Raw genomic sequence first — 57,671 nt, forward strand, 5'->3', positions numbered from 1 at the left:
TAGCGAATATCGAAACGAATGGAACGGCAATCGGCAGCTACACCGCGAATATCGGCACATATAGTGTGACGGGACTAACGGAAAGCACAACCTATTACTTCAACGTAATCGTGAAGGATGAAGCCGGCAATAAGACGTCCTATACAACGAAGCAGGTTGTCACTTTAGACGTCACAGCACCCGTAGTGTCTGTTGGCGCGCTCAGCACCTCAGGCATCACAGGCACAGGAGTAACATTGAACTGGATCAAAGCCACGGATGCGGTCAGCGCGCAAAGCGCCCTGCAGTACCAAGTGTACCGTTCCAGCAGCAATAACCTAGGCACGGTAGCGAATATCGAAACGAACGGAACGGCAATCGGCAGCTACACAGCGGATATCGGCACATATAATGTGACGGGACTAACGGAAGGCACGACCTATTACTTCAACGTAATCGTGAAGGATGAAGCCGGCAATAAGACGGCCTATACAACGAAGCAGGTTGTCACTCTAGACGTCACAGCACCCGTAGTGTCTGTTGGCGCGCTCAGCACCTCAGGCATCACAGGCACAGGAGTAACATTGAACTGGATCAAAGCCACGGATGCGGTCAGCGCGCAAGGCGCCCTGCAGTACCAAGTGTACCGTTCCAGCAGCAATAATCTAGGCACGGTAGCGAATATCGAAACGAACGGAACGGCAATCGGCAGCTACACAGCGGATATCGGCACATATAATGTGACGGGACTAACGGAAGGCACGACCTATTACTTCAACGTAATCGTGAAGGATGAAGCCGGCAATAAGACGGCCTATACAACGAAGCAGGTTGTCACTCTAGACGTCACAGCACCCGTAGTGTCTGTTGGCGCGCTCAGCACCTCAGGCATCACAGGCACAGGAGTAACATTGAACTGGATCAAAGCCACGGATGCGGTCAGCGCGCAAGGCGCCCTGCAGTACCAAGTGTACCGTTCCAGCAGCAATAATCTAGGCACGGTAGCGAATATCGAAACGAATGGAACGGCAATCGGCAGCTACACAGCAGATATCGGTACATATAGTACGACAGGACTAACGGAAGGCACGACCTATTACTTCAACGTAATCGTGAAGGATGAGGCCGGCAATAAGACGGCCTATACAACGAAGCTGGTTGTGACCTCAGACCTCACCGCCCCAGTAGTGTCTGTTGGCACGCTAAGCATCTCAAGCATCACAGGCACAGGAGTAACATTGAACTGGACCAAAGCCACAGATGCGGTCAGCGCGCAAGGCGCCCTGCAGTACCAAGTGTACCGTTCCAGCAGCAATAACCTGACTACGGTAGCGAATATCGAAACGAACGGAACGGCAATCGGCAGCTACACAGCAGATATCGGTACATATAGTGTTACGGGACTAACGGAAGGCACGAGCTATTACTTCAACGTAATCGTGAAGGATGAAGCCGGCAATAAAACGGCTTATACAACGAAGCAGGTTGTCACTCTAGACGTCACAGCGCCAGTCGTGTCTGACGGGACGATTGGAGCAACGAGACTCACGGATACAGAAGTGACTTTGAATTGGACAAAGGCGTTGGATGCTGTTAGTGCGCAAGGCATGCTGCAATATCAAGTCTACCAATCCAGCAGTAATAACCTTGATACAATAGCGAATATTGAAGCCAATGGTACGGTAATCGGCAGTTACGCGGCTGATATAGGGACATTTGATGTAACTGGCCTTACAGCCAGCTCGGCTTATTATTTTAATGTAATTGTGAAGGATGAATCGGGAAATAAGACAGTCTATACAACGAAACAAGTCACCACAGACGCAGCGCCGACGTTCACGATAGATGCTATCGATAACCAGACTTACATGGCGTTGACGGCTGGATATGCCGCGGGCATACAAGAAACCAAGACGATTACGATATCCCGAACTGGTACCGGGAATTTGACTCACTTGACGGTAGCATTAAGCGGTCCGAATGCGAGCGATTTTGTAATTGTACAGCCGAGTGAAACGACTTTGAGCAGCGCAGTACCGTCTACTACTTTTACAGTAAAAGCGCTTGATGGTTTGGCAGTAGGAACGTACAACGCAACCATAACTGTAGCAGCTGACCATATGGCCGGCGAAACGTTTACCCTTACTCAAGTCGTAAAAGCAATTAATCCTACTACGATCGTTTCCGCAATACCAGGGGATGGTTATGTAACAATTACTTGGAATTCTGTTGGGATGGAAGGGTACGAGGTGTTTAAGTCTACGGTATCTGGTTCCTACGGATCTGCTGTAGAGACAGTTGGAGGCTCTGTGTACAGCTCTAAGATTACTGGACTCGTGAACGGCACGACGTACTTCTTCGTAGTTCGATCTTTGCATGGGGGCATTGAAAGTGTTGATTCAAATGAAGTTAGCGGTATCCCACAGGTGGCTGCACCTGATGTTCCCATGCTGCAATCCGCGATTGCAGGAGACGGGCATGTCAATTTGAGCTGGACTTCTGTAGCCGGTTCAACGGAATATCACATATTTAACAGCCTTACGACAGGTTCGTACAGTACGCCATTGGCAACGGTCAGCGGGTCGGTGTATGCCTATGACGCTGTGGGGCTGGTTAACGGCATGACTTATTATTTTGTAATCAAAGCATCGAATCCAGGTGGGCAGAGCGCAGCTTCGAATGAAGTAAGCGTCATTCCGCAAGTTGCCTCACCATCCACTCCTCCTATCTTGTCAGCTTCAGCTGAAAATGGACTGGTTAGGCTGACCTGGAATGCCGTTATTGGTTCAACGGGATATAAGGTTTTCAAAAGTACAGCTGCCGGTGCATATGGTGTAGAAGTAACAACCGTTAGCGGCTCTGTTTACAGCTATGAAGTTACAGGATTAAGTAATGGAACAACCTATTACTTTATTGTGAAAGCATCGAATCCAGGAGGAGAGAGCGCAGCGTCCAATGAGGTCAGTGCCATGCCTAAGACGGTTCCGGCAGCACCTACTGGCATTGTGGCGTCAGCGGGCAATGGGCAGGCAACAGTAAGCTTTGCCGCACCTGCAGATGATGGTGGAAGTCAAATAACAGGGTACGAAGCCATCGCTTTACCAGGGGATATCTCCCTTAGCGGCACTTCTAGTCCCATTATATTTACAAGTTTATCGAATGGAACAACCTATACGTTTAAGGTCAAAGCGATTAATAGTGTGGGCAAAAGTGAGGCTTCCATTGCTTCAAGCGGCGTCACTCCGAGGTCCCCTTCAAGCCAAGAAAACAGTGGGGGCGGCAGCGCACCGTCACAACCAACAACAGAGATTGACTTGTTGGTTAATGGCAAGATCGAACGGATAGGAACTGCAACAACGACAGAAGTGAACGGGCAAACAGTAACGTCGATTACGGTTGATCCCAAGAAGTTGTCAGAAAAGCTTGCTGCCGAAGCTCAGACAGTCATGCTCACGATACCCGTACGTACAGATGCCGATGTTGTTATCGGAGAGTTTGACGGACAGCTGATCCAAAGTATGGAACAGAAGCAAGCCGTAGTTGTCCTACAAACAGCAAGCGCTTCTTACACAGTGCCTACACAACAAATCGATCTGAACGCGATCATTGAGAAGTTTGGAAAGAGCGTAGCGCTTCAAGACATTAAGATTCAGATCATCATTTCTAAACCCACAGCGGATACATTGAAAATCGTTGAAGATGCAGCTAAAAAAGGTGAGTTTGCCGCTGCTGCACCACCGCTCAATTTTATAATAAAAGCTAGTTATGGGGATGCAACCATCGAAGTTTCCAAGTTCAACACATATGTGGAAAGGACAATTGCGATTCCAGATGGTGTTGATCCCAAACATATAACAACTGGAGTTGTTATTGATTCTGATGGCACCGTACGTCATGTTCCCACCCGGATTGTTGTAGTTGACAATAAGTACTTTGCTAAGGTGAACAGCTTGACCAATAGTACGTACGCACTCATATGGCATCCAGTTGCTTTTAAGGATCTCGAGCGTCACTGGGCTAAAGAGGTTGTCAACGATTTGGGATCCAGAATGGTTATCAGTGGAGCAAGTGATGGCAACTTTGCACCGAATCAAGACATCACGCGTGCTGAATTTGCAGCTATCATCGTTCGGGCGTTAGGACTGAAAGCAGATAATGGCTCGAGCTCGTTTAAGGACGTTCAAGCAAGCGCGTGGTTTAGCGGTTATGTGAAGACAGCATTCAATGCCCACATTGTAACTGGATTTGAAAATGGTACTTTTGCTCCGGAAGAGAAGATTACCAGAGAACAGGCCATGATGATGATTGCCAATGCGATGCAAATAACCGGTCTTCGGAGTAACCTTCAGGCGCAAGAAGCAGGACAATGGCTGAATAAATTTGACGACGGCAATCTTGCATCGGAATGGGCGAGGGGGAGTATCGCCAATTGCTTGGATGCGGGAATTGTTGCTGGCAGGAACGGCAATCTGCTTGAGCCAAAAGCTTTTATCTCAAAAGCGGAGGTTGCCGTTCTAGTTCAGAGACTTCTACAAAAATCTGGACTGATATAAGCTCACGGCTAGTAAAAGTAGTGTGAACCGCGGAGAGTCCCAGTAGAGAAATCTATTGGGACTCTTTGCATCTAAATTTATGCGATCAACAGGGGATTCTGATATGATGAGACTAACCATACTAAATTAGTATGAAATGAAAGGAGAGGAAAATGAAAAGCATATTGTTCAAGTATATGACGAAATTTACATCTCTTAACGATGAGGAACAACGGGCTATCGCGGAAGAGATCCTTATTGAGGAATATAAAAAAGGAACAATACTCCTTAGACAAGGAGATGTTCCTAATCAATGTTATTTCGTATTGAAAGGATGTGTAAGGCAGTATTCGATAGATGAAGCGGGAAAAGAAGTCACATCCAATTTCTACACAGAAGAACAAGCGGTCTCGATTTTTAATCGGCATCAACAAAATAAGCCATCTGCGTACACCTTAACTTGTCTCGAGGATTGTATATTGGTTGTTGGTGATTTTGAGGCGGAAATGGACATATTTCACAAACACGCACAATTGGAAACCATGATACGCAAGATGGTAGAAGAAAACCTCGGTGAGGTACAAGATGAATTGAGTTCATTTATTGCTTCTGCACCTGAAGAACGTTACAAAGCGTTATTGCGAAAAAGGCCTCATTTAGTCAATCGTGTACCTCAGCACCAATTGGCAAGTTATCTTGGTATGACGCCTGAGTCGTTAAGTAGAATTAAGAAGCGGGTCAATGCCAGTGATTTTTAGGTAGGTTGTCATGCACGTTTGGGGAGTTTCCCCCCTCTGAGCAGCAGCCATATCCCAAAGCCCAGTTCTCCTATAATCATTGGTATCATAAATACAAGATTAAGGATTGCAATTGCCGCATCATATTGTGAAAGAAACGTTTTGCTTAGGTGAATGACCATATAGCCTATTGAAGCAAGCAACAATCCAATGCCGATAACTTTAGGAATGCTGCCTGATTTGAAAACGACATACCCGACAATCAACAGGTGCCAGCCAAAAACGATCAGACCAATAGACCAAATGGATTCAAACGCTTCAAGAAATAGCATCATAAGTGATTGCATTTGTTCGATTTTAAATGAGGATAAATAGGTTGTATGTCTCGAGAGAAGCAGCACAAATATCAAGTTCATTATGGCAATTCCCAATATCGTCGAATAGGTAAGACGGAGCCATGCACCAAGCAATGAAAGGCTTTGATGAATTGGCTTCAGGAAGATATAGAAAGCCCAGGCGACCACGATGTCACAGATCAGAATGATGACCCACCCCAAGATTTCAGCTTTGAAAAGGTTATTTGATGACGTGATGTTGTTAAATGTGGCGATGGGGTCGCCTTGTACTACAAGAGTTTCATGGACGAAGCCGTAGGAAAAAAATGAGGCAATTGCCATGATGATAAGCGAAGTACCAGCAATTAAGGCAGATTTTCGCTGATATGATCCATTTTTTACTGAGGTAGTCATAAATTGGCCTCCTATATAAGATTTATTTTCATTATAATTAGGAGAGTATGACTGGTCATTGACTTAAATCAAGGGGAAGGGAGATCTTATAGGACTGAAAGGTAGAGAACGGTTTAATTTGTTTTTGGTCTTGTATAAATACACACACTGTTGTATTTTATAGCGGGAACCAAATAGATAAAGAACTATTCAAAATAGTTCACAGGAGAGGGAAGTGAAATTCATATGAAGCAATACAACACACGGGCTATAATGGCGTCGCTGCTCATTTGCGGCTTCGTAGGCATGTTCAGCGAGACGGCACTCAACATAGCAATTAGTAATTTAATGGACGTGTTCCAGATTTCGGCAGCGACTGCACAGTGGTTAACGACAGGCTTTTTGCTGACTCTTGGTATTCTGATGCCGATGACAGGTTTACTGCTACAATGGTTGACAACTAGGCAGCTTTTCATTGTTTCGCTTGCAAGCTCGATCGTTGGGACATTGATTGCAGCGCTTGCGGTCAATTTCGAAATGCTGATGGTTGCTCGCGTTCTTCAGGCAGCCGGCATGGGGTTATTGATTCCGCTCATGTTTAATACGATTCTCGTCGTTTATCCTCCAGAAAAGCGTGGGGCAGCGATGGGCTTCGTTGGTCTAGTTATCATGTTCGCACCGGCTACGGGTCCAACTGTGGCGGGGCTTTTGATCGAATATTTAACATGGCACTATATTTTCTGGTTGTCTCTTCCGTTCTTGGTCATAGGATTGTTGATCGGATTGAAATACCTGGATAACGTCACCGAGGTCACCAAACCCCGCATTGATCCATTGTCTATTATTTTGTCATCAATCGGCTTCGGCGGCGTAGTCTTTGGCTTCAGTAAGGCGGGCGAAGGACACGGAGGCTGGAGCAGCCCGATCGTGCTCGCATCGATCATCATCGGTCTTATCGCACTTGTATTGTTCGCGCTGCGCCAGATGTTCATGCGCGAGCCGATGATGAACTTGCGCGTCTTCAAGTACCCGATGTTTATCGTGGGGCTGGTTCTTGTGCTGACGTGTATGATGATCATCTTATCAAGCATGATTATTTTGCCGATGTATTTGCAGAACGGGATGAAACTATCCGCGTTCGCTACCGGGCTCATGATGCTGCCGGGCAGCGCGTTGAACGGTATCCTGTCGCCGCGTATGGGGCGCCTCTTCGATAAGTATGGGCCTAAGTGGCTCGTAATCCCGGGGCTCGCCATCGTAGCGGTGATGTTATGGTTCTTTTCCAGTATAACCGTTGCATCTTCTGTAGCTTTTATCGTTGCCTTGCATATTGGTCTCATGGTTGGTATTTCCATGGTATGGATGCCAGCGCAGACGAATGGACTTAACCAACTTCCACCGGCACTTTACCCACACGGAACGGCAGTCATGAACACGCTGCAACAGGTCGCTGGGGCGATCGGAACAGCAATCGCAATCAGTATCCTGACAAACGGCATGGAGAAGTATTTGGTCAGCTCCCCGGTGCCGAGTGAACCGGTCGAGCTGGCTAAAGCCATGATGCTCGGTTCCCAGAACGTGTTCATGTTCGCGGCAATCGTGTCACTCATCGGTCTGGCTGTGGCGTTCTTCATCCGCCGCGTCATTGTTAAGCATGCCACGATGAATGCGATGCATTGACGAACTACGAGTAATAATAGAAGGAGCTCGCCTAACGGCTGCTCCTTTTTTTCATCCCCTAAGGAGGCTAATTAGATGAATGTTGTAGTTACGGAATACAACGATAATTGGAAACAGAAGTTTAGCGAGGAATCTCAAAAAATAAAGGATATTTTTGCCAATGAGTTAATCGACATCCACCATATAGGCAGCACTTCAGTACCAGGGCTAAAAGCCAAACCCATCATTGATATCATGCCAGTAGTCAAAAATATTGAAAAAATAGATTCGTTTAATGAACGCATGGAACAACTTGGCTACGAATGCATGGGTGAGCTTGGCATGAAAGGAAGAAGATATTTCCGCAAAGGCGGAGATAATCGCACACATCAAGTGCATGTGTTTCAAGGGGATAATGAGGAAGATATGACTCGCCATTTGGCTGTAAGGGATTACCTCCGAACCCATCCTGATGAAGCAAATCAGTATGGAGATTTAAAAGAACGCCTCGCCAAACAGTTCCCAAGAGACATTGAAGCTTATATGGACGGTAAAGATGCGTTTGTTAAAGAGCTAGAAAGACGAGCGCTAAGTTGGTACAAAATGGGCAAGGATCGTTAACACATCAAAAGCAAAGGAGCCCAACAATGAATAACCAAGCATCGGGATTGCAGCACCATGCAGCATCCGCTGATAAGAAGGTTACCTGGCTGGAACTATTTTATGATCTACTTTTTGTAGCGGCAGTTTCAAAAGCGAGTCATGTTTTGATCCATGTCGAAAATGGTTCAATTCCAGTAGAGTATTTAATGAAATTCGTCCTAATATTTATTCCGATCTGGTGGGCTTGGGTAGGTCAATCGCTCTTTGTCAATCGGTTTGGACAAGATATCATATCTCACCGAATATTTCTGATCCTACAATTATTTTTTGTATTAATAATGACGGCCAGCCTATCGGTTGATTTTGATCAATACTATGTTCCATTCTTAATAGGCTATGTTGGTTTAAGAGCTATGACGGCCATTCAATATCTTTCGATACATAGTAAAGAAGATGCACATAGAAAGATCACTGCCCGCTATTTGGGGAGTCGCTTTTGGATTGGATTGGTGATATCTTCTTCATCGTTATTCTTTGACTCATGGATTCGTTATGCCGTCTTGTATGCGGGAATTGCTGTAGATATATTGCTCCCATTAATTGGTCGAAAATACTTGGTGAAAAGCCCAATAAATACGCACCATCTATTAGAACGTTTTTCATTGTTCACACTTATTCTTCTGGGCGAATCAGTAGTCAGCATATTAGCAGTTATGCAGTCTAGCTACTGGACGTGGCAATCTATCTTATTCGCGTCCTTAACTTTTCTACTAATTATTGCTATGTGGTGGCAATATTTTGACAACGTTGAGAAGAAAGTGAATAAAACGATAGAGACCGCAGGGCAAACTATCATTTATGGTCATTTGTTCATTTATTTATCCTTGTGTATGATCGCAGCTTCGATTCAGTTGTTAGTTCTGAAACAATTAGATTATTCATTTATGTTATATTTTATTTTTGGATCCGTGTTGCTCTACTTTTTTTCAACCTCGTTGGTTTTCCATAAATATCGACACATCCATCAAAGATTAGGGATACCACACTTAGCGTTCTTGTTAGGGTTGCTAGGTATCTTTTTTGCAGTGGATTTGATGTTCCTGCTACCGAATTACATAATCATTGGAGAAGTGATGGTGTTCTTTGCTGTATATGCTAAATTAACGACATGAACTTAACAACGTACTGGCGGTAACTGGAAACTACCGTTCGATCGCAGATAGGGATGTGTAAGGTGATGATAAAAAGCTGGATTTCCCTATTCTAAGGATTTCAGCTTTTTTTGTTTTTAGTTTACCAATTTGTAAAACTATGTCGTTTTTGTGAAACATATGTCGCATCTTGTAAGATATAGTGTACAATGAACACGAGTTAATATTTTCCAATACAATTTTTGGTTTAGGAGAGAGAGAAATGAAAAAGTATGTGAGTAATATCTTAGCTGGAACAATGCTAGTGGGGTCTCTATTTGGGGGAGTTGCCAGTGCAGAAACAACAAAAAGTGCAGAAAGTGTTTCTAAATCAGAATCAAAAGCTGTGGGGACATCGCATTTAACGGATTTAACTGGACATTGGGTAAGTGAAAAAGCAAACCTTTGGAATACTCGAGGTGTTATTCAAGGTGCGGAGAATGCAAAATTCGAACCTGATCGAGGGCTCACTCGCGCAGAGTGGGTAACATTCGTGAATCGCATGTTTCAATATCAGGAATCAAAATCTTCGGTTGTTTTTTCTGACGTGAAGACAACGGATTGGTTCGCCAAAGAGGTTCAAGTAGCAGCGACGGCTGGATATATAAATGGCTATGAAGACAAAACCTTTAAACCAAATACGTTGCTATCCAGAGAAGAAGCAGCCGTCATGATTAGTCGAATTCTATCTCTTAAAGGAGAGAATAAAGAATCGGCGTATGAAGATGATACGGTTATTTCGAGTTGGGCTAGAGAGGCGATTGGTGCAGTATCCAAAAAAGGAATAATTGAGGGTTTCCAGGATGGCAACTTTAAACCTGCCAAAGATATAACACGTGCTGAAGCTGTTTCTTTATTAGACCGTGCATTTAATAGTTTTGGTACTTGGTATGATGAAGCAACTACATACGGTCCTAAGACAGGCAAGGATACACTCGAAGGAAGTGTAATTTTGAATCAAGCAGGGGCTACACTTCAAAATGTAGATATTGCTGGAGATTTAATCATTACGAAAGCCGTTGGTGATGGAGATATCCATTTGAAAAATGTTACTGTTCGTGGGAAAACCTACGTATACGGTGGTGGGGAACACAGCGTTCATTTAGAAGATTCTGTATTACTGACAGTGATTGTTAATAAATTAGATGGTACTGTACGTTTAGTGGCTACCGGTAAAACGAGTGTTCAAGAAATAACGATTCAGACTAGCGCAAATGTTGAGGCTGAAAAAGGAACTACAATTAACAAGTTAACATTAAGTAACGAACTACCAGAAAAATCACGAGTTATGATTTATGGTGAATTTGATACAGTAAATATTGAAGCAAAAAGTATTTTTGTTCAAATCCCTACAGGTAACATAAATCAATTGAATGTTGGTAAAGGCGCGGAAGGAATGATACTTGAGACAAGTAAAGAGTTGAGTATCTTATCCCTTGTTCTTAATGCGGCTGCCAAAGTTCTAGGCGAAGGAAATATAGATCGTGCTGTTGTGAATTCAAGCGGCATAACCATGGAACAAAAACCGAAAAATGTAACACTTGGCAGTGATGTACCGAGTGATGTGAAAATTAATATTGGTGGTTCTGATAAGGTAGTTTCTGTTCCTCAAGAGAGTTCGGGATCTTCTGGCGGCTCAAGTGGTGGAAGTAGTGGAAGTAGTGGAAATGGAAACAGCGGTGGAAACAATGGAAATAATAATGGCGGATCAAAGAATGATGGTGCAATAGAAGGCGGAAGTTGGTACTACTTAGGACTAGCTTCTGAAACAGTAACAGTAGGTGAGTCCGTTTACGTCACCAGTACTAGAAACGGAACCGTTTATTTGTTCAAAAATAGTGGATTTAATGTATCTGATAAAGTAATGTTGGAAGCAGGAATTCAAGCAGGGCTTGTTCGTAAAGAAAGTATTAAATCCGGAGTTAGAACCAACGTTGATACGAGTGGATTTTATTTTAATGGACAATATGGATATGGCGTTGTAGTTTTTGACGAGAAAGAAATACCCTCTTATCATAGACAGCTGACTATTTTAGATGATCAGACGAAAGCATTAATTAGTGAACCTAATATAATAACGGTAGGGGCCGCTCAACAATATATTGAATTTGGTTATAATCGCGATATTACATTGGCAGAGGGTAAAAATTTACGAACTTCAGTCACAGTAGCAACTTATAATCAACCTTTTGTTCCATTATCAGCAGATGATGATGTAAAGATCGAAAGAAATAAAATAATCATTACACCAAAAGTGCCCTATGGAAGAAAATATAAATTGGCAATTGCACAAAATTCAATTACTACAATTGATAAACAATACTTTAATAAGAGCTATGTAACTCCTTATACGATGACTTCATTTGCCAAAATTGAAATGATATCTCCAAGCTATACTTACAATATGAAGGTTAAAATTGGTACGAAACTGAGATTTAAAACCGAAAGAGATGATACCGTATATTTTGTTTTAACTAGCACAGTCGGATATCCAAAGGATTTTGACAAAGAAGTTTCCGATGGTTATGGAAGAAAGATTATTGTTCCTGAAAACGGCACTAACGAAATATATGAAGTCGATACAAGCTCATTACCGGTAGGTGAATATCGTTTGTTCCCATGGGAAGGATATAGTTTGTATGTACAGTTAATTGAATAGCTAAAATGTAAAAGACATAGGCGACTTCTAGTAGGCGTTCACTCTATTGGGTGAGCGCCTTTTATGTCTACCAGCTTTTTTCGGAAAGTACAGTGCTTTTTTGAGGCTGCAAAAAGGAGCAGTATACGGTATTTTTGTTTATTGTTATGCTAGGAAGAAGTCCCTATGAGGCAAATCAATAGGGACTGTTTCCGTTGGAAGCGGTATAATAAGGTTGAATTATTCATGGGCTAGCAGCTAGGGCATAAGGGGGGAACTGGTATGAAGCTTTGGCGAATCGTTCAGGAAAAAAAGTATTTGCTGCGCATTTTTTTATGGATCAACTGCATTATCCTGCTCATCTTACTTTCATTTTCCAGCCTTATTTATGTGAATGTGGAGAAAAATGTTTTCCAAAGCGAATATGAGGGCAGCCAAAAAGTACTGTCGCAAATGAAGTACAACATTGATTATTTGGATACGATGATCCGCAAGCTTACCTTTTCTACATACAGCAGTAATGATGTGAAAGCCCTCATGTATTTGAATGATGAAGAGACGTACGATCATATGAATACAATTAATAAATTGAACGCAACCATCGTCGCCAATTATCCGTTTATTCAATCCGTCTATGTCTATAACAATCATAAGAAGATGTATTACTCCACCTTCGGTGATTTGTATCATAAAGATGTCGAGTTGGACAAGGTTCTCTCGGCGAACCCGCCGATCACACCATTAAAAGCCATTGTGCGGAAAATGCAAACCGGCGGCAGCAGTGAAAGTCCTATTTATGAAACCGTGCTAAGTTACGTCATGTTCGAAAATGTGGATGAACAAGGTATCATGGATGGTGCCATCATTCTCAATGTGAAATTAGATTGGCTCGTGGACAATATTCGAACGATTAACCAGTTTGATTCGCGCACGCAAAGCGATTTATACATTTTAGACGACAACCACAAATTTATGGAAACGGATCCAAACCGTTTGATAGCTGAAAATTCATCCGCTGCTACGATTAAGCAAGCCTTCGAAACATCGGTTTCCCAAGATCGGGTTCATGCGGGGGAGCCTGCTGGATTCTTTTCGTCCAAAGTGAATGGCGAGAATTTCATCGTTTCGTATATCTATTTGGAAAATACGGGTTGGACACTTTTGGAAGCGAAACCATATAAAGAAGTGTACGCGAATTTGAAACAGCTCATGGATACGATTCTCATCATAACGGCTGCTGTGTTTGTCGGGGCGCTGCTCTTAACGCTATCGGCTTCGCAGGGCATTTATAGGCCAGTGAGAAGGCTGATGGAACAAACCTCTTGGAGCGGCGCGGTAAAGGATGGATCTCTGGAGCCCGGCTTGAAAGACGAATTCTCCTATTTGACCGAGGTGTACCGGAAGTCGAGAGAACAGCTGTATGAATACCATCTCGAAAAAAACAATAATACGAGTATCATGAAGATTTACTTTTTGAAAAAGCTGATCTCGGACAGCTACAGCATGAACGTCTCCGAATTCGAAGATGTGCTTAGATTGTTGAACGTATCTTTGTCCCAAGATCAACCATTCATGATCTGTGTTCTTCGTATCGATGAGTACAAACGGTTTCTGAGCCATAAAAGCTTAGCGGAGAGGGAGCTACTACGTTTTGCAATTGCCAATATAACAACGGATGCTTTATCGAAAACCTGTGTCGCGCAAACGGTGGACATGAAAGATGACTCTTTCACGATTCTATTGAACACGGCAGACAGCCAAGCTGAATCTGTGGAAATCGTGAAGCAAGCGCTTGTGGAAGCGCAAAGCTATATTCAGAAGCATTATCATGTGTCCTTTTCCGCGACGGTGAGCAGTCCCATTACGGAATATACAGCGATTGCCGCCGCCTATAACAGCACCTTGGCTAACAGCTCATATCGTTATGTGTTCGGAACGAAGTCGGTGATTACGCAAGCTCTTATCGATGACAATACGGGGAGCGTAGACATTGAGCATGTATGGGTAATGGTAAGCAAGTTGATTGAAGCTGTTCCCAAAGGGAATGCGCCCAAAACGGAGGAAAAGCTTCGCGATGTTTTTCAGCAGATCCGCAAGCTGGACTATGGCAGCATTATGTTAGTGAGCATGCAGGTCGTTCATCAATTGAAGAAGACGATTTTTGAAATGAATCGTACGAGCAAGGAACCGATTGCGATCCCTGCGAGGCTCATGAGCCGGGAGTTGTATGAGGAGGAAACGATCGAACAATTCGAGCAGCTCCTCTTGGAAGCCGTTAGATCCATCCATAGCGAGGGCGAAGAAAAAGCGATCCAAGGCAACCAGGTTGTAGCCGATACGGTCAAAGAAATCATTGACTCCAACTATTTTGATTCCTCGCTTTCGGCCGCAAGCATCTCTGACATGATGAGATTGCCCGCTTACAAATTGAGCAAAATATCAAAGATACATCTGGGGATGTCGATACCAGAATATATTAATCAGGTTAAGCTGCATAAAGCGGTGGAATGGATGGAGAATTCCAAACTAAGCATCCAGGAGATTATGCAGCGAGTCGGCGTGGAGAACGAAAGTTATTTCTATAAACTATTTAAGGCCAAGTTTGGGATGACGCCTAGAGAGTATATGGCCAAACGGACAAGATGATAAGTGGGGAAAAGCTGTCGGCCTACTTTGGAGGCTATGCCTGCTTTTTCGGCCGCCTCGGAGAGGGATGGCTGCTATTCCCCTTCTGAGCCTGCCTTTTTTGGCAGTCTCAGCGGGGGTTTGCGGATTTTTGCTTCTGAGCCGGCGTTTTCGGCAGGCTCAGATCGAGTTTGATGGGGGTTGATGGTTTTTCCGGTACGAGCCTGCCTTTTTGGCAGTCTCAGCGTGAGGTTGCGGCTTTTTTGCTGCTGAGCCGGCGTTTTCGGCAGGCTCAGATCGAGTTTGATGGGATTTGATGGTTTTTCCGTCTCGAGCCTGCCTTTTTGGCAGTCTCAGCATACAAAAAAGTCCGTCGACCAACGTGTCGGCGGCTTTTTTGCGTAAAGTACAGTTGAAATCCGGCCGGATTTCAAAACTACAGTACATTTTAGCAGGCGCAAAAATGAGCAGTATTCAATTCGTCAGGGGATTTCGTATGATGAAATCGCAAAGGACGAAGCAGCACTTACAGAAGGAGGTATCACACTTGGGAATCTTCACCGCCTTACAGAAGGAATGGAAGCATTTCTGGAAAGCAAGGAGCTTATTTTTCATCGGTTTGCCAGCGGTACTTGTTGTGTTTGTATTTTACTACTTGCCGATGTATGGCATTGTGATCGCATTTAAGGATATTAACTATACCAAAGGCATTTGGGGAAGCGATTGGGTAGGGCTTCATAACTTCAAGTTTTTTTTCAACTCGCAAGACGCGCTGAGGATTACACGGAACACCTTGTTGTTAAATGGGTTGTTTATTGTCGTGGGGATGTCCTGCGCTCTAGTCATCGGTTTATTGCTGGCTGAGTTAGGCCGAAGATGGGTCAAACTGTTCCAAACGATTTTGTTCTTTCCTTATTTTCTTTCATGGGTTGTCGTAGGTTTTGTCAGCTACATTTTGCTGAATCCTTCCTTCGGTGTGATCAATAAGGCGTTGGAGCAGCTTCATGTGGCCCCGATCGACTGGTATAGCAAGCCGGGGTATTGGCCGGTTATTTTACTGCTAACGTATTTATGGAAAAATGTCGGATACACCGCGATCATCTTCTTCACAGGCTTGCTGTCCATCGACAACAGTTATTATGAGGCTGCTTCCATAGATGGAGCTTCTAGGTTGCAGCAAATTCGAAAAATTTCCATCCCGCTCATTTTGCCATTAATTACGATGTTGTTCATGCTCAATGTGGGCCGCATTTTTTACTCGGATTTTGGATTGTTCTACTTTGTGCCTAGGGATGCGGGAATGCTGTATGCCACGACAGATGTTGTTGATACGTATGTGTTCCGTTCGCTGCGTGTTGTCGGAGATTTGGGTATGGCGTCTGCAGCCAGCTTGTATCAGGCGATTGTTGGTTTGATTCTGGTTGTAGCGACTAATTTATTCGTTCGTAAATTTAATCGAGACAACGCTTTGTTCTAGGGAGGAGGGTGACAGTGCGTTCATCTATCAAGAAAAAGTCAGAAAACAACTGGCTGATCATTCTATTCTTTGTTGTTCTATCGATCTTGTTCATCTATCCCATGTTGTACGTCATTTCTGTCTCGCTTTCATTTGACGGGGACATCGCGAAGTATGGTTATCAACTGATTCCCAAACGGATTACGTTTGTCGCGTATTCGTATATTTTCCAAACGCCCAAGGCGCTGCTTCAATCCTATATGATCACGATTTTTGTGACCGTCGTGGGAACTGCGTTAAGCTTGATTCTCACTTCTTCCATTGCTTACATTATGACCCGGAAGGATTATCGCTATAGCAAAATTACGAGCTACTTCATCTTCTTCACGCTGTTGTTCAATGCAGGATTAGTTCCTTCGTACATTATTACAACCAGCGTATTGCACATTCAGGATACGATTTGGGCATTAATTCTTCCGTATGGCGTCAGCGCGTGGTTTACGATGCTTATGAAAGGTTTCATGGATGGCTTGCCTTTCGAAATTATTGAATCTGCCAAAATCGACGGTTCGTCGGAACTGAGCACCTTTGTGCGGATCGTTCTTCCGCTGTCGAAGCCGGCGCTGGCTACGGTGGGCTTGTTCTACGCACTAGCGTATTGGAACGATTGGTGGCTTGCCATGCTCTATATTCAAAATGAAAAATTGATACCGCTTCAATATTTCCTGCAGCGGATCATGTCTAATATCGAGTTTTTGACGAAAAACATGCAAGCGGGGATCAGCATTGATATGAGCGCTATTCCAGCTGAATCTTCCCGTATGGGGATTGCTATTCTGGCCGCTGGCCCGATGTTGTTCGCTTTCCCTTTCTTCCAGAAATACTTGATCAAAGGATTGACAGTTGGTGCGGTTAAAGGCTAACTGAAAGTAAGTGTTTGTCAATCCGAATCCGGATCGGATGATAATAGATTGTACTGCCTGTAACATGACATTAGGAGGGTTCGCATATGAAAAATAGAACAATCAAAGCCTTGTCACCCGTCATTGTAAGCTGTTTGTCCATCAGTATGCTGCTTAGCGCTTGCGGAGCCAACAATAACAGTGCATCTCCTTCGCCAGTCAGCAGCGCGCCTGCTTCCCCAGCAAGCAGTGCTGCCGCTAGTCCAGCCACAGCGGAGCTTAAGCCTTATGAAATTACATGGTATTTGCCGCAAAGCGTATTCCCAGATGCTAAGCTTGTGCAGGATGCGATGAGCAAGATTACCAAAGAAAAAATAAACGCCACGCTGAATATTCAATTAGTCGATTGGGGTACGTACGATCAGAAAATGCAAGCGATTGCAGCTTCAGGGGAGAAAGCGGATCTGATTTTCACATCGAACTGGACGAATGATTACCTGCAAAACGTAAACAAAGGGGCATTCCTCGACATTACGGATCTGTTATCCAAATACGGTTCAGATATAACGAAGCAAGTACCCCCATCTGCCTGGGATGCCGCGAAGGTGAAAGGCAAGCTGTATGGCATTATTAATACCCAAGTTCTGGCTCGCACACCGGGCGTACTTATCAACAAAACATACTTGGACAAATATGGGTTTAAGGCCGATCAGTTCAAAAAATTGGCTGATTTGACACCGTTTTTTGAAAAAGTCAAACAGGCTGAGCCGGATAAATATCCGTTTAGTTTAAAAGGCGACACCGATGTGATGGGCAACTACGGCACCGCGATCGGACTTGAATATTTCTCCCAGAAAAATCCTGGTGTCATTCGAATCGACGATGCCTCGTCCAAAGTCGTGAATTTGTATGAAACGGCGGAGTTCACGGCCTTTTTGAAACAAATGCGTGAGTGGTACAGCAAAGGGATTATCCGCAAAGACGCGGCGACGATTAAAGACACGAACTCGGATGAATTGGCAGGCAAATATGTGTCTTCTACATTTACCGTTATCAATCCAGATACAGCTGCGAACCAAGCTCAAAGATTCGGCGGTGGAGATGCAGCCAACGTAGCAGCTATAGAGTTCTCTAAGCCCTATATGAGCACAGGATCTATTATCGCAACCATGACAGCGATTTCCCGAACGTCCAAAGATCCAGCAAGAGCGATGATGTTCTACAACCTGATGTATGCCGATCCGGAGCTGTTTAATTTGATGAGCTACGGTATTGAAGGCAAGCATTATACGAAGGTTTCGGATGGTTTGATCAAAAAAGTCGACAATGCCGGTTATTGGATGGACTCTGGTTGGGAATACGGCAACATGTTCAATTCGTTCCGCACTAGCGCGACTCAGCCGAAATGGTATCCAGCAGGCCCTGATAAGAACGCCGCAGCTGTTCCGTCCAAATTGTTAGGCTTCTCGTTCGATCCAAGCAACGTGAAAAGCGAATTGGCGCAAACCGCCTCGGTCGTGGACGAATTCTATGCCGGACTGATCACAGGTATTGCCGATCCGGATACCACCTTGCCAACGATGAATGCGAAGTTGAAAAAGGCGGGCTTGGACAATATTCTTGCAGAAATGCAGAAACAAATTGATGCTTGGAAAGCATCCAAATAAAGATCAATAGCCGCTTTTCTTCTTTTTAGAAAGTTGAAAGCGGCTTTTTGTCTAACGATTTCCAAAATGTATTAACAAACATGAGGAGGTTTTAGTAATGAGAAAAGCATGGGCTGCTAGTTTGGCTATTATCGTAGCGAGCGTATCGGTCATAACAACGGTTGGGGTACCCTCGGCGAGCGCAGATACGATTACAGCTAATCATGCACAACGAATCGTAAGCGCATACAAAGGGACATGGACTTCGCCGCAGGCGGATAGCAATTTCGGCAATACGACCAACGCTCCATTGCTGGGCAACGGAGATGTTGGCGCCGTTATGGTTGGAAACATTGATGCGATGACGATCGTGCTCGGCAAAAATGAGTTTTTCTCCGTTGCGGAGCGTCAATTGAAATCGATGGCCAGATTGGGCATCGCCGTTTCTGGCATGACGGGCTCGTCGTACCTGACGGAGCAGAAGCTAGCCAGCGCGCAAGTGGACGGCACGTTTACACTCTCGAGCAATACCATCAACACGTCGAGCTGGGTGCAGGCGACAGACACGACGAACAATCTGTTTATGACGAAGTTTACGTACACGGGAAGCGGTTCGAAGAACGCCACGATCTCTCTCGCCCCAGCCAATCAGAATACATTCACGAGCTCGATCGGTTCATCAGGGGATATTCTGTACCGTGATGTCCGGGCGGACAGTGCCGATACCGTTAATGGCATAACGACGATCAAAGCCCGCATTGCAACGCGAGTTATCGGTACGACGGGAACGATCAGCAATAACCAGCTTCAGTTCACTTTAACACCCGGCAGCACGTACACACTCGTCACGAGTATCATGAGCAATAAAGATTCAGCCAATTATCAGGCGCTTGCGCTAAGCAATATCAGCTCCAAAACCCAAGCCGATATAGACTCACTTAAAGCAGCGCATCAATCGTGGTGGGATGCCTTCTATACGAAATCTTTCATCGAAATCCCGAACAAAACGATCGAGAAGTCCTTCTACGGCTCGCTCTATTTGCTCGGAAGCAGCTCTAGAACAGGTGAAGCGCCTCCAGGGTTGTGGGGGGCTTGGATAGCCCGCAATTCGGATTGGGGCGGCGATTACCATCTGAACTACAACACAGAGGCGCCATTTTATTTCGCTATGCCTACGAACCATATTGAACTTGCGGGCGCGTACGACAAGCCAGTGCTTGACTGGATTCCGAAAGCGCAAACCGCGGCTGCGGGCGCTGGATTTACTGGGGTTTACTACCCCGTAGGCATAGGTCCTTTCACGATGGACACAGACGGAAATTACCATAACCAAAAAACGAATGCCGTCTTCGGAGCGACGGTCATGCTCGACCACTACTATGCGACGGCTGACTCGGCCTATGCGAATTCGATTTATGCCTATCTGAAAGAGGCGGCGAAGTTCTGGCAGAACTATTTGACATGGGACGGTTCGCGATATGTCATTACCAACGATGCCCAGCATGAAGGTGATGTCTATCCTCAAACCAATGGGGTCATGTCGCTCGGTTTGGTTCGTTATGTGCTTCAAGGCTGCATAGACATCAGTACGGCTCTCGGTCAGGATACGACGCTCCGATCGACATGGCAGAACATCCTGAACAATCTTAGTGCATTTCCAACGCAGACGAGAAACAGTCAGACCGTATTCCGCTATACGGAAGTCGGGCGGGACTGGAGCACGGATAATGCGATTGGCATCCAACACATCTATCCTGGCCGCCAGATCGGCCTATCAAGCAGCGCATCGCTCATCCAAACAGCCAAAAACATGATCGGCCAGATGGCCCGCTGGACAGACGGCAATGGCACCAACACATTTTATCCGGCAGCAGCGAGAGTTGGTTATGATCCAGCGACGATTCTGAGTCAGCTTTCATCGTTCGTCAGCAGCGCAAGCTACGCTAATATGCATATTAAAACCGGTGGTGGCGGCATCGAGAATTTCAACGTTGTGCCGGCAACCCTAGCCGAAATGATGCTGCAATCGTTCCAGAACAAAATCAGAGTGTTCGCGAACTGGCCGACGGGTACCGACGCGAAATATGGGGACCTGCGCGCAGACGGTGCGTTTCTCATTTCGAGCAGCAGGAAGAACAATCAAGTTGAATATGTCCGCATCATCAGCGAAAAAGGCAAAACCGCGACGCTTGCCAATCCATGGAGCGGGCAGACGGTGCGCGTTTACCGCAACGGAGTGGATAGCGGCACAATGTCGGGAACCGATTTGACGATTCCAACATCGGCTAACGAGACGATACACCTTGCGCTGGATGGGACTTCCTATGCGGCAATTCTGAACAATATGAATCAAGCGTTAGGGCAATCATCCATCGAAACGGTAACCGCAAGCAGCACGAACAGTCCAAGCGGTGAAGAGAAGGAAAAAGCTTTCGATGGCTCCCCGGCAACCAAATGGCTCATTTTCACGAATGCAGGATGGATTCAGTACCACTACACAACGGCTAAAGTCATCAATAAGTATGAGATTACGTCAGCGAATGACGTTCCGGCAAGAGATCCGAAGAATTGGACGCTGAAAGGCTCCAACGATGGAACGAACTGGACGACGCTCGACACGAGAACGAATGAAACATTCGCGAATCGGCTTCAGGTTAAGGCATATACGTTTGCGAATAATACGGCTTATGCGAATTATCGGTTAGACGTATCTGCCAATAATGGCGATGCAAACCTGCAGATCGCTGAAATCACGTTGTACGAGGGGGCGACGACTCCGTCTAATGTGGCTCTAAACAAAACAGTGACCGCAAGTGATGAGATCAATGTCACCGAGTCTGCGGCGAAAGCCATTGATGGAGGAGCAACAACCAAGTGGACGTCGCAGGCTTTGAATCTCGTGCCTGGAGACAAGTGGCTGAAGGTTGATTTGGGAACCAGCTATGCCATTCATCGCTGGGTCGTCAAGCATGCGGGCTCGAATGGGGAAGCAGCTAGCTACAATACGAAGGATTTCAAGCTGCAGAAGAGCAGCGATGGATCGAATTGGACGGACGTTGATGCCGTCACGGGGAATACCGCTGCGACAACCGATCGGACGGTAGCTTCATTCTCTAGCCGTTATGTCCGGTTATACATCACGACAACGGTCCAAAGCGATGCCGGGTATGCACAAACTCCCGGTGATCGCAGCAACGCCCGCATTTACGAGTTCGAAGTATACGGAAATTAACGGCAGCGCCGTTGGCGTTCATCCCAGCACTTGGGGATGGACGTCTTTTTTCTCCTGTAGTGAAGCGGCCATTGAGCCTGCCGAAAAGGCAGGCTCAACGCGCGAAGCAGACAGCATCCTCGCTAATATCCTTCGTCCAATTGCCATAGCTATTGGAACGGGTGCCTCATTTAGATATATAATGAGAATGGTACGAAGCTAACGGAAAGTCGCGGAATGCAGCGGCTTTTTTGATGTCCAGAAATGGGGGAAGTATCATTCTTGAGTTTTCATTAGATTTTTCGTTGGATCGAAAGCCATTATTTTATCAAATTTATGACTATTTCAAACAAGGCATACTGAATGAGCAATTACCATATGGTACTTTTTTTCCCTCCATTAGAAGCTGCGCTCAATCGCTTAAAGTAAGCAAAAATACAGTCGAGAGCGCTTATCAACTTTTGGTTTCAGAAGGATACATCAGCAACATTCCCAAAAAGGGATATAAAATTGTTCATCTTGTTAAAAAATCGGGGAGCAACTCCTCCCCGATTTGGGGTGGCGATTATACCGATGAAGTACGTATCGACTTTCGTTATGGCAATATTGAACTTTCTTCATTTCCACTGAATCAGTGGAATAAAGCGCGCAACCAAATTATAGGGCACTATCAAAGAAATTATGAAGTAGAAGGTGACTCGCAGGGAGAGTACGCATTAAGGAAAGAATTATCAAGATTGCTTTTTGAAGCAAGGGGAGTCATTTCCGCATCCGAGCAAATCATAATAGGTGCTACTCCTCAACAGCTTGTATCGCTGCTATGCCAGCTAATGGATACGAGAGATTATGTAATAGGAGTTGAGGACCCCGGGTACGACGGTGCCAGAAACACATTTATTAACCTTGGCTTTCGTGTGCATGCGATTCCTTTGATGACGGACGGCATTTCGATAGATGAGCTTGAAAAGAGTCCTGCCAATGTGATTTATGTTAGTCCTTCCCAGCAGTTTCTTAATAAGTTGACGATGCCTCAGGACAAAAGACAACAGTTGGTGCAGTGGGTTAATTCCAGAAAATATGTTTTTGAGGATGACTATGAGTGGGAATATAAATATGAAAATGGGTTCGTGGCTTCCATTCAAAGTCTTGCCCCTGAGAAAGTCATTTATATTGGCAGAATTTCAAAAACACTTTTACCAGTCACGAATATAAGCTATGCCGTACTTCCTTATGAAGTATTGTCCTTATTTCATTCAAGAGTAACCGAATATGATCAACCTGTGTCGAGACTCGATCAATTAACCTTTGCCCAATATGTATCAAATGGTTATTGGTACAAGCATTTGCAGAAAGTGCGGAAACAATATGAAGAGAAGTCTAAAGCTTTTTTCGAAGCCATATCCCAGAATAGTCAGTATTTTGTGGAAGTTGAAGCCAAAGATACGGGTTTACATGCATTCGTTACAGTAAAGTCCAGTAAATCAGAATCTGAATTAATCAAGTTGGGCAAGATGAATGGCGTACAAGTGTATGGGACATCTAGGTATAGGTTTCATATGACAGGGAAGTACCCGACAGTCCTGCTTGGATACGGGTCATTAAGCTGCAAGGAGATACATCTTGGCATAAAGCTGTTAACCGAAGCATGGTTTGAGCCTGTTTGACCCTCTTTAACGAGCTTTAACCCTCTTGTCCTATTGACTTTGTTCGTTCTGTCCCTTTAACTAGGATGAAGTTCTATTTACTATTGATTACATCAATGTAATTGGGGTGGATGATGAATGAACTTTATTTTTGATATGGATGGAACGATTTGTTTTAAAGGGCAGCCAATTTCCAAAAGGATTTTAGATTATTTATGGCAGCTGCAACAATTAGGTCACTTTATCGGGTTTGCTTCGGCAAGGCCTTATCGGGACATGCTGCCCATTTTGGATGACCGCTTTTATCATCATCTTTTGATCGGCGCCAATGGAGCTATGGCTTTTAATGAGGGAAAACCTCTTTACTATAATCCGATTCCATCTCAGTTAGCGAATGAAATTATTAAGCTCCTAGATGACTATCAGGCTGATTTTCTCGTTGATGATACATTGAACTATGCGATTAGAACAGAGAAACAGCATCCTCTCCTCATGAGTCTAGATCAAAATAATGTGGCTAAACGCGTTGAATTGGATCAAATTGAGTCTTTTATAAAAATTGTCGTTCTGTCGTGCAGTAAATTCGAGGAATTGTCGCAAAAAATATCACAGCTCGATGTCACTATTCACTATCATTCCGCTGAAGGCATCCTAGATATTACAAATAAAAATGTTAATAAAATGACGGGATTGAAGCAAACGGGTCTTCAACTAGAATCTTTTATATGCATGGGCAATGATATGAATGATCTTCCTTTGTTTCAACAGGCTCAACATTCCGTATTAATCGGCACATACGAACCTCTACGATTGATAGCTAATCATCAAATCTTGATGGATGACAAAGTAGAGCATAATATTATATCTAAGCTAGAGGAACTAAGACAGAGGAGAGATACATATGAATTCATTTGTGGAGAATAGACATGCATCGTTGCGAGAAGCTGAAAGGAAGGCGGCTGAACTTTTCCAAGCGATCGAAGATAAGAACATATTAAGGAGCGGTACAACCGAAAAGCAGATTAATCGGGATATCTATGATTTGGCGTTCCAAATGTTTGGGATTAAGAAATACTGGCATAAACGTATTGTCCGAGCGGGCAAAAACACGTTGCATCCGTATAAAGAAAATCCTCCTGATTTGACCGTCCTTGAGGATGATATTGTATTTCTTGACTTCGGTCCGATTTTTGAAGATTGGGAGGCTGATTTCGGCCGGACATACGTGCTTGGACAAGATCCGAATAAGACCAAACTACGTCATGATATTGCGCAGGCTTGGGCAGAAGGAAAAACCTATTTTCAATCTAAACCTAATGTGACAGGTAGTGAATTATTCGCCTTTGTTAGTGATCTTGCCCACCAATATGGTTGGGAATTCGGAGGACCACACGCTGGTCATCTCATAGGTGAATTCCCTCACGAAGAAATCCAGGGAGAAGAAGTTGAGAACTATATTCATCCCGACAATCATATTGCCATGAGAGAACCTGACAAAAACGGTCATCCGCGAGATTGGATTTTGGAAATTCATTTTGTTGATCGAGAATTGGAAATTGGCGGGTTTATCGAACAATTATTAACGGTTGATTAATCTAGCTGAGCGATGAAAGCATCGTCCGATTGTGGGGAGGACTCCCTTCTTTCGGCACGATGCTTTTTTTACTCTAACACTTTCAGATCCAATCCATGGTTTATGACGATCGTCACTTATCATATGATGGCCTTTTCTAATATAGTTACTTCGGTAAATAGTTCGAGAAGGAGTGGGAAGATTGCATAACGAAATAGAGATCAAGCAGTATAGTGTTAGCAAAATATTGGGTTTATGGGCTTTGGTCACGCTGCCGATGTTCCTTATTCGATTCGCACTGATGCCGGTTCTGGTACCAATCGTCCGTATACATCCGGGTATTCTCTATTGGATGCTTATGATTGTCGGCATGATCTGGCAGTTTGTACTATCAGTCATCCTTTTGAAAAGGGAACTTGGCCATTTAAGCTGGGCGAAGCTGAAAAAAAGACTCTGGCTGAACCATCCGGTTCATCCGAAAACGTTTAAGGTCTACAAACTCGCTTATTCATTCACGATTCCGATCATTCTGTACGCCTTTTTCTTTGAAAGCTCAGGTTTATTCGCGTTTATGGGAGAAACGATGAACCGGCTTTTCCCTTTCATGGCTCCTGCGGATTATGCCCAGATACAAAATTTGGTGAGCCCTGAATTTGTAGGTGACTGGTATTTGCTCGGAATTGCACTTGTCAGTTGTTTGTTTAACTATTTACTCGGAGAAGAATTATTTTTCAGAGGCATTCTGCTGCCTAAGATGAAGGGAGCTTTTGGAAAATGGGATTGGGCCATGAACGGTGTTTTGTTTGCTGCCTATCACCTGCATAAAATGTCGGATATCCCATTGCTTCTCGTCGGATCGATTTTTTACGGCTTTTTGAATGCGAAATATCGCAGCTTTTGGCCGTCGGTTATCATTCATGGGGTGGAAGCCATTCCCTTACTTATAGCCGTTACTGCGGTCATTTTAGGATTTCTGTGAAGTGTTCCATGCAAAGGGATGTGTGATTCATGAGTTTTTCAACCGTTCATACTCTAAGCAATACGAAAGTAGCGAGATTATTTTTCTATGGACTGGCATGCGCTTACGTGGTCCTGCTGTTGCTTTACTTTGTTGTATCTCAGTATAAAGGCTTTATGGTTGTTATGATCCTGATCGGACTGTATCTCTTAAGGCACTCGAAACGTGTGTTGAATCATCCCAAGTATCATCCGATTGCAGCCATATCCCCGATTGTCGAAATCGTTCTCCTCTTTTTTTTATTCCTGCGAAGCGGAACAGAAATTGAGAGTATCGTATTTGTTCTCTTTAGTGCGGATCTTCTCTTGCAGTACAAGTCGTGGTACGCCTTTCCCTTTGCCTATGGTGGATATTTAGCCTACATTTTTTTGTGGTCAGCAGGTGGAGAAAATGTATGGTGGAATATGTTCCATATTTTGAGCTATTCGTTTTTGGTAATCCCCATCTGGAGCACTAAGCTGCTGCTCAATCAAAGGGATATTACCCTTCGATTGAACGAATCTTTGATCCAAGAGGCTAGAACGAGAGAAGAGATGGCAGCATTAAAAGAGAGAACGCGGATTGCGGAAGAAGTTCATGATACGGTGGGACACACGTTAACTACAGCGATCGTCGCCCTTGAAGGAGCCCAACTGCTCTTCGATAGAAAACCGGAGGAATCTCTGCGGAAGATCCGCATCGCTCGCGAGCAGCTGAAGCAAGGACTTGGCAACATCCGTCAAGTTGTCAAAACATTAAAAGCAAAGGACGGGACTGTTGGCGACTTGGGGCTTAGGGAAGGCATACAGAAGATCATGAACGATACGGAGAAGCAGACGGGCGTTCAATTTATTTTGCAGTACGAGGCGGTCACCCCTCTCATCTCTCTTCAGGAGTATGTCATGATCAACTTCATCAAGGAATCGATCACCAATGCGCTCAAACATGGCAAAGCAAGTGCCATTGAGATCTCTGTCTTTGAGCAGCAAGATACGATTCATATTAAGGTAAAGGACAATGGAAGCGGCAGCGATTCATTCCTCTATGGGTTTGGTTTGAAATCGATGGAAGAAAGAATCGAGGCCATCGGCGGTCAATTGCATGTGCAAAGTGAACCGATGAAGGGATTTGCACTCCATGTCCAGATGCCTGTTGCAAAGGGGAACGGTTAATGGATAGCGCTCGCAAAATCAGAGTCATGCTTGTGGATGATCAGAAAATTATGCTGGAAGGTCTGGAAACTTTGCTTTCGATAAAAGCGGAGATAGAGATCGTTGGGACGGCTCAAACCGGTGAAGAAGCGCTTGAACGGCTTCACTCGGTTGTCCCGGATATCATCCTGATGGACATCCGCATGCCAGGTATGGGAGGCGTAAAGGCAACCGAAGCCATTAAGGAGCTCTACCCGCATGTGACCATACTCATCTTAACGACCTTTGATGATGATGCGTATATCATAGAGGCTTTATGCAGCGGAGCTTCCGGTTATTTGCTTAAAGACATCGATGGAGAGAAGCTTGTTCAATCCATTGATGAAGCACTTTCCGGTAATTTGCTGCTTACTGGCAAAGTGGCACAAAAGCTTGCTCGCAATATCCGCAATAAGAACAGCGAGTTTGAAAAGGCAGGCAAGGAACTTGAGCTAACGCCAAGAGAGCTTGACCTAGCAAGGCTGCTTATAGAGGGATACAACTCAAAGGAAATTGCCGAACAATTATTTTTGACTCAGGGAACGGTAAAGAACTATTTAAGTGATATTTATGCGAAGATCGGTACCAATGACCGGGCTAAGGCGCTCTTGTTATTAAAAAAATATTTATCAACATGAGAGCAGCGATACACAGCATGCCCTCCGAGAAGGCTGCCGACATCAAAGAGTCGGCGGTCTTTTGACGGTTTTTATTAAATGGACATGCTATGCTAATATAGAGGATCAGCGACAGCAGGATATACGCTGGATAGACAGAGAATCAGGAGGACTTGATATGTTCGGAGGAACCATTCTCCTTGTTGACGATGAGAAGGAAATTGTCGATCTTCTGGAGATTTATTTGAAAAATGAAGGATTTACTTTATTAAAAGCAAGCAATGGCGTTGAGGCTCTGGAGTTGTTGAAAACCAACCATGTCGATTTAATTATTTTGGATGTCATGATGCCCCATATGGATGGTATTGAGGCTTGTATGAAAATCAGGGAAGAGAAGCATATGCCCATCATTATGCTCTCAGCCAAGAGCCAGGAGATGGACAAAATTACGGGCCTCAGCATCGGGGCGGATGATTATGTTGCCAAACCGTTCAGCCCGCTTGAGATCATGGCACGGGTTAAATCCCAACTTCGAAGATACAGACAGCTTAATGCTTCAACGATAAAAAATGAGAATGAAATTGTCATTGACGACCTTGTCATCAATATGGCAACACACAAAGTAAGTATTGATCAAGTTGATGCTAGGCTGACGCCGCGGGAATTCGCTATCTTGCAGGTGTTGGCCAGAAACCGCGGGATTGTGCTAAGCATGGAGAAAATCTACGAGACTGTTTGGAACGAGCCCTTCTGGGAATCTAATAATACCGTCATGGTTCATATCCGGAAAATTCGCGAAAAAATCGAAAAAGAACCAAGCAGCCCTCAATACATTAAAACCGTGTGGGGAATTGGGTATACCATTGAGTAGTAGCGCCAGACAAGGTAGAGGAGGCTGCAAATGAGAAATAAATTTATACAAACTTTGCGCTGGAAGTTTATATTTGTTTTTTTGCTCAGCATTGTACTTACGTTAGCAGCGGTGTTTTTAAGCTATCAAGTGCTTCAAAAGTTGATCTATGTCAAGCCGTTTAGAGATCCTATTAGATGGGTGGTCAATCATATAGGTTCTACACCCGTTGCGGTTGTTATCGGCGGCCTTTTATTCCTATTTTTTTTCTTTTTATTTAGCCAAAAAATCATTGGTTATCTCGAGGAAATTACGTTGGGTGTTCAAGAAATCGCCAAAGGAAACCTCGAGTATGAAATTGTCGCAAAGTCTTCAGACGAACTGGGCGTTGTGGTCGAAAACATTAATCAGATGACGCGAAAACTGCGAAATTCGATTGAAGAGGAAAGAATTGCCGAGCGAACCAAAAATGAATTAATTACCGGTGTTTCTCACGATCTGCGAACCCCGCTTACCTCGATTCTCGGCTATTTGGAGTTAATTGAATCTGACCGCTATAAGGACGAAGTAGAACTTCGGTATTATACGAATATAGCCTACGAAAAAACGAAAAACTTAAAGAAATTAATTGATTCCCTATTTGAATACACCTCCATACATGGAAATGGTCCTGATCTTAAGACGAACAAAATCAATATTAACGGTTTCTTAAAACAACTTGCGGAAGAATTCATCCCCACGCTAACCAAAGCGGGAATGTCGTATCGCATGGTATCGGATGATGAACTCGTTTACGTCCAAGCGGATGGCAATCAATTGGTGCGTGCTTATGAAAATTTAATTTCCAATGCCATCCGTTATGGCAAAGAAGGTAAGTTCGTGGATATTCAGATCAAGAAAAGCAATGAGGAAGCCATCGTAGAAATTATCAATTATGGAGAAGCAATCCCTGAGATGGATTTGCCCTACATCTTCGAAAGATTTTATCGCGCTGAGAAATCAAGATCGTCAGAAACAGGAGGCACCGGCTTAGGATTAGCTATCGCAAAAGGCATCATTGAAGTGCACGGTGGGCAAATATCGGCACACAGCAATAAAAGCAGGACCGTTTTCGAGACAAGAATTCCCTTGATTCCAGCAAATGCTTAATAATTATTAAGAATTACTTAAGCGGTTCATAAGTGGCTGCAAAAGACACCTTAAGATTTGGCTTGTATACTCTTGTTTGTACGAGGTATTCAAAAAATGAAATCGAGGTGCAAGTATGTCACGCAAAGTATTTATAGGGATAGCGATAGTGATCTTATTGGGTATCGGAGGGAGCTGGATATATAACAAAGGAATGAAAGGTAAAGACCAGTCGCTCCAACAGGTCAAACCGGTTACAGCGATGCCGCAGCGCCAAGAACTTAAGAAGGTAGTATCTGTAGCCAAGCTTAAGGACAGTTATGACGTTGTTGTCGTTGGAACAGATCCAGAAGGCATAAGTGCTGCTGTCTCCGCCGCGCGCAATGGACTCCAAACCTTATTGATAGACAGCAGAAACCGTGAAATACTTGGAGGCTTGATGACCGTAGGCTGGCTGAACAGCATTGATATGAACTGGGTTAAACCAGACACGAGTTTACTAGGCAAGGAACAGGCGTACTTAAATCAAGGAATATTTGCAGAGTGGTACAAAAAAATAGAAGGCCATTCGTTTGATATCCAAACAGCCGCTAATAGCTTTTATAGGCTTGTAAGCTCAGAGGAGAACATTGATATCTCCATGGACTCAAAAGCAATTGAGCCTATTATTAAAAAAGATGATAAATCCACTGTTGTGGAAGGAATAAAAGTGACATCGAAGGACGGCACCCAGCATAGCGTAGCAGCCAAATCTGTCATTGATGCTACGCAGGATGGTGACATCGCGGCAGCGGCTGGCGTCGGATTCACAATAGGGCGCGAAGACTTGGGAGATGTCAAATCTTCCATGGCAGTAACGGCTGTTTTTCGTTTGAAAAATATCGATGCCAAAGCATGGGAGCTGATCTCCAAACGACTTAACGGGGATGGGAACGACGGCACTGGAACGGACAACATGTCGGCATGGGGATACGGTACGGAAATGAAAAGCTACGTCCCGCTTAACAAGGAACGCGCCATGATGCGTGGGCTGAACATAGGCAGGCAAAATGATGATACGGTTTTGATTAACGCGCTGCATATTTTCGGAATTGATGGATTAAACCCAGCTGCGCAGAAGGAAGCCCTGCAAATTGCCAAAGAGGAAATTCCTAATGTCGTTAAGTATCTGCAAACATTTCCTGAATTCAAGAATGCCGAGCTGGATGGCATAGCTTCCGAGCTATATGTTCGAGAAACCCGGCATATGAAGGGCTTATACCGCTTAAGCATTCTTGACTTATTGGAAAATCGCGATCAGTGGGACAGGATTGCCTTTGGTTCTTACCCTGCGGATATCCAGAAGACTTCACCAGCAGATAATGGCGCAATTCCGGTTGATCCTTGGCGTTATGCCGTTCCGTTCCGCAGCATTGTTCCGCAAGCCGTGGATGGATTGCTTGTAGTGGGGCGTTCAGCCAGTTATGATACGCTAGCACATGGAAGTGCCCGCGTCATCCCGACTGGAATGGCCGAAGGCCAAGCGGCAGGCGTTGCCGTTAAACTTGCTAAGGACAACAATGTTACCTTCCGCCAACTAGCCGAATCGAAGCCGTTAATTGAAGAGATGCAAAAACAGATGAATAATCAAGGAATGGATATAAAGCCTTATACGTTGAAACAGCCGTCTTTTATGACGCATAAAGATTATCCAGGACTTAAAGCAGCCGTTTATATGGGACTTGCCTACGGATCATATGGCAATTCAGCATTTGATTTAGATAAGGCCTCTAATGTTCAGCGGATGGTGAACCAGCTGAGCAATATCAAGCGTATGTATGCTTCTCATTTTACCGGTAATCCTTCCGAAGCATTGAAAGGTGTAGAAGAACCGGCAAAAAAACCATTAAGTTTGCAGCAAGCGAGCTTTACAATAGTAAAAGCGATTGGTTTAGACGCAACGACGATCGAGGAAGCCCCCGCGGTACTTCAGGCGAAAGGGATCATTAGCAAAGCCAGCGTTGATCTCATTACCGATAAGCAGAAGTTAACTAATGGAGATGCTTATATGCTGCTCAAAGATGCAGTAGGCAGTCTAGCTGGGAAGCAGTTCTAACTTTGAATCGTTGGGCTTTAGAACAAATAATGCAAATAACGGCCTATGCAGGTATCAAAGCTGCGATTTGGAAACGAGTGGGCAAATTTCCAGTTGACACAAAAGTAGTTAGGTGCCATACTATGCGTATGAACAAAGATAATCAAGTATTAAATGACGTTGATGCTATTCCTTCGCTTGTACAATCCAAGAGGCAGATTGATCGCTATAACCTAGACATCGACGCACAGGCGATACTCGTCGCATCTAGGCTAATGGCAGCGGGAGCCAAGCTTGGACATGCTTCGGAAATTCATTTCTCCAGATTCGGTTTATCAACAGGGCGCTATCGATTACTAGCTGATCTTGAAGACAATGAAGGGGAGGAGCTGCCTTCGCAATTAGCGGAGCATCTAGGTGTTACACGTGCGACAGTGACTGGTCTTATCGACATTCTTGAGCGAGATGGCCTAGTGTCCCGGCGTTCAAGCTCAGTGGATGGTCGTCAGCGATCGGTCGTTTTGACCGAGGAAGGTGCGAAGAAGCTCCGTGAAATGGCTCCTGAGCATTTCGCTCGGCTGGAAGCAATGGTGGGTTTACTCAATATCGAGGAACGCAGCTTATTTCTCGACCTGCTAGGCCGAGTCACACAAGGCATCTCAGCACTTACGGACGAATCAGTCGAAGTAAAGGAAAACTTCAGTAATGAGTAAAACGGGCTAGTGATACTAGCCCATTTTCACTCTTATATAGTTAGGCTCCTAATTACATGCCGAAAAAATAGCTGCTGAAATTTAAAAAAGGAAGGGAGTAACGACATGAGCAAGATGAAATACCAGAATCAGACAAAAGGTATTTATGACATCAAGACTGCTGGATCCAAGAGAAAGAATTTTATACTGTGGCGAGAAGTTGCAATGGCTTATATTGCTCCTGCTGTTATGGCAGGTATCGGGGGACTGGTCACTGCCGACAGGAGTCTTCAGATAGGGGCATTGACCACAATTGGCGTAACATCGGCGTTGGTGGCTTGGATGCTGGGTCTGTGGCTGCGAAGTCGAGGAGTCCGTAAACGGTGGGTCACCGGTCCACATCGTTTGGTTGTGGTCGGGATGTTCGGGTTGGCAGGGATAGCGTTTGGCCTGTTCGCCGCATGGGTGACAGCTGATTTGCTGGGAATTATGATTCCAATGGATCAATTGGCCTGGGTCGATCGGGTCTGGATCGATTTCCCGTTATCTGGCTTTATAGCAAGCACGATAGTGACATGGCGGTGGCGTGATGCTATCGCAACAAATTACTCATTCAAAGGAGAAGAGACAAAATGATAACGATTATTGGAGCAACAGGTACGATAGGAAGTAGGCTTGTGGAACGTTTGGTTGATCTTGGTGTACCCGCCCGGGCGCTGAGCAGAGAAGCTGAGAAGCTGCGTAATCGATTCGGGGAAAAAGGCCGCTCGACTATCGAAGTGGCATCGGCTGATGCTGCTGATCCTGAATCGCTGCGCCGTGCGTTCGCAGGAGCTAGCCAACTCTTCCTGGCCATGTCCAACAGCCCAAGACAAATCGAATTGGAGACTTCGATCATTAACATCGCCGTCGAAGCAGGGATCGAACATATCGTCAAGATATCCAGTCCTGCCTTTGAACAAAAATCTCCAGTGGCGGTGGCGGGCTGGCATCACGAAATCGAGAAAACCTTGGGCGAGTCTGGCATCACCTATACAGTATTGCGTCCTTATGCGTTCATGCAAAACTTGCTGCGCCTTGCACCAACAGTCTCAGCACAAAATGCTTTCTTCGGCGCCATGGGAGATTCACCATGTAATTTCATTGACTGCCGGGATATCGCAGATGTTGCCGCAGAGGTTCTAACTAATCGCAAAGCATCGGGTCAAATATATACGCTCACCGGTTCGGAAATTTTCAGCTATCCTCAGATCGCGGATAAACTATCTGCGCTGCTCGAGCGTCCGATACGTTACATCGATATGGACCCTCAAGTACTGCTCGGCAATTTAATCGAGCACGGGCATATGCCTCCTTGGCTCGCGAACCATGTTGTGGAAATTCAGACCATGTCTACGTTGGTGCCGGAAAGTCCTACGGACACTGTAAAGAGCTTGCTCGGTAGAGAGCCCCGCACGCTAGACGCTTTTCTGCATGAGTATGCAGCTAATTTCAAGTAGGCAGCGAACGGCGACTTAAAGCCGCCTCTTATCGTCTTGGGTGTAAGAACCGAGCAACCCTGACTTGTATCCTTGGGCGACCGCACCAATGCGTGTTTTGACGCCGAGCTTCTGATTGATCGACGTGAGATGGTATTCGACCGTTCGCTGACTGATAACCAGCCGCAGGGCGATCTCTTTGTTGGTCAACTCCATGGCGACCAGTTCCAACACCTCTCGCTCTTTCGGGGTAAGCTGGTCAGGCGGTCGGGCCATCATTTTTTCGGAAACGAGTGCATAGCCCATCACGCTTTGTTTAATAGCGTTAATAATCTGCGCGTAGGTGCTTTGCTTGGATAAATAGGCATGCGCCCCGATTTCATAGGCTTTGGCATAAAACTCGTCATACGTATAGCCGGACAGCAGAATGATTTTCAGCGAATGGCCGAAGCGCTCTTTCAGCATTTTACCCAGCTCGAATCCGTTCAAATACGGCATCGAGATGTCCATGACGAGCACGTCCGGCCGGCAGTCGCCAATTTTCTCCAGCAGCTCGCGAGGATCGCCGAACGTTTGCGGGACCTCGATGTCCGGTTCCTTTTCGAGCCGGTTTTTCAACCCTTCAAGCACAAGGGGATGGTCGTCGAGCAGTACGACTCTTATGTGGTCAGGCATGGGCATGCGCCTCCGTTCCGAATGGCAGTTTGATCGTGACGACCGTTCCGTTTCCCGGGGAGGAGTCGACATCCGTATCCCCGCCGAGGTGACGAATTTGGCTGTGTACAGACAGCAGGCCGAATCTTCTTTCCCCTTCAGAAGAAGGATACAAAACCGACGCGATGTCGAATCCTTTGCCGTTATCGGTCATTTGACAGTAGATTATTTGCTGGTCCATCCATAATCGGATTGTTATGTCGGTCGCTTCGGAATGCTTGAAGGCGTTATGAACGATTTCGCGTATGGCCCGGAACAAATTCGTTTTGATCAGCTCGTTTGCCGGTTCTCCAGGAGGGAGCCCGTAAGCGAGTTCTATTCGGATATCTCCTTTTTCCCGCATCGTTCGCATGAGCCAGTGCAGTGCCTCTTTCAAATCGCCTTTGTCGATAATATGCGGGTACAAATCGTCGCATAGCGTTCGAATATCGCGCTGCGAGTCGTAGACGCATTTCAGCCACACGGCGATTTGCTCTTTGTCCGCTATCCCCGTATCGTGCAGCTCCTCCAGGTCCCGCGACAAAAAGATCAAATTTTGCAGCAAATGATCATGCAAATAGTACGTGGTGCGAATGCGTTCGGACTGCTGCGCCTCGAGCAGGATTCGGTTGTACGGGATCATGTCGCTCTGTGCATGCGGCTTGTTCCCATTCTCCGCCAGCTGTTTATACAGCTGAAGCTTTTGTCGTTCCAGCCATTCCACGTGCCGCTGGGATTTCCGCCGAAAGCGCTGCAAGCATTTCTGATAAACGAAAGTTAGCAGGGCGAACAGCACAAAAAGCAGATAGAGCCCAACCGCTGGTCCTTTGGCAGCAAGAGTGAACAACGCGAACGAACTACCCAAATAAATGCCGTGAATGAGCAGCCGCGGAAAATAAAGCTGGATATCGAGCATGCTCCTGTCGATGAGCAGGTAAGTGAGCGCGCCGGAAAATGGAATAAGGCCGATGAGCGTATATGTGATGAGGACGATAGGTTCGTCCCCGAGGAGTATCGGAATGGCGTATAGAAACGTGTAAGGCAGCAGGCTTAAGAACAGCCCGGCGAACAAGACGAGCAGCTGGTTTTGCTCCGGCCGGCCGAACGTTTTCCAGTAAGCGAAGGTGATCCCGGCCAGCAGCAGAAGCGTGCCGACAACCGTCAAATTGAGTATGTCCACGACCCAATAGTACACATCTTGACCGGCCGCGATAAAGTAAACGAGCGATAGCGAGAGGACGATCGAATAAACCAGATAGCCTGTAAGCAGTTTCTTGAACCGGGTATGGACCGTTCGGAACACCAACAGCAAATAAAAAGAAAGAAGCAGGTGCGGCAGCCAAATCGAGCATAAAATGATGATCAGTTCGGACACCGTTTTCTCGTCGGAAAACTGACTCAGCACGCATAGCGCCATCAACCCGTTCAGCATGTAAAACTGGCGGATAATGCGTGACTCCGGCTTCGTCCGAACGGCAAAGACGCCTATGCCGAGCAGCGTCAATTCCAAGACGGCCGAGATGATCATCTGGACGATGTCGCTCGGACCGGGAGCGCTTCGGAACTCTCGATGGGTTCCGTCCTGCTTCTCCACGGCGATATAACTCGCTCTGGTCAAGATGGCCCCGGAAACGGTCTTGACCAGCTTCGGTTGGGGACTGCCGTCCATGGCTGCGATCTTGTCGCCTGGCTGAATATCCCAAACCGCCGCTTTGCCGCTTTCGTCGATCGACTCGACAGGCCATCCGGCGCCGGACGATTGCCCAAGCTCGATGCCGAGGTAGGGCGCATTGAAAGAAACGATATGTATATAAACGGCAAGCATGAGGTAACAAACGAAGGATGCGGCAATCCATCGGCCGTTTTTTTGTTTTGGCTGCAAACGTTTCAGTCCGTTCATTGTATGCGATCACCCGTTTCAAGTATAACATGCATGCCGTAAGAATAGAGCAAACCTCGCCGTCAAAGGGAGGTTTGCCCCTAAGTGCGTTTACGGAAAACGATAAAACATCGCAGCGGCTTCTTTGCGCAGCATCGGCTGCTTCGAGTGATAGTCGACCGCGCCGGTTGCGTCCGCAACGACCTCCGGGCCGAAGTAGCCTCTGGCGACGACGGTTTGCACGCCTTCGAGTGCCCAGGCGTCGGTATCGCCTTTCAGCGCGGCTTTCTGCGGAACGGCTCCGGCGGAGCCGAAGCCTAGCAGCAGCGCACGCGACAAGATGACGGCCGCTTCCTGACGGATGATCGGCCGATCCGGTTCGAACGCATCGCGGGTCGTGCCGTTGACGAGGCCTAACGCAAGAGCCGTCTGGATTTCGGCGGCATACGGACTTTGCGCGGCATCGGCGAACGACTCTGGTTCCGGGGACAAAGGGATATCCGATAGTTTCATCAACTGCCCGACGAATTGAGCGCGGGTGATCGGTTGATCCGGGTGAAACGCCAGGCTGTTTTCTTTCCCTAGCAAGCCCTGCTGCTGAACATAGTAGATGAATCTCGCATAGGGGTGGTTGTCAGGCACATCGGAGAATGGTTTCGGGCCTGGCAGCTTTTCCGACCAGCTGTCCGCTTTATTATAGGAAAAGTACAGCTTGCCTTCGCCGACATCCTTGAAAGCCGCTTTTCTGCCGCTTTCATCCTCGAACAGCAGTTCCTTGACTTGCTTCAAGCGATGCGTCCCGTAAGAGTCGGTGATAAGCAGTCCGCCGACCTGTGCGACTACATCGTAATGCCACATTGGAAGCCTTAAATCGCGGTAAAAGCCTTCCAGACGCCGAAGCTGATCTTTCGTCTGGCTTATGGGAGGTGCTGTTTCTTGCGGCGGATTTGGGGATCCCGGAAAATAATGATCCATGAACGATTTGAACAGCTGAGAGCGGATCGTTCTCGCTTGCTGCGCACTGTTCAATGCGATGAATAGCCCTGTTTGGCGTTCGGGCAGCAGCCACATTTGTGCTTGAAAGCCTGAAGAAACGCCGGCCTTATCGACGACGGTTTGCCCGTTCGCGTACTCCGGGAACGACGATTCGAAGCCGTAGCCAACGCCAGGAATATCGGGATGAATCGATACGTCAAGCTGCTGCATGTCCCGAATGGACTGCGCGCTCAGGATGGACGCATCTCCCAGCTTGCCGCCGTTTAGCTCAGCCCTCATGAACCGGGCCATATCAGCCCCTGTCGACATGAGGCCTCCGTCTGGCGAATTATTCGGGAACGTGGCGTACTGCGGAAGCGGCTCTCCGGCTCCGTCATGCGGGACGGCAAGCCGTTTTTGCACGTCCGGCGTAAGGATCAAATGGCTGTCGGTCATACCGAGCGGCGTGAAGATGTGATCGGCGACGATGGTATCGAACGGTTTGCCAGAGACATTTTGTACGATATAACCGAGCAGGTCGTATGCGTAGTTGTCGTAACTGAACGCTTCTCCCGGCTTTCGGATGACGGTAGGAAGGTTGTCTTTGACGAAAGTTTCCAGCGGGTAAACGTCCTGCGGATCGCCCTCGTCCGTGTCCGCCTCCGTTTGGTCGAAACCGCTCGTATGCGTCATTAGATGCTTGAGCGTCAGTGGAGCGCCCGTATTGTTCGGAATCCGGAGCCCGTTCAAATAGCCACCGATATCGCGGTCCAGATCGACTTTGTGCTGCTCGGCCAATTGCATGACGGCGGTGGCGGTAAACGTTTTGGAAAGGGAGGCCAGACGGAACAGCGTACTGCCGGGATCGACCGGTGTCTGACGCTCTGCATCTGCGTAGCCGTATCCTTTGGCTAGCAGCGTCCGATCGTCCTTGACGACGACGATAACGGCGCCCGCGAGCTTTGCTTGAATGTCCGCCCGGTTGAAGAAACTATCAATGAACGATTCCGTCTCCTTCGGATCGGAAGGTCCGCCTTGAGGCACCTTCGTCTCAGTCGCATAAACGGCTGGCGGGATGAACAAGGCTGCAATCAACAAAACTGCAATCAACAAAGCCAAAAGTGTTTTGCGGACTTTGGATGCGGGGAAAGCTGAACGAATGTACATATGGATCTCCTTTGCCTTGAGATAGATGAGGGATTTGACGCCCCATCTTTACCGTAGCACATTCTCTCAGTCGACAAATCCGTATCGCTGCGCGGTATCCGCGCCATTCGCGCATTTGTATGGCGTGATCGCGCCAATGGGCAGCATCGCTATAAGAGGAAATATCCATTCATTCGCGAATAGTTCTATATCTGTTGGTATATTTCTTGAAATTAGATGACTCATAGAAAGGAGCAGTTATAAAATGGCCGAGAGATACAGGGCGGACATTGGTCCTTGGAAAGAATATATAGGTATATTGAAAAAGTAATGATGTTATGTGAACCACATTTCCTTAGTACAGGTTCATATCATCTCTTGATGAGCCTTCTACTCTCGAGCTCTAGCTCTAGCTCTAGCTCTAGCTCTAGCTCTAGCTCTAGCTCTAGCTCTAGCTCTAGCTCTAGCTCCAGTTACTTTTTGTAAACCTGCAATTATGCATCTTTTTTGTCCTTGGAATAGCATCAAGTGTTAAATTCCTGCGTTTGTGCAGGCTTTTGAGGCTTTTTCTGGATAAGCGGATGAAAAAGATGGAAATACCTGCACAATTGCAGGCATTTCCAATTTTTAACCGAATTTGCCCGGAAATTCCTGCATTTTCGCAGGTTTTTACACTCAGATGAACTAAACTATTATTGACGGTGATGACCCTAATCATGACTTGATACCGGGTGATCTTATATGGATTGATTCGGCAGCAAAAGAGCTCAAACCTATATCAGTTGAATTTACGGGCATGACGGATTATGGCTAAAGTAAAAATTCAAACAGTCTAATAATGCAATTAAAGACCGGCCAAATTTAGGCCGGTTTTTTGATGTCAGTAATGTTCAATAAATGCTGGAACAAATTGAATAAATCAAACGTTGATATATACGAGGGGAGAGTGTAATTGATGAAGCTACTCATTTCTTTCTTAATTGCTTTATTAATGCTTACAGGATGTAACCAAACAACTCATAATCCGACAGCTAAAGAAATTCTCGTTCAAAATCCGAATGCAGATGTTTTTCAACACAAAGGAATCTTTTACACTAACGCAAGTGATATTGAATGGGTACAACAAACAGAATTAACAATTGGTGAGAAAGTCGGAGCAATTAAAAGTCAATACAAGAAGGGGCTTACTTTTGAAAATGAAATGGCGACTAAACTTCCCGTTGGAGTAGAAATTTTTGATGGTGGACGATCCATACTAATTGTTAAATTAGAAGGGAAGGAAATTAGGTATCTTGCTATGATCGAGGGTTGACACATTCAGACGCCCATGTGGCAGTCTAGGACTATATAGGAGGTCCCAGTTATTTGAATATTTGCCGGGATTATCATTTCCCTCGACGATAATCATTAACTCAGAAAAACGGGCAATATGATCAAATGATTGTTTCGGAACTCCATTCAAAACTGATACGCTGAGGATGTTCGTAAGGAGTGAGCTAGTATTAAGCTTTGATGATGCGAGGGGGGATAAAGTGATTTCGAAAGTAATTGTAAGCGATTTCAGATGAGCCACAACAACTTAAACACGGGAGGAATTAGATTGAAAAAAAATGTTGCAAAGGTAACGAATTACGTTCTATTGTTTGCTCTAGCGCTATCTATCATCGCAAGCGGAGTGGCCAGTAAGGCAGTACATGCTATCGGTCTTTCGATCACGGGCAGTGGAGGCTGGAATGAGACGGCCTTTGTAGAATGGTCACCTGTCAGTAATGCTCAAGGGTATAATGTATATGTAAAACCTGCAAGTGCAGCAGATTCTCAATATAAACAAATTGATACTCAATTAATCCGAAGATATGCTGCCTATTGGAGAGCTGATGCTGTAGGACTTGCTGCTGGAAGTTATGTAATGAAAGTTGAAGCAGCACTGTCAAATGGTTCAAAAGAAAATGCGGTTTCAAATGCGTTATCCGTAACAGCACATGACAGATCTGGCTTTGCTTTTGCAGGAAACTCACCATTTGGCACAGGTTCAGGTGCTTATAATAATGATGGAACACTTAAGAATGGCGCTCAAGTTATTTATGTAACATCTGCGAATGCTCAAACAGTAGCTCTTGATGTGAAAGTCAATAGCTCAGGCGGCGTACAAAAAGGTGTTGGTATTGGTAATATTCTAGCGCTAAGACAAAAAGGCTATGATACAACACCACTTGCAATCAGATTGATTGGAAAAGTTACGGCTGCTGACATGAGTGGACAACTGAACAGCGGTGGATTTCTTGAAGTAAAAGGGAAATCCAATTATTCGGAAATGAATATTACGTTAGAAGGTATCGGAAAAGATGCCTATGCTTATGGATGGGGAATGCTGCTTAGATACGTCGGTAATGTGGAAGTTAGAAACGTAGGTATCATGTTATTCCCTGACGATGCTCTTTCCCTTGATACAGGTAATGCCAATGTTTGGCTGCATAATAATGATATTTTTTATGGAAAAGCAGGAGGAGATGCTGACCAAGCCAAAGGTGATGGTTCAACTGACCTTAAAAAAGGATCAACTTATATTACAATCGCTTACAATCACTACTGGGATTCTGGAAAAGCTGCCCTAGTCGGCTTGAGTGAATCGTCAGAATTCTTTGTTACATTCCACCATAACTGGTTTGATCATTCTGACTCTCGTCATCCACGTATAAGAACGGGAACGATTCATGTCTATAACAACTTCTTTGACGGAGTATCCAAATATGGTGTGGGTGCTACAACAGGAAGTTCTGCCTTTGTGGAATCCAATTATTATAGACATACTAAAAATCCAATGTTGATTTCTTTACAAGGTACGGATATGCACGATGGGGAAGGTACATTCTCAGGTGAACCTGGAGGAATGATTAAAGCATACAATAATATTATTCTTGATCCTGGAAGTATTATTTATGCAAATTCCAATGCAGGAACAGCTCCAGCTAGTGCAACACAATTTGACGCATACTTAGCTTCGACTAGAAATGAAACAGTTCCAAACACATACAAAACATTATCGGGTGGAACATCTTACAATAACTTTGATACTAAAATCGATACAGGAGTTAAAGTATCAAACATCGATGCCGCAAGCACAGTTGAACAAGTTGTTACGTCAGAAGCTGGCCGCCTGAATCAGGGAGACTTTACATGGGATTTTGTTGATGCAGTTGATGACTTGTCGTCTAGCCTTAATTCAGCACTGATGACTAAAATACTAAATTACACAACTCAACTTGTAGCTGTAGGGGGGAATTCAACACCACCAACGTCAACACCGGCACCAACGTCTACACCAACAACTACGCCGGCACCAACAGCTACACCAGCACCAACGTCAACACCGGGTACATCAATTGTTCATAACTTTACCACAGATGGACAAACAAGCAGCTTCTTCACTATTGCAGGAAACCTTTCAACAAGTAAGGGAACAGTGGTCTATAATGGCTTAACACTAACGCAATGTTTGAAAATGGAGAGTTCAACCAATATTGGGTTTACCACAACAACAGCTAAAACATTAACTTTAGTGTTTAATCCAGCAAACGGACTAAAAGTCAAGATAGATGGAACAAGTTATGCAATGACTAATGGCATTGTCAGCGTATCACTTGCGCCTGGCGCACATACCCTTACAAAAGAAGATGTTACAAATCTTTATTACATGAAACTAGAAAGTTAAAAGGGACGCCGGTTCAAAATTGATTTGTTCGCCGACAAAAAAACGTGGACACTCATGAGGTGTCCACGTTTTTCATTGGAAGTTTTAAAGCACGGATTACTTGGCACTTGGGATTGATGATTTCCGTTGGTCGATTTGAAGTTGGCCTTTCCAGCTTCCTCTAGTCCCACCGATGCGATTCACATTGACTTGCAAAACCATCTCTTGCGGCAGCTTATCAGCGTTAGGAGTACCAAAATAGTTCAATACATTAAATCCTTCCTGTCCAGGTACATGATAGGTAGGATTCGTGGTCTGCTGGCCATTCTCCTTGCCGTCAGTACGTATATTCAAACCTTGGGTATCAAATTCATACGGCACCGAGTGCAAGATCCGGTTGAAAAAGTATCTGGCAATGCCTAGCTTCGCGGCGCCGAAGGAAACTTTATCGACGGTTCTTTTAGACTTTCTTTGCCCTTCAGTAATTATGGCTTGGATCAGAAAAATAGCGCCGTTACTTAACTAAGGGCAGGATAGTTGAATCATTTCTCGAATACCACAAATATGGAAAATTTGCGAAATTCATAAATAAGGATTAGGTGAAAGTGATGCAGAAATTGAACTTTAAACTTAAGGAGAAGTATTATGAACTTCTTTAAGAAACCAATTAATGAAATACGTACAAAATTTGAATTAGAGCTTTTACATAAAGCTCAGGTATTACCAGAGTCAAATCCACCACCTCCATGGATTAAAGAGATTATTGTACCTGCTTCTGGATGTTTCGCTTGTGGATGGGATCTAAATGAAAACTTAATTCTAATTAGTAGTTCTGGATACAGCATTACAGAAGTAAGTTCAGGAATATTAATTCACAGGAATAGGGATTCTGAACTAACCAATGCAAGAATTAGTAGCAATAATTTAACCTTTCATACTCCCTATAATGATGAAGTAATTGATATCTTTGGATTTGAAGCAGGAGACGGCATCCATACAACTATAGATGGATGGTTTGTAAAAGTTATTTATCCTTGGTGGCCAAGGGCTTCTGTAATAATTGAAAACCTATTCAAGCCAAACTATCAATATCTTAATGATGTCACAATGATTGAATTAAAGCGATTATATGGGGATATCAAATGTGGCTTTTCCCCTTCGGGTCAAAATCTAGTTATTTTAGGATCAGGAGGAGCATTGATTTATTCAAGAAATTAAAGCACCACCTAACCGCATCGCATCATTAAGCTGACGGGGCTTATCACCTAAAATTGGTAATATAAAGTGGACAATACGTCGCAAAATGTAGATAAATGATTTCCAAATTGATTACGAGAATGAAAATAATTGGGGTTGGGCATAGGATGAAGAACGTGTAGAGCTCAATATTTCTAAACCATTTGAGGAAGGCAAATTACAAGGCTGCAATTTTGGTGGAATTTCAGCTATGAGTTTCATAAATATAATCACCATTTTTGTAAAATGATATATTAATCCCTAATACGTTGGCGTAATTGAACGGATAACAAAAACAAAAGTATATTACCACCGAGGTAATCATTTTCTATAGATGATTGGGTAATTAAGTTGACTTTTTAAAGAAAGAAAGAGAGTCGGTGAGTCGTTATTATTGGTGAGTGGACATTAATTTTCTTAATAATCGCGCTGCCGATAAGCCTCTATAAAGGCATGCAGAAGGACAATGAATATAAAGGTTAATACATTAATTGTTGATTCAAATTTGGAGCAGATTGCCTCGGTCGGCAACTGTTCCTTTTTTGTTGAAGTAACGGGAGGATAATGGAAATTGTCTGGAGAAGAGATTATGGGATGTAAAAGTGAAAAATAGACGTTTTGGGATATGTCCATATTCAATGGTATTTATTATCGGAGGCTAGAATTTATGCAGAGCAGATTAGAACAAGACATTATTTCAACGGCAGAAAGCTTCACAAATAATTTTTCTGATAAAGGAAATTTCGATTTTAGTGTACAAAGCTTACGTAAAGTAGACGATATTCTTGAAGAATTATGTGAGTATGAAATAGATAATGATTCTTTGGATTCTGTTTCTTCTATGGTTGGAAGTTACATTTTCGAAGTAGCAAGAAGGAATTATGGTGGGAAGTACTATTGGATGCAAGATAGAGAACAACCTGTTTTAGTTACTGGTGAGCCGGAATTTTCAATTTCAATTTTTGCTTTCGATAAAGTTAGAGGTAGAATTCAGAATGGGAAAGAAGATGAGATATCTTATTACTTTGATGGTTATATCAATGCAGTTGAAAAAGGTAAGGAAACAGGTTACTGTGCAACAATTGTTTAAAGTCTAGGAGATAAGCCAACGCAGAACGATAGCGCAATAAATAGGGAGCAGATCGCCGCGGCAACTACTCCTTGTTTTCATTAATCTAAGGGAGAAAATGAGCGAATCGTGGGGGCTTTTTATGTGGTTAGTTCATTTCTAACTTTGCGGGATTCCTTAGGTGTAATGTTACGATGTTTTTTAAAAGACTGGATAAAATGATTTACATGATTGAAACCTACTCTCTGGGCAATTTCGGTTATCGTATATTCAGTAGATTCTAACAGCTCGACGCTCCTTTTAATACGGTACTTAACCAAGTAGTAGTAAGGAGTCATATGAATGCTTTTTTTAAAGCTGCGAGTGCACTCCGAAACACTCAAATGAGCTGCCTCAGCAATTTCCTTCAAAGTAATATTGTTTGTATAATTTTGATGGATAAAGCTAAGCATTAATTGCAGTCTTTCTTGCTCACGTCTGTTATGCTTAGAGGACTCCTCTGAAGAAAGGGATATATTAGATATTAGTATTAGCCACAACTGAACCGTTTTGATGGAAACCTCATACTGCCATCCCCAGTTTTTTTTCTTTTCAAATTCGTTCTTCATATACCAAAGTATTTGCAAGATTTGTTTGTGCCACTCCGCCTCTCCTTTGATTTCTAATGATAATAAAAAAGAATTCGTATAAGGATGTACATAGCTTCTTTCCATGGCACTTTCTGAATAAAAGGCGAGCAGTTTCTCCGGAAAATTAAAGCTGACATATTGACCGTCATGGGTTAGGTGTGTAACAACGTGAAGGACACTCTTATTGATAAAAATGGCTTGCCCCTTTTCTAAATCATAATCGATTCCGTTGATTTGTATTGTTAGTTTCCCATTGATCACTAAAGTAATTTGTAATTCTTCATGCCAATGTAGATCGTTAACTCCTCTCCCTTCAGGAATAGATCCTTGATTAGTATGAGTGTACATAATGTATGGAAATGTCTCGTCAGGAAACTGAATGGCTTCGTGTAATTGCTTTTTCAACATGTATGCCCCTTTATTTGACGATATTTCAATATAAATGAAAGATATAGTTGCACAAAATAAACGTTGATGATGATATTATTATATCCAGCTTCGGCTTACCATTACAATTTCTGTGCACAGGTAATTGTCTAACAGCTTGGAGGAATAATGATTAAATTAAAAAAATCTTCTTTATCTTCTCATCCGTTTATTTTGTTATTCATCAGCATATTGTCCGTTTCAATCTCTTCCATCATGATAAAACTTTCTGATACACCTACTTCTGTGGCTGGAATGTACAGATTGTTTATTTCCGTAATGATCTTGCTCTCGTTTATACCTTGGAAAATGTTTCGCTCGTTAGATATGAATAAAAAAGATTGGAGTATCGTTATTTTAGCCGGTCTTTTTCTAGGATTACACTTTTTATTCTGGATGGAATCATTGGTCTATACCTCAGTTGCAAGCTCGATGGTCATATTGTCGTTACAGCCTTTATTTGTAATGACTGGTTCGTACTTTTTGTTCAAGGAACAAGCTAATCGGCTCACCGTTTTTTGCTTGATCACCGCTCTTTTTGGTTCAATCCTTATAGCATGGGGAGACATAGGGATTTCGAAAGAAGCGCTAATTGGAGACGGCTTATCATTAATAGGCACAATCTTCGTTTCAGCATATTTGCTGGCAGGGCAAAAAGTAAGCCGAAAAATGGATGCAAATGTGTACAGTATTTTCGTTTTTTTTATTGGTGGCATCATCATGCTCATTTACAATTTGTTAAATAATTACTCTTTAATTGAATACGACTCATCAGAGTGGACTTATTTTTTGCTGCTTGCAATAATCCCAACTATTTTTGGACAATGTATTTTTAATCTATTGTTAAAATCAATTGGGGCAACAACTGTCTCGGTAGGTATTATTGGAGAACCTGTTCTTGCCATTATTCTTGCGTATCTGTGGCTAGGAGAAAAAATTTCATTATTTCAGTTCTTAGGCGGTATGATGACTTTATTCGGTATGGGAATGTATTTTTGGTCAAAATCTTTAAGGTACAACGTTCAAAATAATAATTGATATAAGAATTTAGTATAATTGGTTAGAGGAATGTTCGATGGCAACAATTGATGATATAAAGTGGGTAGGTGTAATTGCTGTTTTAATCCGATTAATATTTATCAAAGAGAGTAATGGAGAGATTGTAGAAATATCGGGTATTCCTGCAAATCTCAATGGAGGCTGCGCGTTTAATACACTTGAAGGTATTGAAGATGCAAACTTAATTGCTAAAGAGTATTCATGGATGATTGACGATGACCATGGAGTGAACTGATAGGAAGTTATAGTGAGAAGGTGTGAGTATGCAGATAATTAAATATGAACCACAATTCCCACCTGTGGAATACTTCATTACTCGTTTCTTTGTGGATGATCAGTGTTTGTTTGAACAGGAAACGAAAGTACCTTTGCCAACATTAATAAAAGGTGATCAGATTGAACTTTTCAATACAAGCTACAGTATTTTAAAAAGAGAATTTGGCTTCAATGAAGATGCCTTTTTCACAGTGTATTACATTGAACAAGTTAAAGATACGGATGATAAACGTATGGATGGTTTCCAGAAGTCGACCGGAGAGTTTGAACCTTAACGAGTCTTGCAAATAATAGTACGTACAGAATTAACATGAAAGCATCAGTATGTATTTCCCCTAAAGTGCTTGTCTTTAGTTAGTTTACTGCTTTGTATTGTTAATGATCAGACTGGTTGGGAATGATAGGGATCCCTTGGTCAAAATGTCTGAATAAAAGGGAGTTGCTTTCGAAACAATGAGGATGCTAGATAACCATGCGGCCCCACTAGCGTCAGGTAGCGCCGAGGGAGGGCTTGAAGCGGAAGCTGCCCAACTGGCACGCTTGATCTATACCCATGCTCCACATGATGGCAGTTTTAGCCAGCGCATCCCTAGTTTGCACGTCGGTCGTTTTTCACGAATAAACACGGACTACGTGAAAACCCTCTACTTGTCCTCTTTGTTAATTGCTGCACAAGGAGCAAAGGCCGTCACGATGGGGCAGGAGGTCTATCAGTTCGGCAGGTCGAGTATGCTCGTGCTTCCGGTTGCCCTACCGGTTGCTATCCAGATCACACATGCGAGCCCTTCCGAGCCGTTCCTCGGTGTTAGGCTGGACCTCGATCCGCAAAGGATTGCCGAGTTGGTCTTGAAAGTGTATCCCAAGGGCCTGCCTCCAGTTCGTCAGCGGAGCGCAGGTTACGTCACGAATGCCGACTTGGGCATTGTTAATGCGGTGAGGAGACTGGTGGAGTGTTTGCCGAATCCAGGCGACGCTGAATTACTTGCCCCACTCGTGGTGGATGAGATTTTGATACGAGTCCTGCGCAGTCCCATCGGTGTTCACGTCGCTGAAATTGGTTTTGCGGATTCGGGCGTGCAGCGAGTTGCGAAGGCGATTGCTTGGCTCCGCGCCAACTTCTCCCATCAGATGAAGGTTGCAGACTTGGCCGAGTTGGTACACATGAGTGTGTCCTCTTTTCATGAACATTTTAAGGCAGTCACTTCGATGAGCCCACTGCAATACCAAAAAGCGCTGCGCCTTCATGAAGCGAGGCGTCTGATGGTCTCAAGTTCAATGGATGCAAGCACGGCATGTCAGCAAGTGGGGTATGTAAGTACCTCCCAGTTTAGCCGAGATTACAGCCGCTTTTTTGGAAGCCCGCCAAGCAGAGACATCGTCAGATGGCATCAACAGACACAAATACTGGACTACATATAATTCTGACTTTTTCCACGTACCCCGCGGCCATAAGGCTTGGCGGGTTTTCATTTTTCCTGCGGAAACCCTGCCATATCGCAGGATAAGGGGCGTTCCAGAGGATCAGGCAAGAAGTGACGTGGAACTAGTATTAGGATTATTTCAGTGGCTGTCGACCATCGTGTCGGCGGCTTTTTGTGTGTAAAGTTGTGTAAGATCAGCTGAAATTAGATTTCGGCGGATCGGGCCAATTCGTTGCGGCTGCCGGTATATCGGTGGCCTTTTCTGACTTAAAGGGCACTAATGAGCGGTGAGTATCTGAACTTCATGCCAGTGACATATGGTAAAATAAGTGATATTAGCAATAAGGCCATGGATATTTTTTTATTACTATGACACAAGTTGGCATAATTAAGGTCGATAATTAGGGGGAGATCAACGAAAGGAGCAACCAATCGTGAAACCTTTAAATGGAAAAGTGGCTTTGGTAGCGGGGGCAACACGCGGAGCTGGTAGAGGAATAGCTATCGAATTAGGAGCGGCTGGGGCTACGGTTTATGTGACAGGACGCACGACACGAACACAACGCTCTGAGTACAATCGTCCTGAAACGATTGAAGAAACTGCTGAACTTGTTAGCAATGCTGGTGGTCGAGGGATAGCGGTTCAAGTGGATCATCTGGATTCTGATCAGGTTCAGGCTTTAATTGCTCGCATTGAGAATGAACAGGGGAGACTGGACATCTTGGTTAACGATGTATGGGGGGCCGAATATTTGGCACAATGGAACGTGCCCGTGTGGGAGCACTCCCTTGAGCGAGGGCTGCGTATGCTTCGGCTGGCGATCGACACGCATATTATTACAAGCCACTTTGCACTTTCACTGCTAACCCGAAACAAGAATGGACTGGTCATTGAGATAACGGACGGCACGGCAGAATACAACGATAAAAACTACCGTTTATCACTGTTCTACGATCTAGCGAAGACGTCAGTCATTCGTATGGCCCAATCTTTAGCCCATGAGCTTTCACCTTATAACTGCACAGCAGTAGCAGTGACTCCGGGCTGGATGCGTTCTGAAATCATGCTTGATCACTTTGGTGTTAAGGAAGCAAACTGGCGTGATGCGACTATGAAGGAACCTCATTTCGTCATCTCGGAATCGCCGCGTTTTGTAGGGCGGGCCGTTGCCGCACTATCCGGAGACCCGGAGGTTGCCCGATGGAACGGTCACTCGATTTCAAGCGGCAAGCTCGCACAAGTGTATGGTTTTTGTGATCTTGACGGCTCACAGCCGGACTGCTGGCGGTATCTTGTAGAAGTGCAGGATGCAGGCAAACCAGCGAATGCTTCTGGTTATCGTTAGTATTCAATGGCTAAGGTGAGTAAGTTTTCCTCCATGAAACAAGACCAAAACGGCTCTGATCGCATCGTATTGCGAAAGGGCCGTTCTTTATTTTTCGAGAAAATTCAGAAATAATTAGGCGGCTTGTCACAACCCTGGCAAGAAGCTGGATAAAAGCCAAGATTTTTGTGTGTTCCTAAGGCGGATTGTTCGGATTTCTTTCTTTTTACTAGCTTTTAAATACGTTATAACTATCATATAATAGTAAATAAGTATTTTAATCTAAAGGGTTAATAATTGATCCAGAAAAGGTGTGTGACTAGGTCGCGCCTAAATCCTTTCTGCAAATCTTAGGGTATAAGGATGGTAAAAATGAGCAACAGAGAAACTAAAACAGATGTCATCTTAATTGGTGCCGGAATCATGAGTGCGACGTTAGGGACACTTCTGAAAGAATTAGTACCGGAATGGGAAATTACAGTGTTTGAGAAGCTCGAAAATGCAGGAGAAGAAAGCTCTAATGAATGGAATAATGCAGGCACAGGGCATGCCGCATTATGTGAGCTTAATTATACTGTCCAAAAACCAGACGGATCTGTAGATATTAGCAAAGCTATCGCAATTAATGAACAGTTCCAGCTTTCTATGCAGTTCTGGTCTTATCTTGTGAACAGCAAGTTGATCCGCAATCCGCAGGACTTTATCATACCATTGCCTCATATGAGTATGGTGCAAGGGCAGCAAGATGTAACGTTTTTGAAGAAACGTTTTGAAGCGATGTCTACGAATCCGTTGTTTCAAGGGATGGAATTTTCCGATGATCCTGCCAAATTGATGGAATGGATTCCGCTTATTATACAAGATCGTCCATCGAATGAACCTATAGCAGCAACCAAAATTGACACTGGCACAGATGTCAACTTTGGTGCTTTAACGCGCATTCTGTTTGACCACTTAAAGAGTAAAAATGTCGATATTAAATACAAACATAGCGTTGATAACATGAAACGTACTGGCGATGGCTCGTGGGAATTGAAAGTACGGAACGACAGAGGTACCGTCGAACGCCATACTGCCAAATTCGTCTTTATTGGAGGCGGCGGAGGAAGTCTGCATTTACTGCAAAAATCCGGTATTCCTGAAGGAAAACATATTGGAGGCTTCCCGGTAAGCGGAATATTTATGGTGTGTAATAATCCGGATGTTATCGCGCAGCATCATGCCAAAGTATATGGCAAAGCTAAGGTTGGAGCGCCTCCAATGTCTGTTCCGCATTTGGATACAAGATTTATCGATAACAAAAAATCGCTGTTATTTGGACCGTTTGCCGGCTTCTCGCCAAAGTTCCTAAAAACCGGCTCCATGTTTGATTTGGTAACATCCGTTAAACCGGATAATCTCGTAACGATGTTGTCGGCAGGTGCCAAGAACATGTCATTGACGAAATATCTGATCGAGCAAGTGATGTTATCGAAAGAAAAGCGCATGGAGGAGTTGCGGGAGTTTATCCCGAACGCCAAAAGCGAGGATTGGGATTTAGAAGTAGCGGGTCAACGTGTGCAAGTAATCAAAGATACGGAAGCAGGCGGCAAAGGAACACTTCAATTCGGTACGGAAGTTATTAGTGCCGCTGACGGTTCGATTGCAGCATTGCTAGGCGCTTCTCCAGGCGCTTCTACGGCTGTTCACGTTATGCTTGAGGTCATTACCAAATGCTTCCCGAAACATATCAAAGAGTGGGAACCGAAAATTAAAGAAATGATTCCTTCTTATGGCGTATCGCTTATGGAAAATCCAGAGCTGCTGAACGAAATTCATGCATCAACAGCAGAGACGCTTGGTCTGAGCGGAAACTCGTCGTTACAGACAGCGCGTCAAACTGTATAATAAATAATCTACCACCGGATATTATGCGTGGGAAAGGGGCCTGCTTCGCCGCGGCTCCTCTTTTGTTCGAACCGAAAGGGAACTAAGATACGCTATTTGATCAAAATTCGGGCGAATTCACCAGCAAGCAGAACTACGGTACGCTGTTTCATCGGTTTTAGCGCCCAATCGTGCTATTTCGGTTAAATAGCGGACTTGAGTTCCGTTTCATGCCCGTTCAGCTCATTTTTCCAGAAATAGCGTACTCCAGTTCCGTTTTATCTTGAACAGCGCCGTAATCCTACGAACAGCAGCGGAATCACTCCACCGCCGCAGAGGCCTCATGCTCAAGATAGAGGTTTTTTGCTTTCTCATCGTAAGCCAATAATTCAGCATACCTTCCCCAATCAATCAGAATGTCTAATTGATGACCTGCTTCTTCCAACCCAAAATGCTTTTCAAAGATTTCCAAGAAAAACTCTCGCTCCATTTTGTTGTTTGATTTGGAATGCAAAATCCAGATAATCTTCTCTATCATGGGAACGTGCTGGAGCACTTGTTTTTTGAAGATATCCTTTCTGTCCAACACGCTGGCATCGGCAAAATGGCTTCCAATTTCCGTTAATTCAATATCTCCGTGCTGGATGTGAGCAAAGCCAAGCATCTGGGCTGCTTCGACAATCGGCAGAAAGTCCTCCAAATTAAGACTTAATTGATCAGCTAGCTTATATAAATCAACCGTTTTTCCAAGATCATCAATCAATTCAATGAAGCCTGTTAACGCACCTGCAGGTACTTCTTGAACCTTTTCGATCTTTTTCTTTTGTTCTTCGACCTGCTCACTCTGCTTGATTTCACGCTTGGTCAATATGGAATAAATCTTATCAACGAACCCGGTAAATTGTCCTTCCTGCTTATCGCGCCAGTGGGCCATAGGAATGAATATATCAGCAATAACACGAGCGGGGTCACGAGATAATACAATGGCTCGATCGGACATATAGACGGCTTCTTCAATGCTGTGTGTGACCATGATGATCGATTTGGTTGGAATCTTCTTCTCTGTCCATAATTCAAGCAAATCGCGCTTGAGGTTCTCTGCTGTCAATACGTCTAAAGCCGAGAAAGGTTCATCCATCAAGAGAATGTCCGGTTCCATGACAAGTGCGCGGCCAATGCCTACGCGTTGCCGCATGCCGCCTGACAGTTCTTTCGGATACGCGCCCTCGAATCCATCGAGTCCAACCATATCAATGATGGAGAGCGCTTTGCGCATTTTAACCGCCTCTGTTAATGGCTTATTTTCAAGTCCCAACTTTACGTTCTCAAGGACAGTAAGCCAAGGAAATAGGGCAAAGGATTGAAATACCATACCCACTCCAGGATTCGTTCCCTGTATCTCTTGCCCGTTGTACAAGACTTTTCCGTGTGAGGGAGGTATAAGACCGGCCATAATCCGAAGCAGGGTTGACTTACCCGAGCCAGAAGGACCCAAAATGGATACAAACTCACCTTCAGCAATGCTCAGATGGATATCTTCTAAGATGCTGACATTTGTACTATTTGGCATATCGTAACGTTTGCTGATTCGTTGAAGCTCAATGAGTGTATTCGTCATGGTAAACACCTCTATTCCAGATGATATTTTTTGGCAGAGACGGCGTACAATTTACGCCAAACTAAACGATTTACAAGCACAACTAATAAGCACATCACGATAATTCCCCAAATGATTTCCGGCCAATCTCCATGTGTTGTTGCTTGGGCTATAAACGAACCTAATCCAGACGCTTGCAAAGTATTATCTTTCCACGATACAAGCTCTGAGACGATACTCGCGTTCCATGCGCCTCCACTAGCTGTAATACATCCCGTTACGAGAAATGGAAATACACTGGGTAAAATTAACTTGACCCACGTTTGTGAGCGGGTTAAGCGTAAAATAGCTGCTGCTTCTTTCAAATCGGAAGGAATAGCCATCGCTCCTGCAATGACGTTAAATAAGATGTACCACTGTGTCCCGAGCATCATGAGAGGAATGGCCCCTATGTTCATGCTAATGCCAAGTTTCAGGTAGAGGATCGTAAACAAAGGGAATGCCATATTGGCTGGAAAAGAAGCTAGAACCTGTACAATGGGCTGAGCAATCCTTGAAAGTTTAGGGTTCATGCCGATCATGACGCCAACAGGAACCGTCCATATGACGGCTAAAAGGGTTGATATGAATACGCGTAGGGCTGTTTGCAATCCGAGTACTATTACCCTAAGTAATTCGTTCCAGCTTAGTTGTATGATCTCAAGAACAGCTTCATAGACATATTTTGCAACAAATACGATGACAAGGCTCCAAATGATCCAGACCACAATTTTGGATAGAAGAGACGGCGGTTTTGGCCAAAGAATGAGGGAGCTTCTTTGTTGAAATCGACCTTTTACATCATGAAAGAAAGTACCGACAGTCTGATTCACATAACGAATGAATCGCGCGCGTTTCAATATGTCATAAACCCAAGATTTCGGCACTTCATTTGCCTCGGATTGTTCGTTCTTAAATTTCTGTGCCCAAGCGACTAGCGGTCGCCAAAAAAGCTGATCCACAAGACAAATCATCATGATCATGGTGATAATGGAGTACGCAATGGCTTTTATGTTTCCTTGATCAGCAGCCATTGCCATATAAGAGCCGATTCCTGGCAAATGAATGTCTTGATTCAATACGCTGATCGATTCGCTTGCCGCGAGAAAAAACCAACCTCCTCCGAATGACATCATGCTGTTCCAAACTAAGCCAATCATGGAAAAAGGCACTTCAAGTTTGGTGAAACGAGACCATGTGCCCAGACGATGAATCTTTGCAGCTTCATTTAGCGGCTGTGGAATAGTTGTAAGCGAGTGATAAAAACTAAATGTCATGTTCCAAACTTGACCGGTAAAAATAGCGAAAATCGCAGCACATTCAACACCAAGCAGACTTCCAGGAAATAAAGCCATGAACATCAATACGGTTGCCGAAAGGAAACCGAGTACTGGCACAGACTGTAAGATGTCGATGGCTGGGATCATGATCTTTTCGGCAATGCGGTTATACGCGGCAATGCGTCCATAAACAAATGTAAATAAAAGTGAAAATCCGAATGCAATAAACATTCTGAGAAGCGAGCGTCCTGCGTAATAGGGAAGCATGTGTGGTTCAAGACTCATGGCGGGTTGATTACTTTTGGAGAAAGGAACTTCCATACCCGCACCAAGGTGGGCTGTCAAATATAGAATGGACAAGAGCATGAGAATAACCATCACATCGGCCAAGCCGAATTTATATTTATTGTTAATGTTGAGAAATCCGTTCCATTTCATCGTGAAAACCTCCTTAACAAATAAAAAACTCCCCCCATACATGCATGAGGAGAGCGCAAATAGTCCATCTGCTCAGATGACATTCGGTTATCAGTTCAGCTTCTTAAAGCCTTAGATCTGCAAGGCCTTGAGCGCGAGTTCTGATTCACTGAGGGCATACGGGTAGACGGAAAAGCGCTGTTCCTTATTAGCAAAGCACACTCTAAGCTATTCAACTGTCGCTTTCGACTACTACTGTCCATTTCCCGTTTCCCCCCTTTGTACATAAATATGAAAGCCCCCCGGGATTGGTCCCAGAGGGCAAGGCGGCAGTTCCTATTTTATTTATTATTATTTATTTGCTCCGTTTATGATACTAAGCGAATTGGTAAGTGCAGATTTGGACTGGCTGGCAACAGGTTTTCCTGAACGAACTGCTGCCAATACAGCGTCAATAGTTCCATCAATTTGGGTCCATGTTTTGCCATCTATTTTCCTAAGCTTAGGCTCAAATGTATCCCATTGGTGTTCCAAATCGTCAGCCCCTTTTTTCGCTGAAACAAAGTCATTTGAGTTTACAAAATTCAACATATCGCTCTCGATTTTAATAAAATCTGTTAATTGTCCAGCTAATGTAGCTTGTGTAGAATCGGTTTGCGATGCTATCTTATTGCTTAACCCAACATAACCGCCTATACCCACAAATAAGAAAATACACAGTACCACAACGGTTTGCGTCAAAACTTTGTTCTTGCTTCCATTTACTTGGTTTGTTTCTGCTGTTTCATTTTTTGACGTTGCATCAAATTTGGTAACTGCAAGAAAAACAATTATCGCTAAAATAGCTATAAGAAAAATTACACTAGTTACTGTTGTCCCCAAACCTAACGCGCCATTCGTTTTTGGTTGAGAGAGGTAATCCCCTAATGACGCTCCGAGAGGACGAGTAAGAATATACGCAATCCAAAACGCTAATATCCCATCAAGTTTCAAAAATTTCCATGCTAAGAATACGCAGGCTATTATAATAACGACTGTTGTTCCTGTGAGAAGATAACCAAGACCGAGTTGCTCGGAAAATAAATCGCCGACTGCTGTTCCAAGTGCAAATGTGAAAAGAATGGTAAGCCAATAGAAAACCTCTCTTTTTTTTGTATAAATCGAGTGTATCGAGAGTGTTTTTTCACTAAGATACCAAAGAAGAAAAGTTAATCCTAGCAGCACGGAAAAAACGACGGTACTAGTCTCAAGGGGTATTCCGACATTGTCTGTCAAATTATCAGTTACCAACGTCCCAAATACGCTAATAAGCACAACCGTTAGCCAATAAATGCCTGGAACATATTTAGTTGCTTTGAATTGAAGAATCAATACGATGAAAAACGCTATTCCCATAATTATTGTAGTGAGAGTTAAACCAAATCCGAGACTGAAATTTAGGAAATCAGCAAATGTTTCACCGACAGTTGTGCATAAAACCTTGACTATCCAGAAGAAAATAGTAAGTTCTGGCACCTTGTTAAGTAAAATTTTCAATTTATTTTGGTTAGCTTCCATACATAACTTCCTTTCTTTGCAGTGAGATTAAAGTAACATTAATATAGTTAGATTAGAGCAGCATTAGAAAACTAATAACAATTACAAAAAAATCTACGTAATTAATGGTTTGAATAAAGGACTCTATACAAGCAAATAAAGGAGCTGCCTCGGCAGCTCCTTTTGACTTTTTCACAAAATAATCGTTTTTGTACAAATCTTCAGGAAGAAAAACGTTTCGATTAGATAAAAAACAAGTTTATATCGGATATTTTCATATAATTAAGGCGAAATAAATCGTTTTAGATGGTCGATATAGTAAAATCAACTACATTGACGCCTATTTTAATAGTGTTTATAATATAAATCGAAACGTTTCTATTGAAAGGGAAATGCATGAGACCGAGACTACACTACCGTCGGTACGAGGAAAGAGAGTGACACTATGACAACTGCCAAACAAGCGGGTTTTCAACTGAAGGCGGGAAATGTACAGTTTTCCTTCCTGAGCAGTGGGGATATTCGCGAAATTACGTATAAAAATATAATGATTAACCAATGGATCGCCAACCCCATCGATGGCTCTTTAAATAACCTGTATTTGCGCATACATAGCTCCAAAGGGATCAAAGCTGTGCCTCTGATGGGTGTTCGCTCTGCAAGCCTCGTCCAGTATTCGGAATCCCAAGTCACCTGGGAAGGTTCTGTAGAAGGACTTGATTACGAATTAACTTTTCATCTGACGCCGGATGATATTTGGTTTTGGGAAGTGAAGGTACAAGGGAACGGCGCAGATGTGGACGTCATTTATGGACAGGATATCGGTCTCGCCGATAAAGGGGCTGTCCGCAGCAATGAAGCGTATTTATCGCAATACATCGACCACGCTGTCTTCGCAAATGGACAGAACGGATATGCCGTCTGCTCCCGCCTAAACATGCCGCAGCAGGGGGGATTCCCCTA

At 44.3% G+C, this 57,671-nt stretch carries 43 protein-coding genes (1 of these 43 running past the window's edge); 34 read left to right on the forward strand and 9 right to left on the reverse strand.

Going from position 1 to position 57,671, the window contains the following annotated elements:
* The coding region (locus HQN90_RS29695) for a fibronectin type III domain-containing protein (protein ID WP_173225917.1) at window positions 1-4,532 on the forward strand (4,532 nt) is incomplete at its 5' end.
* A gap of 152 nt (window positions 4,533-4,684) precedes the next feature.
* A complete protein-coding gene (locus HQN90_RS29700) occupies window positions 4,685-5,269 on the forward strand; it encodes a Crp/Fnr family transcriptional regulator (RefSeq protein ID WP_173225919.1) in 585 nt (194 codons plus the stop codon).
* Between the two features lie 8 nt (window positions 5,270-5,277).
* On the opposite strand, the gene HQN90_RS29705 is transcribed toward HQN90_RS29700, so the two are convergent.
* Window positions 5,278-5,997, reverse strand: coding sequence for a DUF4386 domain-containing protein (locus HQN90_RS29705; RefSeq protein ID WP_173225921.1), 720 nt, complete (start codon window positions 5,995-5,997; stop codon window positions 5,278-5,280).
* Between the two features lie 225 nt (window positions 5,998-6,222).
* Here HQN90_RS29705 and HQN90_RS29710 point away from each other — a divergent pair, with 225 nt between their 5' ends.
* The 21 genes from HQN90_RS29710 to HQN90_RS29810 all read left to right on the forward strand — a co-directional run bounded on the left by HQN90_RS29710 (window position 6,223) and on the right by HQN90_RS29810 (window position 34,169).
* Entirely contained in the window at window positions 6,223-7,656 is a 1,434-nt protein-coding gene (locus HQN90_RS29710; RefSeq protein ID WP_173225923.1) for a DHA2 family efflux MFS transporter permease subunit, read from the forward strand.
* Window positions 7,657-7,731: 75 nt separating this feature from the next.
* Window positions 7,732-8,256, forward strand: a complete 525-nt coding sequence (locus HQN90_RS29715) for a GrpB family protein (protein WP_173225925.1) — start codon at window positions 7,732-7,734, stop codon at window positions 8,254-8,256.
* Window positions 8,257-8,282: 26 nt separating this feature from the next.
* Window positions 8,283-9,410 (forward strand): low temperature requirement protein A, encoded by a 1,128-nt coding sequence (locus tag HQN90_RS29720; protein WP_173225927.1) that lies wholly within the window; start codon window positions 8,283-8,285, stop codon window positions 9,408-9,410.
* 241 nt (window positions 9,411-9,651) lie between these two features.
* Window positions 9,652-12,087, forward strand: a complete 2,436-nt coding sequence (locus HQN90_RS29725) for an S-layer homology domain-containing protein (RefSeq protein WP_173225929.1) — start codon at window positions 9,652-9,654, stop codon at window positions 12,085-12,087.
* 261 nt (window positions 12,088-12,348) lie between these two features.
* Window positions 12,349-14,712, forward strand: a complete 2,364-nt coding sequence (locus HQN90_RS29730) for a helix-turn-helix domain-containing protein (RefSeq protein WP_173225932.1) — start codon at window positions 12,349-12,351, stop codon at window positions 14,710-14,712.
* A 526-nt stretch (window positions 14,713-15,238) separates the two neighbouring features.
* The gene (locus HQN90_RS29735) at window positions 15,239-16,168 is read left to right on the forward strand and encodes an ABC transporter permease (RefSeq protein ID WP_246362908.1); all 930 of its coding nucleotides are present in this window, start codon (window positions 15,239-15,241) and stop codon (window positions 16,166-16,168) included.
* Window positions 16,169-16,182: 14 nt separating this feature from the next.
* A complete protein-coding gene (locus tag HQN90_RS29740; RefSeq protein WP_338042405.1) occupies window positions 16,183-17,070 on the forward strand; it encodes a carbohydrate ABC transporter permease in 888 nt (295 codons plus the stop codon).
* Window positions 17,071-17,156: 86 nt separating this feature from the next.
* Window positions 17,157-18,716 (forward strand): DUF3502 domain-containing protein, encoded by a 1,560-nt coding sequence (locus tag HQN90_RS29745; protein ID WP_173225934.1) that lies wholly within the window; start codon window positions 17,157-17,159, stop codon window positions 18,714-18,716.
* A gap of 97 nt (window positions 18,717-18,813) precedes the next feature.
* Window positions 18,814-21,927: a discoidin domain-containing protein gene (locus HQN90_RS29750; RefSeq protein ID WP_173225936.1), complete on the forward strand. Its 3,114-nt coding sequence runs from the start codon at window positions 18,814-18,816 to the stop codon at window positions 21,925-21,927.
* Window positions 21,928-22,160: 233 nt separating this feature from the next.
* Window positions 22,161-23,570 (forward strand): MocR-like pyridoxine biosynthesis transcription factor PdxR, encoded by a 1,410-nt coding sequence (gene pdxR / locus HQN90_RS29755; protein WP_173225938.1) that lies wholly within the window; start codon window positions 22,161-22,163, stop codon window positions 23,568-23,570.
* Window positions 23,571-23,687: 117 nt separating this feature from the next.
* A complete protein-coding gene (locus tag HQN90_RS29760) occupies window positions 23,688-24,473 on the forward strand; it encodes an HAD-IIB family hydrolase (RefSeq protein ID WP_173225940.1) in 786 nt (261 codons plus the stop codon).
* Window positions 24,451-25,143, forward strand: a complete 693-nt coding sequence (locus HQN90_RS29765) for a M24 family metallopeptidase (RefSeq protein WP_173225942.1) — start codon at window positions 24,451-24,453, stop codon at window positions 25,141-25,143. Before HQN90_RS29760 ends, HQN90_RS29765 begins: the two co-directional genes overlap by 23 nt.
* A 181-nt stretch (window positions 25,144-25,324) precedes the next feature.
* Window positions 25,325-26,101 (forward strand): CPBP family intramembrane glutamic endopeptidase, encoded by a 777-nt coding sequence (locus tag HQN90_RS29770; protein ID WP_173225944.1) that lies wholly within the window; start codon window positions 25,325-25,327, stop codon window positions 26,099-26,101.
* 29 nt (window positions 26,102-26,130) lie between these two features.
* Window positions 26,131-27,291, forward strand: coding sequence for a sensor histidine kinase (locus HQN90_RS29775; RefSeq protein WP_173225946.1), 1,161 nt, complete (start codon window positions 26,131-26,133; stop codon window positions 27,289-27,291).
* Window positions 27,291-27,947 carry a response regulator transcription factor gene (locus tag HQN90_RS29780; RefSeq protein ID WP_173225948.1) on the forward strand — a complete coding sequence of 219 codons (657 nt, stop codon included), beginning with the start codon at window positions 27,291-27,293 and terminating at the stop codon, window positions 27,945-27,947. The genes HQN90_RS29775 and HQN90_RS29780 overlap by 1 nt, the downstream gene beginning before the upstream one ends.
* 157 nt (window positions 27,948-28,104) lie before the next feature.
* Window positions 28,105-28,797, forward strand: a complete 693-nt coding sequence (locus HQN90_RS29785; protein WP_173225950.1) for a response regulator transcription factor — start codon at window positions 28,105-28,107, stop codon at window positions 28,795-28,797.
* 30 nt (window positions 28,798-28,827) lie between these two features.
* A complete protein-coding gene (locus HQN90_RS29790) occupies window positions 28,828-29,925 on the forward strand; it encodes a sensor histidine kinase (RefSeq protein WP_173225952.1) in 1,098 nt (365 codons plus the stop codon).
* A gap of 115 nt (window positions 29,926-30,040) precedes the next feature.
* Window positions 30,041-31,999: an FAD-dependent oxidoreductase gene (locus HQN90_RS29795; protein WP_173225954.1), complete on the forward strand. Its 1,959-nt coding sequence runs from the start codon at window positions 30,041-30,043 to the stop codon at window positions 31,997-31,999.
* A 128-nt stretch (window positions 32,000-32,127) separates the two neighbouring features.
* The gene (locus tag HQN90_RS29800) at window positions 32,128-32,691 is read left to right on the forward strand and encodes a MarR family winged helix-turn-helix transcriptional regulator (protein WP_173226034.1); all 564 of its coding nucleotides are present in this window, start codon (window positions 32,128-32,130) and stop codon (window positions 32,689-32,691) included.
* 204 nt (window positions 32,692-32,895) lie between these two features.
* Window positions 32,896-33,306 (forward strand): hypothetical protein, encoded by a 411-nt coding sequence (locus HQN90_RS29805; RefSeq protein WP_338042406.1) that lies wholly within the window; start codon window positions 32,896-32,898, stop codon window positions 33,304-33,306.
* On the forward strand, window positions 33,303-34,169 hold the full coding sequence (locus HQN90_RS29810) for an SDR family oxidoreductase (protein ID WP_173225957.1): 867 nt from the start codon (window positions 33,303-33,305) through the stop codon (window positions 34,167-34,169). The genes HQN90_RS29805 and HQN90_RS29810 overlap by 4 nt, the downstream gene beginning before the upstream one ends.
* Window positions 34,170-34,184: 15 nt before the next feature.
* Here the strand turns inward: HQN90_RS29810 and HQN90_RS29815 are convergent, their stop codons facing one another.
* The 3 genes from HQN90_RS29815 to HQN90_RS29825 all read right to left on the reverse strand — a co-directional run bounded on the left by HQN90_RS29815 (window position 34,185) and on the right by HQN90_RS29825 (window position 38,862).
* Window positions 34,185-34,823 carry a response regulator transcription factor gene (locus tag HQN90_RS29815; protein ID WP_173225959.1) on the reverse strand — a complete coding sequence of 213 codons (639 nt, stop codon included), beginning with the start codon at window positions 34,821-34,823 and terminating at the stop codon, window positions 34,185-34,187.
* Window positions 34,816-36,741 carry a sensor histidine kinase gene (locus HQN90_RS29820; protein ID WP_173225961.1) on the reverse strand — a complete coding sequence of 642 codons (1,926 nt, stop codon included), beginning with the start codon at window positions 36,739-36,741 and terminating at the stop codon, window positions 34,816-34,818. The genes HQN90_RS29815 and HQN90_RS29820 overlap by 8 nt, the downstream gene beginning before the upstream one ends.
* A 90-nt stretch (window positions 36,742-36,831) precedes the next feature.
* Window positions 36,832-38,862, reverse strand: a complete 2,031-nt coding sequence (locus HQN90_RS29825; protein WP_173225963.1) for a serine hydrolase domain-containing protein — start codon at window positions 38,860-38,862, stop codon at window positions 36,832-36,834.
* Between the two features lie 934 nt (window positions 38,863-39,796).
* On the opposite strand from HQN90_RS29825, the gene HQN90_RS29830 reads away from it, so the two are divergent.
* Window positions 39,797-40,153 (forward strand): hypothetical protein, encoded by a 357-nt coding sequence (locus HQN90_RS29830; RefSeq protein WP_173225965.1) that lies wholly within the window; start codon window positions 39,797-39,799, stop codon window positions 40,151-40,153.
* Window positions 40,154-40,441: 288 nt separating this feature from the next.
* A complete protein-coding gene (locus tag HQN90_RS29835) occupies window positions 40,442-42,553 on the forward strand; it encodes a pectate lyase family protein (RefSeq protein ID WP_173225967.1) in 2,112 nt (703 codons plus the stop codon).
* 96 nt (window positions 42,554-42,649) lie between these two features.
* On the opposite strand, the gene HQN90_RS29840 is transcribed toward HQN90_RS29835, so the two are convergent.
* Complete coding sequence (locus HQN90_RS29840) at window positions 42,650-42,913, reverse strand: hypothetical protein (protein WP_173225970.1); 264 nt, start codon at window positions 42,911-42,913, stop codon at window positions 42,650-42,652.
* 264 nt (window positions 42,914-43,177) lie between these two features.
* Here HQN90_RS29840 and HQN90_RS29845 point away from each other — a divergent pair, with 264 nt between their 5' ends.
* On the forward strand, window positions 43,178-43,750 hold the full coding sequence (locus HQN90_RS29845) for a hypothetical protein (protein WP_173225971.1): 573 nt from the start codon (window positions 43,178-43,180) through the stop codon (window positions 43,748-43,750).
* 685 nt (window positions 43,751-44,435) lie between these two features.
* The gene (locus HQN90_RS29850) at window positions 44,436-44,858 is read left to right on the forward strand and encodes a hypothetical protein (protein ID WP_173225973.1); all 423 of its coding nucleotides are present in this window, start codon (window positions 44,436-44,438) and stop codon (window positions 44,856-44,858) included.
* Window positions 44,859-44,977: 119 nt separating this feature from the next.
* Here HQN90_RS29850 and HQN90_RS29855 read toward each other — a convergent pair whose 3' ends face one another.
* Window positions 44,978-45,871 (reverse strand): AraC family transcriptional regulator, encoded by an 894-nt coding sequence (locus HQN90_RS29855; protein ID WP_173226036.1) that lies wholly within the window; start codon window positions 45,869-45,871, stop codon window positions 44,978-44,980.
* Window positions 45,872-46,021: 150 nt separating this feature from the next.
* On the opposite strand from HQN90_RS29855, the gene HQN90_RS29860 reads away from it, so the two are divergent.
* The 6 genes from HQN90_RS29860 (at window position 46,022) to HQN90_RS29885 (ending at window position 51,860) form a co-directional block, all read left to right on the forward strand.
* A complete protein-coding gene (locus tag HQN90_RS29860) occupies window positions 46,022-46,930 on the forward strand; it encodes a DMT family transporter (protein ID WP_216855505.1) in 909 nt (302 codons plus the stop codon).
* Between the two features lie 37 nt (window positions 46,931-46,967).
* Window positions 46,968-47,186: a hypothetical protein gene (locus tag HQN90_RS29865; RefSeq protein WP_173225975.1), complete on the forward strand. Its 219-nt coding sequence runs from the start codon at window positions 46,968-46,970 to the stop codon at window positions 47,184-47,186.
* A gap of 28 nt (window positions 47,187-47,214) precedes the next feature.
* A complete protein-coding gene (locus HQN90_RS29870) occupies window positions 47,215-47,502 on the forward strand; it encodes a hypothetical protein (protein ID WP_173225977.1) in 288 nt (95 codons plus the stop codon).
* A gap of 178 nt (window positions 47,503-47,680) precedes the next feature.
* Window positions 47,681-48,646, forward strand: a complete 966-nt coding sequence (locus tag HQN90_RS29875) for an AraC family transcriptional regulator (RefSeq protein ID WP_173225979.1) — start codon at window positions 47,681-47,683, stop codon at window positions 48,644-48,646.
* Between the two features lie 436 nt (window positions 48,647-49,082).
* The gene (locus tag HQN90_RS29880) at window positions 49,083-49,994 is read left to right on the forward strand and encodes an SDR family oxidoreductase (RefSeq protein ID WP_173225981.1); all 912 of its coding nucleotides are present in this window, start codon (window positions 49,083-49,085) and stop codon (window positions 49,992-49,994) included.
* Between the two features lie 351 nt (window positions 49,995-50,345).
* Window positions 50,346-51,860 carry a malate:quinone oxidoreductase gene (locus tag HQN90_RS29885; protein WP_173225983.1) on the forward strand — a complete coding sequence of 505 codons (1,515 nt, stop codon included), beginning with the start codon at window positions 50,346-50,348 and terminating at the stop codon, window positions 51,858-51,860.
* A gap of 298 nt (window positions 51,861-52,158) precedes the next feature.
* On the opposite strand, the gene HQN90_RS29890 is transcribed toward HQN90_RS29885, so the two are convergent.
* From HQN90_RS29890 to HQN90_RS29900, 3 genes are all read right to left on the reverse strand, one after another.
* The gene (locus HQN90_RS29890; RefSeq protein WP_173225985.1) at window positions 52,159-53,457 is read right to left on the reverse strand and encodes an ABC transporter ATP-binding protein; all 1,299 of its coding nucleotides are present in this window, start codon (window positions 53,455-53,457) and stop codon (window positions 52,159-52,161) included.
* A gap of 11 nt (window positions 53,458-53,468) precedes the next feature.
* Window positions 53,469-55,193, reverse strand: a complete 1,725-nt coding sequence (locus HQN90_RS29895) for an ABC transporter permease (RefSeq protein WP_173225987.1) — start codon at window positions 55,191-55,193, stop codon at window positions 53,469-53,471.
* Between the two features lie 330 nt (window positions 55,194-55,523).
* The gene (locus tag HQN90_RS29900) at window positions 55,524-56,729 is read right to left on the reverse strand and encodes a COG4705 family protein (RefSeq protein WP_173225989.1); all 1,206 of its coding nucleotides are present in this window, start codon (window positions 56,727-56,729) and stop codon (window positions 55,524-55,526) included.
* A 424-nt stretch (window positions 56,730-57,153) separates the two neighbouring features.
* On the opposite strand from HQN90_RS29900, the gene HQN90_RS29905 reads away from it, so the two are divergent.
* Window positions 57,154-57,671 carry the 5' portion of a GH36-type glycosyl hydrolase domain-containing protein gene (locus HQN90_RS29905; RefSeq protein WP_173225991.1) on the forward strand. The gene runs 2,827 nt beyond the window's last position, so 518 of the gene's 3,345 nt are visible here — the first part of the coding sequence; its start codon is at window positions 57,154-57,156; its stop codon lies beyond the right edge, outside the window.

Origin of the sequence: Paenibacillus alba, from assembly GCF_013204855.1 — a bacterium.
In the GTDB taxonomy this organism is placed as follows: Bacteria; Bacillota; Bacilli; order Paenibacillales; family NBRC-103111; genus Paenibacillus_E; species Paenibacillus_E alba.

What these genes read in the sequence shown, in the direction of transcription:
- HQN90_RS29775 (WP_173225946.1), top strand. Translation starts at nt 26,131, where the DNA reads ATGAGTTTTTCAACCGTTCATACTCTAAGCAATACGAAAGTAGCGAGA.
- HQN90_RS29800 (WP_173226034.1), top strand. Translation starts at nt 32,128, where the DNA reads ATGAACAAAGATAATCAAGTATTAAATGACGTTGATGCTATTCCTTCG.
- HQN90_RS29805 (WP_338042406.1), top strand. Translation starts at nt 32,896, where the DNA reads ATGGCTTATATTGCTCCTGCTGTTATGGCAGGTATCGGGGGACTGGTC.
- HQN90_RS29700 (WP_173225919.1), top strand. Translation starts at nt 4,685, where the DNA reads ATGAAAAGCATATTGTTCAAGTATATGACGAAATTTACATCTCTTAAC.
- HQN90_RS29715 (WP_173225925.1), top strand. Translation starts at nt 7,732, where the DNA reads ATGAATGTTGTAGTTACGGAATACAACGATAATTGGAAACAGAAGTTT.
- HQN90_RS29710 (WP_173225923.1), top strand. Translation starts at nt 6,223, where the DNA reads ATGAAGCAATACAACACACGGGCTATAATGGCGTCGCTGCTCATTTGC.
- HQN90_RS29795 (WP_173225954.1), top strand. Translation starts at nt 30,041, where the DNA reads ATGTCACGCAAAGTATTTATAGGGATAGCGATAGTGATCTTATTGGGT.
- HQN90_RS29785 (WP_173225950.1), top strand. Translation starts at nt 28,105, where the DNA reads ATGTTCGGAGGAACCATTCTCCTTGTTGACGATGAGAAGGAAATTGTC.
- HQN90_RS29890 (WP_173225985.1), bottom strand. Translation starts at nt 53,457, where the DNA reads ATGACGAATACACTCATTGAGCTTCAACGAATCAGCAAACGTTACGAT.
- HQN90_RS29810 (WP_173225957.1), top strand. Translation starts at nt 33,303, where the DNA reads ATGATAACGATTATTGGAGCAACAGGTACGATAGGAAGTAGGCTTGTG.
- pdxR (WP_173225938.1), top strand. Translation starts at nt 22,161, where the DNA reads ATGTCCAGAAATGGGGGAAGTATCATTCTTGAGTTTTCATTAGATTTT.
- HQN90_RS29900 (WP_173225989.1), bottom strand. Translation starts at nt 56,729, where the DNA reads ATGGAAGCTAACCAAAATAAATTGAAAATTTTACTTAACAAGGTGCCA.
- HQN90_RS29885 (WP_173225983.1), top strand. Translation starts at nt 50,346, where the DNA reads ATGAGCAACAGAGAAACTAAAACAGATGTCATCTTAATTGGTGCCGGA.
- HQN90_RS29875 (WP_173225979.1), top strand. Translation starts at nt 47,681, where the DNA reads ATGAGGATGCTAGATAACCATGCGGCCCCACTAGCGTCAGGTAGCGCC.
- HQN90_RS29750 (WP_173225936.1), top strand. Translation starts at nt 18,814, where the DNA reads ATGAGAAAAGCATGGGCTGCTAGTTTGGCTATTATCGTAGCGAGCGTA.
- HQN90_RS29815 (WP_173225959.1), bottom strand. Translation starts at nt 34,823, where the DNA reads ATGCCTGACCACATAAGAGTCGTACTGCTCGACGACCATCCCCTTGTG.
- HQN90_RS29730 (WP_173225932.1), top strand. Translation starts at nt 12,349, where the DNA reads ATGAAGCTTTGGCGAATCGTTCAGGAAAAAAAGTATTTGCTGCGCATT.
- HQN90_RS29745 (WP_173225934.1), top strand. Translation starts at nt 17,157, where the DNA reads ATGAAAAATAGAACAATCAAAGCCTTGTCACCCGTCATTGTAAGCTGT.
- HQN90_RS29865 (WP_173225975.1), top strand. Translation starts at nt 46,968, where the DNA reads ATGGCAACAATTGATGATATAAAGTGGGTAGGTGTAATTGCTGTTTTA.
- HQN90_RS29705 (WP_173225921.1), bottom strand. Translation starts at nt 5,997, where the DNA reads ATGACTACCTCAGTAAAAAATGGATCATATCAGCGAAAATCTGCCTTA.
- HQN90_RS29760 (WP_173225940.1), top strand. Translation starts at nt 23,688, where the DNA reads ATGAACTTTATTTTTGATATGGATGGAACGATTTGTTTTAAAGGGCAG.
- HQN90_RS29780 (WP_173225948.1), top strand. Translation starts at nt 27,291, where the DNA reads ATGGATAGCGCTCGCAAAATCAGAGTCATGCTTGTGGATGATCAGAAA.
- HQN90_RS29850 (WP_173225973.1), top strand. Translation starts at nt 44,436, where the DNA reads ATGCAGAGCAGATTAGAACAAGACATTATTTCAACGGCAGAAAGCTTC.
- HQN90_RS29825 (WP_173225963.1), bottom strand. Translation starts at nt 38,862, where the DNA reads ATGTACATTCGTTCAGCTTTCCCCGCATCCAAAGTCCGCAAAACACTT.
- HQN90_RS29765 (WP_173225942.1), top strand. Translation starts at nt 24,451, where the DNA reads ATGAATTCATTTGTGGAGAATAGACATGCATCGTTGCGAGAAGCTGAA.
- HQN90_RS29830 (WP_173225965.1), top strand. Translation starts at nt 39,797, where the DNA reads ATGAAGCTACTCATTTCTTTCTTAATTGCTTTATTAATGCTTACAGGA.
- HQN90_RS29870 (WP_173225977.1), top strand. Translation starts at nt 47,215, where the DNA reads ATGCAGATAATTAAATATGAACCACAATTCCCACCTGTGGAATACTTC.
- HQN90_RS29845 (WP_173225971.1), top strand. Translation starts at nt 43,178, where the DNA reads ATGAACTTCTTTAAGAAACCAATTAATGAAATACGTACAAAATTTGAA.
- HQN90_RS29790 (WP_173225952.1), top strand. Translation starts at nt 28,828, where the DNA reads ATGAGAAATAAATTTATACAAACTTTGCGCTGGAAGTTTATATTTGTT.
- HQN90_RS29720 (WP_173225927.1), top strand. Translation starts at nt 8,283, where the DNA reads ATGAATAACCAAGCATCGGGATTGCAGCACCATGCAGCATCCGCTGAT.
- HQN90_RS29860 (WP_216855505.1), top strand. Translation starts at nt 46,022, where the DNA reads ATGATTAAATTAAAAAAATCTTCTTTATCTTCTCATCCGTTTATTTTG.
- HQN90_RS29725 (WP_173225929.1), top strand. Translation starts at nt 9,652, where the DNA reads ATGAAAAAGTATGTGAGTAATATCTTAGCTGGAACAATGCTAGTGGGG.
- HQN90_RS29820 (WP_173225961.1), bottom strand. Translation starts at nt 36,741, where the DNA reads ATGAACGGACTGAAACGTTTGCAGCCAAAACAAAAAAACGGCCGATGG.
- HQN90_RS29895 (WP_173225987.1), bottom strand. Translation starts at nt 55,193, where the DNA reads ATGAAATGGAACGGATTTCTCAACATTAACAATAAATATAAATTCGGC.